Here is a 57671-nt window from a genome sequence, read left to right on the forward strand (position 1 = left end):
TTGCGGAGCACCCGCACGGCGTCCACCGACGCGGCCGGGTCGACCGCCTTCACCATGTCGACCAGGGCGAGCCCGGCGACCGCCACCGCGGTCAGCGCCTCCATCTCGACGCCCGTGCGGTCGGCGGTCTTCGCCGTAGCCGTGATCTCCACCGTGTCGGCGGTGAGCTCCAGGTCGACGGTGACGCCGTGCAACGCGATCGGGTGGCACAGCGGGATCAGGTCGGGCGTGCGCTTGGCCCCCATGATGCCGGCGAGCCGGCCGACGGCCAGCGCGTCGCCCTTGGGAAGGCCGTCGCGGCGCAGCAGGTCCACCACCTCGGCGGTGGTGCGGAGGCGGCCGGCGGCGACCGCGAGCCGGCCCGAGACCGGCTTGGCGGAGACGTCGACCATCCGGGCCGCACCGGCCGGGTCGACGTGGGTGAGCTGCGCGGGTTCGGTCACGGCCCGACCCTATCCGCCGGGTACGACGCCGCGGGTGCCCCGGCCTGCGGCGGGGAGGAGCGTCGTCTCGGGTGCCGATGCACGACGCCCCTCCCTCACCTGCCCACCGCCGATTCGCTGGGGGGAACTGACGGTGGGGGCCTCGTTCGGCCGGGTCCGCTCGGACGGTGGACCCACCCCGTGGCCGATGCCGGGGACGCTAACGAACGCCGCGATAAGAAATCGATAAGCCGGTTCAGGCTGGCGGGGACGACGGCTCCGCGATCTGCCGGCGCAGGTCGTGGCGCTCGGGCGCACCCATCCGCTCGAAGATCGCCAACGCGCGCTGCCGGTAGCGTCGCGCTTCGGTCGGCTGCTTCCCGGCCAGGTGTCCGGCCAGGCCGTCGAGGGCGCGGGCCTGCTCGTACGGGTGGCCGATCCGGGTGGCGATGGCGAGCGCTTCTTCGAAGACGAGAACGGCCTCGTCGGCCCTCCCCGTGACGCCCAGGGTGACGGCCAGCTCATTACGTGCCTGCGCCTGGACATGCCGCTCCCCGGAGGCGGCGGCGGCCTCGATGGCCGCCTCGTGGTGCCGCAGCGCGTCCTCGTAGCGGCCGAGTTGCCGGTAGGTGCCGGCGAGGTCGCTGAGCGTCTCGGCGCGGGCGAAGCCGTTGCCGGTGCGGTCCCGGAGCGCGAGCGAGGCTCGGAGCAGGCGCTCCGCCGCCGCGTTCTGCCCCAGGCGGTATCTGACGCCACCGAGATGCCCCAGTGCGTTCGACATGTGGAACGGGTCGTGCTTGATACGGGCGACGAAGAGATGGAGCCGGTGAACCGCCATCGACTCCTCATAACGGCCGAGGTAGCGAAGCGTGAGGCCCAGGTTGGGCAGAACCGGAAGGGTGTCCAGCACACTGCTGCGCAGCGTCTCGCGGCTGGCTTCGAGCGACTGGTGGAGTCGCCCGGTCAGCCAGTGCACGGCACCGAGGTTGAACCGCGCCCGCTGTGCGCCCGGTTCGTCGCCGAGCCCGGTGAGGATCGACACGACCTCGTGCAGGTGCGCGGAGGCGTCCTGGTAGGCGCCGGTGCGTACGCACGCCGAGGCGAGGTAGTTGTGCATGAGGGCCACGGCGTGCCGGTCCCCGCACCGCTGCGCCGCGACGAGACCCACCCCGTTCGTGGCCGATATGTCGTCGAAGTAGCCGCGGATGTAGAAGAACCGCCAACTGGCGCGAGCCAGCCGCCACGCCATCGGTTCATGACCCTCGTCAGCCGCCTGACGGATGAACGCGTCCAGGTTCGGCCGCTGCTCCTCCAGCCAGTCCAGGTCGCGGTTGACGCGTCCCGCGAGCAGATCCGGTCGACGCGGTTCCGCGAGCCGTAGGTGCTGTGCGAGTACGCGGCCGTCCTCGATCGACGCCGACGCCCGCACCACCGAGTGCAGCACATGATCCAGCAGGTTCTCGACGGCCGATCGCCTGGCCGTCGACTCGCCCTCCTGGCGGGCCAGCTCGGCGGCGTAACGCCTCATCAGGTCGTGCAGGCGATAGCGGCCGGCCGAGGTCTCCTGCACGAGGTGGCGGTCCACCAGTTCGTCGAGAACGTCGGCCGCGTCCCGCAGAGGGAGATCGGTGAGGGCTGCCACCATCGCGGTGTCGAGGTGGTTTCCGGCCGCCAGGCCGAATGATCGGAAACCTTTCCTGCACGCCTCGTCGAGCGGCTCGTACGACTCGGCGAACGCCTCCATCAGGCTGCGCGCCTCGGCACGAAGACCGGGGAGGAACATCGACCTGTGGCTCAATCTGTCGACGAGGTCGGAGATCCGCCAGTCGGGGCGGTGCGCCAGCCGGGTGCCGGCCAATCCGACAGCGAGCGGCAGGCAGCCGCAGATGTCGACCAGTCGGCGTGCGGCCTCCGGTTCGGCCTCCACCCGCCCGCCCCCGATGAGGGTGTCGAGCAGTTCGAGCGCCTCGGCCTCGGAGAGGACGGTGAGAGACACCGGCGGTCGTTCGGTGAGCGCCAGTAGACGCCGCCGGCTGGTGACGAGCACCGCGGCCGATCCGGAGACGGGCAGCAGCGGCTCGACCTGCCGGCTGTCGGCGGCATTGTCGAGCACCACAAGCACGGAACGCGTGGCCAGCTGGCGTCGCCACATCTCCTGCCGATCGGGCAGTTCCATGGGTATCCGGCCGGCCGGCACACCCAGTTGGCGAAGCAACGTTTCCAGTGCCATCGCCGGACGCATCCGTGTTCGCGCGCTGTGTCCCCGCAGGTCGACGAAGAGCTGCCCGTCGGGGAAGCGCTCGGCCGACCGGGAGGCCACGTGCAGGGCGAGAGTCGTCTTGCCGCAGCCCGCCATGCCGTCGATCACCCGGATTGTCGGACCCTGCCCGGATGCCTCGCGCACTTCGCACAACAATCGATCGACCATTTCCTCCCGGCCGACGAAATTCATCACCGTTCGCGGCAACCAATTGCGCTTACGAGCGTCACTCCCGATCGTCTCCACCTCGCGCGCCGATTCCGGAATCCGGCGTCGCGCGCGGGTGGCCGCGTTTCGAAGTCGCTCCATCTCCTCGCTGGGTGGCACCCCCAGTTGATCGGTCAGTGCCTCGCGCGCGGCACGGTAGACGGCCAGCGCGCCCCCCGCGTCACCGGCCGCGAGGAGGGCACGCATCAGGAGGCACTGCGCTCGTTCCCACAGAGGATCGTGCGAGACCTCGTCTCGCAGCAACGACACGGCCGATTCCGGGCGTCCCAGGCTGAGATGTGCCTCCGCAAGCAGTTCCAGCGCTGCTCGGCGCTCCTGGCTCACGGCCTCTCGCCGCGCGGTCAGCGCCGGCCCCAGCGTCAGTCCCGCGAGCAGCGGCGCCGCGTCGCGGACGACGTCCTCGAGCAACGGGATCGCCCGCGTGGGTTCTCCCGCTCGCATCAGCCCTCGGGCGTGGCGCCAGCGCCCGGTGACCCGGTGCAGGTCGATCAGGCTCTCGTCGGTGAGAAGCCGGTAGCCACCTGGTTCACGGACGATCCTGAGCCTGTCGCCCGCGCACGAGTCGAGGCTCCGGCGCAGATTGGCGGCGTACGTCCGGACATTGGCGATCGCGGAGCGGGGTGGACCGTCGGGCCACAGCTCGTCCACCAGGTCGTGCAGCGGGACCAGCTGGTTGGCCCGCACGACCAGGAGCGCCAGCACCAACTGCTGCTTGGGTGTTCCAAGCGACAGGTCGGCCGCGCCGAGCCGCACCGCCAGACCACCGACAACTTGGATCTGCATGCTGCTGTTCCAGCCTCAGTCGGCTCTTGTCCACGCCAGGCCGCAGCGTAATCGATTTGTCACAGAGCCGTTGCCCCGCCGTCAAGAGGCATTGCGGCCCTCGTCCGACTCGACTGGAGAAGCCGCCAGAAAGCCCGGTTGTAATGTTCCGCCGCCGCGACGACGCTACAGGCGACGTAAAGCATCCCAGCCCATTCCCATGGCGCTGAGCGACCACGCGGGTACGTGAAGGAGATGATCGGCTCCGCTCCGCACACCGCTCGTGGACAGAACGTCATTTAGCCGGCAATAGTTACTTATATTGCGCATACCGACATTAATGCTTTCTTATCTTCCTTCCCGCACTCTAACCTGCTCTTCCATGACAGGGGGCGCCGCAAAGCGCCGAGAGAGATGTGCGAGGAGGGTCGTGACAATGCGCAGCACCGAATGGAACTGACGAACCCTTTGGTCATCGGCAACCACGACCCGCTCGATATCCGAGGAGGGACAACAAATGCGCAGCACCGAATGGAACTGAGAGTTCTCATATTCCCGGCGAAGGGGTAGGCTGCCGCTCATCGCATTCCGACGGTGAGCGGCGGGTGATGCCGGTTGAGCCGAACAGCGGACGGCCGACAAGCCGTCGAACCTCCGCTGCGCGCACTCGTGTACGCCTTGAGCGTCTGCGCGGCGTTCGTCGCGCTCGCCGCGCTGATCGCCTTCTGGAGGCAGCCACCGGACTCCGTTCGCGACCTCGTAACCGTCACGACCCTGGTAGTGACGGTCGCCCTGGCCACGATCATCAAGACCCCGGTGCGGATCCGGTCGACCACCGTGGCCTTCGCCTGGGTCGAGACCGTGATCGTCATCGGTCTCGCCGTCGCGCCGGCCTCCTGGCTGATTCTGGCAACCGGCATCGGCGTGGCCTGCGGATCAGTCACGCGACTCGCTCCCATCAAGACCGCATTCGGCGTCGCGAAGCACACGTTGGTCGCCGGGGGCAGCACTCTCGTCATCCTGGTGCTCGGCGAGGCGTGGCCGCCCCGCGAGCCGCTCCACATCGTGCTGCTGCTGGGAGTCGTCTACCTGGTGGCGGCGGTGCTCGACGACGTACTCGCGATTCCGGTCATCGCGCTGGCATCCGGAACGCCCGTCGTCCGCCAGTTCCACACCGACCTCGACCTTCGGGTCGCCGGCTTCGCGGTCCGATTCCTCGTCGCCGCGTGCACAGTACTCATCCTGCGAGCCGACCCCCGATTGCTGCTCGCCGTGCCACCGCTCGTCCTCAGCCTGCACCTGGCCTACTCCGCCCGGATCCGTACCCGCACCGAGCAGCAGGCATGGCAACGCCTGGCCCGCGCCACCGACGCCCTCAACGTGGTCGACCTCGACCAGGTGCTCACCACCGCGGTCACCGAGGCCAGCGAACTCTTCTCCGCCGACGAGGTCGAGATCGAGCTGCGCGACGGCGGACGCACCGTCCGGGGCAACGGCACCGACATCGCGTACGACGGAACAACCCCGCAGCCCAGCGCCGTCGACGGTCAGGTCATGCCGGTCCCGCTGGAGGGCCACAACCGCACCGACGACGTCGGCGTGCTGCGGCTCCGGTTCACCGGCCCGGTCGAACTCTCCGAACGCGAGCAGTACACCCTGCGTACCTTCGCCTCCGCCCTCTGCACGGCGGTCCGCAACGCCCAGGCGTACGCCGAACTCGCCCGCATCGCCGAGGACCACGCCTACGCCGCCACCCACGACGCCCTCACCGGCCTGTCCAACCGGCGGCACCTGCTCGACGAGGGCAGCGCCCAGCTCACCACCCGGCACGCCGACGGCGTCACCGCCCTGGTGCTGATCGACCTCAACCACTTCAAGGAGGTCAACGACACCCTCGGGCACGGCGCCGGTGACCGGGTGCTGATCCAGGTCGCCGAACGGCTGCGCGGCGCGGCCCGCCCCGACGACCTGGTCGCCCGGCTCGGCGGCGACGAGTTCGCCGTACTCCTGCGCGGCCTGCCCGCCCCGGCCGTCGCCGCCCACCGCGCCGAGGCCCTGCTCGCCGCGCTGCACGACCCGCTGGACCTCGACGGCATGCGGATCAGCGTGGAGGCCAGCGGCGGCATCGCCGTCGCCCCCGCCACCGGCGGCATGGCGGAACTGCTGCGCCGCGCCGACGTGGCCATGTACCAGGCCAAACGCGCCGGCCAACGCGTCGCCACGTACGCGCCGGCCCGCGACACCGCCGACCTGAGCCGGCTCACCCTCGGCGGCGAACTGCCCCGCGCCGTCGCCGACCACGAGTTCACGGTCAACTTCCAGCCCATCGTCGACCTGGCCGGCGGCGAGGTGATCGGCGCCGAAGCCCTGGCCCGCTGGCACCACCCCACCCACGGGCTCATCGACCCGCTGCGCTTCCTCGAAGCGGTGGAACGCTCCGGGCTGCTCCCCGCGTTCGCCGAGGCGATCCTCGACCAGGCGCTCATCGCCGCCGGCTCCTGGCGCGACGCCGGCTTCGACCTGCCCGTCTCGGTCAACGTGTCCCCACGCAGCCTGCTCGACGCCCGCTTCCCCGGCGCGGTGCTGGCCCGGCTGCGCGCCCACGACCTCCCGCCGGACCGGCTCGTGCTGGAACTGACCGAGACGCTCACGCTCAGCCAGCTCGACGTGGTCGACCGCGTACTCAGCCGCCTGCGTGACTCCGGCGTCCGGCTGGCACTCGACGACTTCGGCACCGGCTACTCGTCGCTCTCCCTGCTCTCCCGCATCCCCGTACACGAACTGAAGATCGACCGCAGCTTCGTCGGCGCCATGGAGACCGCACCCGAAGCCGCCGCCGTGATCCGCTCCACCCTCGACCTCGGCCGCAGCCTCGACCTCACGGTGGTCGCCGAGGGCGTGGAGAGCGAACCGCAACGCCGCGCGCTCTGGGAACTCGGCTGCGCCGCCGGGCAGGGCCACCTGTTCGCCCGGCCGCTGCCCGCCGCCGCGCTGCTCGCCGCCCTCCAGCGCGGCCACGGCGGCCGGACCGGCGCGCTCGCACCCGCGCTGCACGACGCCGGCGCCGTCATCCGCCTCCCCGGCCGCCGCACCGGCCGCACCCGCCCGTCGCCCCCCGCCGCCACCGACGCCCGGCAACCCTGACCCGGCCGGGCCACCCCGCCGGTCTGCCACACTGGCCCGCGTGACCGCCCACGCCGACCCGCCAACCCCCGTCTCCCGCCGCTGGTCGGCACTCGACACCGCCGCCGGCGGCCTCGCCCTAGACCTGGGCCTCTACGCCGCCGCCACCGTCTTCGCCGCGATCACCGCCGCCACCTCCACACTCCCGCCGCACCGCGCCTGGGGCACGGTCGCCACCATCGGGTACGCGCTCGCCACGCTCGCCGCCACCACCCAACTGCTCGCCCGCCGCCGCCACCCCGGCACACCCCTGGCCGGCCAGCCCGCACGGTGGACCGTCGCCGGTCTCACCTGGGCCGCCACCGCGCTGCTGCCGATCGTCACGCAGAGCGTCGCACGCGCCGGCGGACGCACCGACCGCGCCCAGGAGGAGGTGATCGTGGTCGAACACGCCGGCGCCCGCCTCGCCGAGCTCGGCACCCCCTACCTCGGACCCGACGCCATCGCCGCCCTGCCCCCCGGCGAACAACTCCTCGGCTACACCCCCTACCAGCCCGGCATGGCGCTGTTCGGGCTGCCCCGAGCCGCCGTCGACGCCTGGTGGACCGACTCCCGCGTCTGGTTCGCCCTGGTCACCGCGCTCACCCTCGTCGCCCTCGTCGCCACACTGCGCGCAAGCGGCAGCCCGGCCGCACCCCGCCGCGACGCCGCCGTACTGCGCGCCGTCCAGGCCGCCACCGTCCTGCCCGTCTGCGCGCTCACCCTCGCCACCGGCGGCGACGACCTGCCCGTACTCGCGCTCTGCCTGCTCGCCCTCGCGCTCGCCGCCGCCGGACGACCCGGCCGGGCCGGCCTCGCGGTCGGCGCCGCCGGCGCCCTGAAACTCTTCGCCTGGCCGGTCGCCGTCGTCCTGATCTTCTGGGCCGCCACCCGCCGGGCCGCACTCCGCACCGCCCTCGGCGCCATCGGCCTGCCCGTCCTCGCGCTGGTCCCGGTGCTGCTCGTCAACCGCGACGCCCTCGTCGAGAACGTCCTGCGCTTCCCGCTCGGCCACGGCCTCGTCACCAGCCCCGCCCAGTCACCGTTCCCCGGGCATCTGATCGCCGAGACACTCCCGGCCGGCCGCGCCGTCGCCGCCGCGCTGCTCGTCGCCGCCGGACTGGCCATCGCCGTCCGGCTGCTGCGCCGCCCGCCCCGCACCGCCGCCACCACGGCCCTCATCTGCGGGTACGGGCTGCTCGCCGCGATCCTGCTGATGCCCTCCACCCGCTTCGGGTATCTGCTCTACCCGGCCGCCCTGCTCGTCCTCGCCCCCGCGCTGGCGCTCACCCGACCGGACGACCCGGCGACATTCCCGGCAACCGCCCCGCGCGATCCCGCCGGAAGGCGTACACCTGAGGGATGACCACCTACCGCGACCGGGCCGAGGCGGGACGCGAACTCGCCGAACGACTCACCGACCTCGCCGGCCGGCCCGACGTCATCGTGCTCGGCCTGGTCCGCGGCGGCGTACCCGTCGCCCGGGTGGTCGCCGACCGGCTCGGCGCACCACTGGACGTGCTCGTCGTCCGCAAACTCGGCGTGCCCTGGGCACCCGAGGTCGCGTACGGCGCACTCGGCCCCGGCGGCGTCCAGGTCCTCAACGAGATGGTCGCCGGTCGGATCAGCGAGAACGACCGCGCCCAGGTCCGCCGCCGTGAACAGGCCGAACTGGAACGCCGCGAACAGCGCTACCGCGGCGGCCACCCACCGCTGGACCTCACCGGCCGCACCGCCGTCGTCGTGGACGACGGACTCGCCACCGGCGCCACCGCCCGCGCCGCCGTCCAGGTCGCCCGCCACCTCGGCGCCGCCCGCGTCCTGGTCGCCGTCCCGGTCGGCTCCGAGCAGGCGTACGACATGCTCGCCGCCGACGCCGACACGGTCGTGAGCTGCCAACTCCCGCACGACTTCGCCGCCGTCGGCGCGTACTACGAGGACTTCCACGAGGTCTCCGACGACGAGGTGACGCAGGCGCTGACCGCCGTCGCGTGAAAACACCCGGTACCGTCGTTGTCATGCAGATGACCTGTCCTAAGTGCCGCGGAGAGATGCGCCAGTACGAGCGCAGCGGAGTAGTCATCGACCAGTGCGGCGAATGCCGGGGCATCTTCCTCGACCGCGGTGAGCTCGAGAAGCTGTTCGAGGCCGAGGCCAGCTGGAACCGGCAGCACGGCGGCGCCCCGCAGCAGGCCGCGCCGGCCGGTGCCGGCTACCCGCCACCCCCGCCGCCCCCGCCCGCCGCGCCGCACCAGCCCGGCTACGGCGCCGTCCCCCCGCCCCCTCCGCCGCCGCCCGGCCACGGCTACGCGCAGCCCGCGTACGGCCACAGCCAGCAGCAGCACTACGGCTACCACGGCCACTACCGCCGGAAGAAGAAGCACGGCTTCCTCGGCGAACTGTTCGACTGACCGCCGACAACACGCACGCCGGGCCGGTGCACCGCATCGACCCGGCGCGCTCGTCGGCGTGCCGCACCTGCCACACCGTGGCAGGCTGCTCGGCATGAGCCCGATCCGGCAGCACGAGGCGCTGGCCCAGGCGTACGACGGCATCACCGCCGTGGTCACCCCGCTCGACGACGCCGGTCTGCAACGGCCCACCCGGTGCCGCGGCTGGCTCGTCGCCGACCTGCTCTTCCACGTGCTCTGCGACGCCCAGCGCGCGCTCGTCGCCCTGGCCAGCCCCGCACCCGGACCGGCGGACGTGGACGACGTCAGCTATTGGCGCGCCTTCACGCCCGGCGACGACGACGCGGTCGCCGGGCACGCCTGGTGGGCCCGCCGATCCGCCGCCGCCTTCGACCGGCCCACCGGAGTGGTCCGCCTCTGGACCGACACCGCGCCCGCCGCCGTCCGCGCGGCCACCGCAGCCGACCCCGACGGGTACGTGACCACGCAGGGTCACGTGCTGCGCGTACCCCATCTGCTCGCCACCCTGACCACCGAGGCGGTCATCCACCACCTGGACCTGGTGGTGGACCTGCCGGACGCGCCGCGACCGGCGGCGGACCCGACGCGGGTCGCGGTGACCACGATGGACGGCCTGCTCAGCGACGACGCGGTACGGCCGGCCGGCTGGGACGACCACGACTACCTGCTGAAGGCCGCCGGGCGGGTGCCGCTCACCGACCGGGACCGGCTGGAGCTGGGCGAGGCAGCCGGATGGTTCCCGCTGCTCGGCTGACGCCGCTCAGACGATGGCCATGTCCACGAAGCGCGACAGGTGCAGCTGCGCCGCGACCGTCACCGTGTCGGTCGGCCCATTCCTGTGCTTGGCAACAATAAAGTCCGCCTCGCCCGCTCGCGGTGACTCCTTGTCGTAGTAGTCGTCACGGTGCAAAAGAATGACAACGTCCGCATCTTGCTCAATCGACCCGGATTCGCGCAAGTCGGACAATTGCGGCCGCTTGTCGGTGCGCTGCTCGGGGCCACGGTTCAGCTGGCTCACCGCAATCACCGGGCACTCGACTTCCTTGGCCAGCAGCTTCAGGCCACGGGACAGGTCCGCGACCTCCTGCTGCCGACTCTCGGTGCGTTTCGGTGAGGTCATCAGCTGGAGATAGTCGACGACGATCAGCTTCAGGTCGTGCTTCTGCTTGAGCCGCCGCGCCTTCGCCCTGATCTCCATCAGGTTCATGCTCGGCGTGTCGTCGACGAAGAGCGGCGCCTCGCTGATCTCGCCCATGCAGCGGGCCAGCTTGGTCCAGTCGTCGTCGGAGAGCTGCCCGCTGCGCAACACGTGCAGCGGCACGCGCGCCTCGGCCGAGAGGAGTCGCATGACGATCTCGACCTTGCTCATTTCCAGCGAGAAGATCGCCGACGCCTGGTTGGCGCGGATCGCTGCATTTCGGGCGAAGTCCATGCTCGCCGTGCTGTTGTGCGTCGGGATCATCGAGCGGCCCGCCAGATACAGATGGTCGGGATTGTCGACAGTCACACAACGCACCGGAACGCTCGGCACCGGACGGACGTCCACGACGAACCGCGAGTGGGAGCGGACGTCCGAGGACGTCCGGCGTCGGGCCGCATGAGCGGTGCGCTTCCGGTCCAGCCGGAAGACCGTGTCCGGGGTGGAGAAGTTCAGCGTGTACGCGATCGACGATGCCTCGGTCCGGCCGCGCACCTTGTGCTCGGTCATGGTGCACCGATGTCCCAGGCTGACGACGAGTTCCCGAACGCCGTCGATCAGGCGCCTCGAGGTGGATGTGTACTGCAGGTTCCCGGTCGGCGCCACCGTGCCGTCGGTGTCCATGAGACCGGCGAGCAACGCCCGGCGCTGTGTTTCGGAGGCGCGGAGGTAGTCCCGCGGAATGTGCTTGTCGTAGGCCACCCCGACTCGCCGGAGCAGGGCCAGGAAGGAGCCGTTCCGCTCGTGGCACTCGGCGCAGCGGCGGGTTCCGGGGTTCTCCCGCAGGGCACGGGTGGAGCCGCCGCAGTCGACGCAGGTGCGGTCCGGCGTCCTGGCCGGCGTGGGCAGATGCACGCTGTAGACCATGGGGCCGCTCGGGCGTACCAGGAAGCCGTCCTGGGCCACGAGGTCGAGCATCTCCGCGTCCGCGGTGGTGAAGCGGCTTGCCCCGGTGTGCCCGTCGCCGAGCCACACCCCGAGGGTGTACGGGGGGACGACCAGATCGCGTTCCGGAAGTCGGAGCGGCGCGCAGTTCCGCACGGCGTGGTTGAGACGACGGTCGGCCGTCTCGGTACGCAGCGTGGCCGCGATCTGCGCCGTCGTGACGATCCCGTCGTGCTCGGCACGGCTGCCCGCGTTCACCGGTCGTTCCGCGCGTGCACGGAGGCCGGAGATCAACGCGCCCACCGGGTAGCCGGGTGCCGTCCAGTTGCGTGTCTTGCCGGCCCGGGTCACCGGTCGGGCGACCCGGCCGTTGGAACCCACCGTCTGCGCCACCGCGTGGAGCACGTTGCGGAATTCCGGGCCGACCTGATCCAGGGTCTCCGCGAGAGTGACCAGCCGGTGCGGTTCGGTGGATGCGGCCGCCTCGGCCGCCCGTACCTTCGCCAGCGCCGGCTCGGCCCAGTGGTGCCGCCGGCGTGCCTCCGGCTGGCGCCGGCTGGCCCGTGTGGTGGTCTTCCACAGGTGCTCGGCGTCCGCCACGATGACGCTTCCGTCGGAGAACTCGACCTCGTAGCAGGGGCGGTCGTACATCACGTCGAAGACGTTGGTGATCGTCGTCGGAGTGCCGTCCGCGGCGAGGAGCTGCTCGCCGATGCGCACCTCACCCATGGTGGTCCAGCCCTGCGGGGTGGGCAGCGGGGTGTCGAGTGCGAGCGCCTTACCGAGACCGGGCCTGCCGGCCACGATGATGAGTTGGCCGGCGTGCAGGCCGTTGAGCAGGCGGTCGAGGTCGGTGAAGCCGGTCGGCACACCCGTCATCACCCCGCCCTGGGCACCGACCGCCTCGATCTCGTCGAGCGTCGGCTGGAGCATGTCGGCCAGGACGGCGAAGTCCTCGCTGACGCGCTTCTCGGTGATCTCGTAGACGGCCTGCTGGGCGAGGTCGACGATGTCGTCGACGTCGCGGCTGCCGCTCGGGCCGGTGCCGTAGCCGAGCTGCACGATCCGGGTGCCGGCCTCGACCAGCCGGCGGAGCACCGCTCGTTCGCCGACGATGCGGGCGTAGTAGGCGGCGTTCGCGGCGGTGGGCACGCTGGCGATGAGCGTGTGCAGGTAGGGGGCGCCGCCGATGCGGGCGAGGTCGCCGGAGTCGGCGAGCGCTGCCGCCACGGTGATCGGGTCGGCGGGTTCGCCGCGCCCGTAGATGTCCAGGATCGCGTCGAAGATGGTGGCGTGGACCGGGCGGTAGAAGTCGTTGGTCTTCAGGATCTCCACGACGTCCGCGATGGCGTCTTTGGAGAGCAGCATGCCGCCGAGTACGCACTGCTCGGCGGCGACGTCCTGGGGTGGTGTCTTCTCGAACGCCGCATCGCGCGGTGGCGGCTCGGGCGGTTGCCCCCCGGTCCGTTCCGCACGCGTCTCGTCGGTGACCGACACGGGTTCCCCCCTCGCTGCGTCGGATCGAGTCCAGCTGTATCGCCGGGGTATGACAACTCTCCGCCGACCCTCCGGTCGATCGGGGGTCATCGCCCGGCGGTCGGTGGACCACGATACGGAACCCGAGGTCAACCGCTCAACAAGGCCGGTGGATGAGCCTCGGGACAACCTGTGGACGCCTGGGGACAGGCATGTGCGCAGGGTGTGCACAGGGGTGTGGAAAAGTGATGGGGAATTCCGGGCTTATCGCCTCTGACCTGGGCTTTTCCTATCCCCACCCTGTGGACGGAAGATTTCCGGCCGAGCTTTGTCGTCGTTCGTCCCGTACTATCGCTGCGAACGGCGACACCTGGGACAGCGGGTTTACTTTCGGGTTGAGAGAGGTCACGCTCCGGCCGTGAGACACCGGGACTGGGGACGCGGGGAGGACAGCCCGCGCGAGCGACGGCCGAGCGGTTCCTGGGACGAGCCCGCCGGGCCGCGCCGGGTCGACTCGTACGCGCCGGAGGGCTACCGCACGGCGAGCCGGAGGCGCGCGATCGAGCGTGGCCAGGACGAGCCGGTCGAGACGTACCTTCCCCGTTGGGCCCTGGAGTCCGGGGTGAGTCGCGCGGACGGTGGCGGGCGGCATGCCGCGCCGGACGACGAGGTGGAGACGCCGTCCTCCGGCGGTGGTTGGCGGGCGGACGCCGGGCCGCGTCGCGATCTGCGCGCGATCGGTGCGGGTCCGTTGTCGGATCACACCGCCGAGTGGACGATGGACGCCCCGCAGGAGCGGGGGTACGTGGGCAACCGGCGGGCGGACGAGGGCGACGAGCCGGTGTCGGGGGCGGCGCCCCGGAGTCGCCCGCGTCGGGCGGCGACGCGCCGGCCGCAGGTGACCTGGTCCGGGCTGCCGGAGTCGGCGGGTTCGAGCGAGGGGCCTGCGGGATCGGAGGGTGAACGGCCGGCGGGCCGGCGTCGCCGGTCGGCGTCGGGTTCCTCCTGGCCGCCGCCGGCGGGGTCGGATTCCGGCTGGGCACGGCCGGCGGCCCCGGACGGCGCGTGGTCCCGCTCGGGGACGGATGCCGACTGGCCGGCGGCGTCGGATGCGGGTCGGTCGGCGGCGTCGGATGCGGGCCGGTCGGCGGCGTCGGATGCGGGCCGGTCGGCGGCGTCGGATGCGGGCCGGTCGGCGGCGTCGGATGCGGGCCGGTCGGCGGCGATGGCCGCGGAGCCGGAGCCGAGCTGGAGACCGACGGCGGCGAGGGCGGCGGAGTCGGAGTCGGCCTGGTCGCGGGCGGCGCCGGAGTCGGCGCGGCCGCAACCGGCGGCGGATCCGTGGCAGCGCCGCCGGAGCGTCGAGCGTGAGCCGGTTCAGCCACCCGCTGTCGATCCGTGGGACGCGTCCGGGGTGCACGCCTGGGACCGGCCGGTGCCCGCGAGCCGCTGGGAGCGGGCGGAGAACCGGTGGGACCGTACGGAGCACACGGGTGAGTGGGACCGGTTCACCGACACCGGTTTCCTGGAGCCGGTGCGGGACGCGGGCGACCGGTACGCGCCGGCCGATCCGTGGGACCGGTCGGCACCGCCGGTGCGGGAGGGCTGGGCGTCGCCGGAGCGGGCCGAGGCGTTCTGGTCGGGTACCCGGCTCTCCGGCGACGATCCCCGGTGGATGGAGACGCCGTCGACGGCGCCCCGCTCGCCTGCGGTGGCGTACTCGGCGCCGCGCCCGCGTACCGTGCCTCGCCGGGGCCCGGTGGAGCCGGCGCCTTCGACGTTGCGGCGCCGGGTGGAGACGATCGGCGGCGGCTCGTGGGGCCGGCGGCTGGAGGACGACCTGCTGGACCCGGACCCGGGTGGTCCGTTGCGGCCGTTGGTCTACACGGCGGCCTGCTATCTGGTTCCGGCGGTGCTGCTGGTGATCGGGCTGCTGTTCCTGAGCGGTCAGCCTCCGGCGGGGTGCGTCACGGACATCACCGGCGGTGGGTGTGACTCGCCGCGTGCGCATGCGCTGGAGTCGCTGGTGTCGGCGGCGCCGCGGTTCGGGTTGGCGATGGTGAGCAGCCTGGTGGTGGCGGTGCTGCTGCGGCAGGTCGGGACGACGTGGCGGTCGGCGACAGTGGCGCTGGCGGCCGCGGTGGTGGGTGGCGGCCTGTCCACGGTGGTGATCAGCGCGGTGACGGGCAAGCCGCTCGGTTGAGCGGTGAGGATGCGGAAAGGCCCGCACCGGCGACCGGTGCGGGCCTTTCGCGTCGTGCTTCGGGTGTCAGCCCTTGACCACGTTCAGGTCGAACTTGGCGGTCACCTCGGGGTGCAGCCGGATGCTGACCGGGTAGGAGCCGAGCGCCTTGATGTGGCCGGGCAGCTCCAGCCGGCGGCGGTCCAGGGTCGGGCCGCCGGCGGCCTTGACGGCGTCGACGATCTCGGCCGGGGTGACCGAGCCGAAGAGCCGTCCGCCGTCGCCGGCGCGGGCCTTCAGGTTGACCTTCAGGCCCTCGACCTGGGTCTTGACCTCGGTGGCGTGGCCCAGGTCGCGGATCTCGCGGGCCGAGCGGGCCCGCTTGATGACCGTGACCTGCTTCTCCGCGCCCTTGGTCCAGGCGATCGCGAAGCCCTGCGGCAGCAGGTAGTTACGGCCGAAGCCGTCCTTCACCTCGACGATGTCGCCCGGAGAGCCGAGGCCGGACACCTCCTGAGTCAGGATGATCTTCATGTCCGTGCCTCCTCTCAGCGGGTCGTGGCCGTGTACGGCAGGAGCGCCATCTCGCGGGCGTTCTTGACCGCACGGGCGATCTGCCGCTGCTGCTGCGAGGTCACGCCGGTCACCCGTCGAGCGCGGATCTTGCCGCGGTCGGAGATGAACTTGCGCAGCAGCGCGGTGTCCTTGTAATCGATGTAGGTGATCCCGTCCTTGTCGAGCGGGTTCACCTTCTTCTTCGGCTTGCGAAGTGCCGCAGCCTTAGCCATTGCTCGTGCTCCTGGTTTGCGATCGCGGGCGCTCGGCGCCATTAGAACGGAGGCTCCTCGTCGAAGTTTCCGCCCGAACCACCGCGGGAGGGGGCGGGGGCAGCAGATGCCCAGGGGTCGTCGAAGTTGCCTCCGCCGCCGCCCTGGCCGCCACCACCACCGAAGCCGCCGCCACCGCCACCGGAGCGGGACATCTTCTGCACCTTCGCCGTGGCGTAGCGCAGCGACGGGCCGATCTCGTCGACCTCCAGCTCGATAACGGTGCGCTTCTCACCCTCACGGGTCTCGTACGACCGCTGGCGCAGTCGGCCGGACACGATCACGCGAGCGCCGCGCTGCAGCGACTCGGCGACGTTCTCGGCGGCCTGGCGCCAGACCGTGCACGAGAGGAACAGCGGCTCGCCGTCCTTCCACTCGCCGGAGGCCTTGTCCATGAAGCGGGGCGTCGAAGCGACCCGGAACTTGGCGACCGCCGCGCCGGAGGGGGTGAATCGCAACTCGGGATCATCGGTCAGGTTGCCGATGACCGTGATGGTGGTGTCTCCTGCCATGACCATCTCCTCGCGCACTCATCTTTGTGCCGTTCAGGCTCTCAGAGCCGTACGACAGCGTGGATGAGGCTTGTGATCCGGACGTGCCGGGTCTGGATGCTCAGCGCATCTCCGGTCGGATGACCTTGGTGCGCAGCACCGACTCGTTGAGTCGGAGCTGACGGTCCAGCTCGCCAACGGCCTCCGGCGTCGCCTGGAGGTCGATGACGGCGTAGATGCCCTCGGCCTTCTTGTTGATCTCGTACGCGAGGCGCCGGCGGCCCCACACGTCGGTCTTCTCCACCGAGCCACCCGCGGTCCGGATCACGTTCAGGTACGTGTCGAGCGACGGGGCGACGGTGCGCTCCTCGAGGCTGGGGTCGAGGATCACCATGACTTCGTAGTGACGCAAGACGTGCTCACCTCCTGTGGGCTAAGCGGCCACGGTCCTTCCGTGGCAGGAGGTCGTGCGTCGCTGCCCGCGGCCGGTGCCGGGGGAACCCGGTCGGACACGCGGACAACCGGACCAGGATAGCCGGTCCGGACGATCATGGCCGGGCCGGTGGCCCCGGTGTGCCGGGTGCGGCGACAGGGGTCCACCTCCGGCGAGCCGGAGGTGGACCCCTGTCCACGGGACCGCGGGGCGTCCCGTCCGCATTCCTTGGGTGGGACCTGGGGAGGAACGACCACACCGATGAGGTTGGATCGAAGACGCCCCGCGGAGCTTTATCGTGTTGTCACCTGGTCTGACCATACAAGGGCTCTCGTCACCACTTGGGGCAAATGGAGGAATTGCTCCTACTGCTGGCCTCCCGTACCGGGATGACAATCGGATCCCGCCCCGTCGTGCCGGGCCGCACGGCGGGGCGTCCCGTTTCCGGGGGTCCACCCTCGCCCGTCCGTGCTGTGGACCACGTTCGGGCGGAGCGTCGACCATCGATCCCACCTCGGACAACGACCGCCGGGCCGGGTGGTGACGCGTTCGACCCGCCGGGCGCCTCCCGCGAGCGCGCCGACCGTCGCAGGCGCGACGTAGGCTGCCCTGCATGCGAATCGGAGCCCACGTCGATCCGACCGACCCGCTGGCCGAGGCGGCCGCCCGGCAGGCCGAGGCGGTCCAGTTCTTCCTGGCCGACCCGCAGGGCTGGAAGGCCCCGAAGCCGCGCGAGGACGCCGAGCGCCTGCGTTCCGCCGACGTCGACCTCTACGTGCACGCGCCGTACGTGATCAACGTGGCCACGCTCAACAACCGGATCCGCATCCCCAGCCGTAAGCTGCTGCTCGCCCACGCCACCGCCGCGGCGGACGTCGGAGCCAAGGGGCTGATCGTGCACGGCGGCCACGTCAACGCCGGCCATGACGTCGCCGTCGGCTTCGACAACTGGCGCAAGACCTTCGCGTACGCGGCTGACTCGGGCGGCTTCCCGCTGCCGGTGCTGATCGAGAACACCGCCGGCGGCGACAACGCCTGTGCCCGGCACCTCGACTCACTGGCCCGGCTCTGGGACGCGCTCGGCGACCACGAGGTGGGCTTCTGCCTGGACACCTGCCACGCGTACGCGGGTGGCGAGGAACTGCTGGGCCTGGTCGACCGGGTGAAGGCGATCACCGGCCGGATCGACCTGATCCACGCCAACAACTCCAAGGGCGCGTTCAACTCCGGCCAGGACCGGCACGACAACCTGACCGGCGGCACCATCGACCCGGAGCTGCTGGTGGCGGTGATCCGCGCGGCGGGCGCGCCGGTGATCGTGGAGACCCCCGGTGGCGTCGAGGGCCAGGCCGCCGACATCGCGTTCCTGCGCGGGCAGCTGGGCGCGGCGGCGTGACGACCGAGCAGTCCGGCACGACCGGCCGCCGGTCCGGCGCCGAGCCCCGGCCGGACGGGACGGGCGCGCGGAACCGGCCGGACGAGAGGGCCGAGGCGATCCCGACCGGCGAGGGTGGGACCGCCGAGGGCGGATCCGGCGTGGACGCAACCGCCGGCAAGGCGGGCACCGGGCCCGGTGCCGGCACCGCGGACGAGGCCGCCGCCGAGGAGAAGGCCGAGGCCCGGGACGATGCCGCCGTCGGCAAGGGCGGCGCCCACGACGGGCCGGCGAACGGCGGCGACGCCGGAGACGCCGCCGGCACGAAGGCCGAGGGCGGGGACAAGAGCGCAACGGGTACGGCCGACGAGAAGCCCGCCGACCCCTGGTCCGCGTTCGGGCCCGCGCCGGAGCCGGTGCTCGGCCGGGCCCGCCGGGCCGTCCGCGCGGTCGGCCGGTTCCTGGTGCACGAGTGGACGCTCGCCGCCGTCGCCGCGCTGGCGCTGGCCGCGGCGATGACCTGGCCCACGTTGCGCTATCCGCGGCACACGCTGCCGCAGGACTACTGGGATCCGAGCCTGCAGGCGTGGCAGATGGCGTGGTCCGGGCACATCCTGCGGACCGACCCGGCGATGCTGTGGCACGCGAACACGTTCTATCCGGAGAACTGGAGCTTCGCGTTCTCCGACACGCTCCTCGGGTACGCCCCGGCCGGCCTGATCGGGGCCGGCCCGGAGCACGCCGTCCTGCGCTACAACATCATGTTCGTGCTGGCGCACGCGCTCGCCGCGTTCGGCGCGTACGTGCTGGCCCGGCAGCTCGGCGCGGGCCGCATCGGCGGCGCGGTGGCCGGGGCGAGCTTCGCCTACGCGCCGTGGCTGCTGGCCCAGGCGGGGCACCTGCACATCCTCTCCAACGGCGGCATCCCGCTGGCGCTGGCCATGCTGGCCCGGGGGCACGGCTGGTCGCTGCGGTACGGCTACCGGCCGCGCCGCCGGCACGCGGGCTGGGCGTTCGCCGGGTGGCTGGTGGCCGCATGGCAGCTCAGCCTGGGGTTCGGCATCGGGCTGCCGTTCGCGTACATGCTGGCCGGGACCGGCGTGGTCTCGGTGGTGCTGTGGTTCGTGCGGCGGCGCCGGGTGAAGCGTCCGTTCGGGCGGCGGCTGTTCCTGGCCGACGTGTTCGGCGGGCTCGCGTTCGCCGCGGTGGGCGCGGCGCTGGCGGTGCCGTACTTCAAGGTCGCCGAGCTGCACCCGAACGCGGAGCGGACGCTCGGTGACATCGGGCTCTACTCGCCGCCGGCGAGCGGGTTCTTCACCGCGCCGGCCGAGTCCCGGGTCTGGGGCGGGCTGCACGAGGGCGCCCGCGCCGTGCTGCCCTGGCATCCGGAGATGACGCTGCTGCCGGGCTTCGCGCTCTACGCGCTCGCCGCCGGTGGCCTGTTCTTCTCGGTCTGGCGGGTCCGGCACCGGATCTTCCTGCTGGCCGGGGTGCTCGTGACGATGGCGCTGGCGATGGGCACCCGGTTCTTCGGCGGCCGGTTCACCTACGTGCCGTTGTTCGACTACCTGCCGGGCTGGAGCGGGCTGCGCACGCCGGGCCGGATGATGCTCTGGACCACGCTGCTGCTGGGCCTGCTCGCGGCCGGCGCGGTCACCGCGCTCTGCATGCGCGTACGCGAGCTGGCCGCCGAACGGGTGCCGCCGTGGCCGGGCCCGTGGCTGCGCCTGGCCACGCTGCTGCCGTTGGCGCTGGTGCTCGTGGAAGGGCTGAACGCCACGCCGCAGCCCGTGGTGCCGCGGCAGCCGGCCGCGATGCGGACCGTCGACGGCCCGATGCTGGTGCTGCCGAGCAGCCAGAACCTGGACCAGCCGGTGATGCTCTGGTCCACCGACCGGTTCCAGCCGATGGTCAACGGCGGCAGCGGTTTCACGCCGCGTTCGCAGGCTCAGATCCGCGAGGCGACAGTGAGTTTCCCGGACTACGCGAGCGTCGACTACCTGCGGCAGATCGGCGTGAAGAACGTGGTCGTGTTGCGCGACGAGCTGGAGGGCACCCCGTGGGAGGGGATGCTCGACCGGCCGGTCGACACGCCGGGAGTGACCCGGGAGCAGGTCGGCGAGGCGGTCGTGTTCCGGCTGTAGACCGGAACACGACCGTCTCGGTCACACCGGAACGGGTTCGCCGGGCCGTTCGGCGGCGCGCGCCCGCCAGCGTTGATGCCAGGGCGCGTCGGGCGCGCCGTCGAGCACTCCGCCGTCCGGGTCGTCGGCGTAGGTGTGCCGGACGACGTCCAGTTCGGGCCGCAGGATGTCCCGGATGACGAACCCGCAGAGGACCGCCACGGTGATCAGGCGCAGGCTCGACGCCAGCACGAAGACGCCCTCGGGGAAGACCGGCCGGGACATGGCCGTGCCGAGCAGTTCGCCGTAGAACGCGGCGAAGTAGCAGACCTCGGCGACCTGCCAGGCCAGGAACGCGCCCCAGCGCGGCCGGGCGAGCACCGCGAGCGGCAGCAGCCAGAGCACGAACTGCTGGGACCACACCTTGCTGAAGATGAGAAACGCGGCGACCACCAGGAAGGCGAGCTGGGCCAGCCGGGGGCGGCGCGGCGCGAGCAGCGCCAGTCCGGCCACGCCGAGGCAGGCCAGGCCGAAGAGGAGGTACGACAGCCAGTTGAGGGTGGGGATGTTCGCGTTGAGCCACTCGAAGGGCCCGAGCTGGCCGGGCGAGGACGGGCTGATCCGGCCGTCCAGGTAGCGGCCGATGTACCAGAGCGTGCCCCAGTCGATGGGGCGTGTGGTGTTCAGGTCGAAGAAGCGTTCCCAGTTCTCCCGGTAGGGGATCGCCACCGGCAGGTTCACGGCCACGAGCGTCACCAGCGCGGTCGCCGTGGCGACGAGCCCGGCCAGCATCTTGCCGGCGCGCAACGCGAGGACCAGGATCGGGCCGAGGAGGAACAGCGGCCACATCTTGGCCGCGCCGCCGAGTCCGATGAGGACGCCCGCCACTCCGGGCAGCAGCAGCGCGTACCGGTCGGGGCGGGCGCGCGCCCAGGCCAGCAGGCCGAACGCGGCCAGGCCGATGGCGAGCAGGTCCCAGTTGACGGTGGCGGTGAGCACGAGCGCCGGGGAGAGCGCGAACAACGCGGCGTCCCAGGGTCGTCGTCGGCGCAGGCTGAGGATCACCGCGACGGTGGCGACCGCGAGCGCGCCGAGTACCAGCGCGTTCAGGTTGTAGAACCACTGGCCCTGGTTGATGGCGGGGTTGTCGGCGCCGAGGGCGTGCACCGGCAGGCCGAGAGCGCCCATGAAGTAGCCGGTCAGCACCGGGTACTCCACCGGGTGGTCGGCGTAGGGCACCTTGCCCTCGTTGAGCCCTTCGGCGTAGTAGAGCGCGAGCACGTCGGTGTAGCACATCCGGGTGTACTGGATGTTGTTCTGCCAGGCCCCGTCCTGGCAGGGCGATTTCTGCACCCAGTGCAGGGCCAGCGTGAGGCACACCAGCGCCAGGACGATCCGGCCGGCGGTCCAGAAGCGGCTCTCCCGGTCGGCGGGCCGGTCCAGTGCGGCGGCGTGGTCGCCGAGCGGCCCGCCGATCAGACCGGAGGCGCCCCGGACGAACCAGTCCGAGCGGGACGGGTGGTCCACCGTCTCTGCGGATCGTGGCGCCGCCTCGGACGCGCCGGGCTCATCGATGCCTGCGGGCGACTGGGTGCTCATGGAGAGGCATCCTGCCGTACACCGGGGGTCGCCGTCCCGTCGCGCGCGGAGAAATTCCGGTACGCGAAACGCGGCGGCGGCCGGACCCGAGGTCCGGCCGCCGCCGTCAGGTGGTACGCGTCAGTTCTGTCGTGTCGGTGGTGTGCTCGGTAGCAGCCCGCCGCCGCCACCGCCGCCACCGGGGCGTCCGCCGCCTCCGGGGAGCCCGCCCCCGCCGGGCGTTCCACCCTGGTCACCGCCGCCGGGGGTGCCGCCGCCGGGCGTGCCGCCGGGGCAGAACAGACCCAGCGGGTCGCAGTTCGGGCCGCCCGGCTGGCCGGGCTCGTTCGTCGGCGGCGGCGCCTCGCCGTTGCCGGTGTCGTCCTCGCCGACGTTCGCCGCGGGCGGGAACTCTTCCTTGTCCTTGCCCTTGAGCGCGTCGTTCATGAAGCGCTGGAAGATGTCACCCGGCATCCGGGCACCGCTGATGTCCCGGCCGTCCTTGTACTTGATCGCCTTGCGGTCCTTGACGTTGCCGACCCAGACCGCGGTGGCGAGCTGTGGCGTGTAGCCGATCATCCAGGCGTCGCCGTTACGGGTGGTCTTGTCACCGAGTTCCCAGGTGCCGGTCTTCTCGGCGACCTGGCGGCCCTCCTCAAGGCGCTTGTTGATCTGGCCCGGGTACTGCTTCAGCACGGAGGTGACATCGGCCGCGATGTCCTTGTCGATCCGCTGCTGCCCCTTGAGCTTCTCCGAGCCGACCAGGTCCCACTTACCGGTGTCCGGGTTCTGCTTCTCCACCTTCCGGATGAAGTGCGCCTTGTGGTAGACGCCCTGGTTGGCGAACGTGGCGACGCCGTTGGCGTGGTCGAGCACCGTGATCGGGTACTGGCCGTAGCCGAGGACGTGGAAGAACGGCGACGGAGCCAGGTCCTTCGGGTCGGCCTTGGTCAGGTCGTGCGCCTTGGCCGGGTTGGTGTCGGTCTGCCACATGGTGGTGACGCCGGCCTGCTTGGCCATGTCGAGCACCTTGTCCGGCCCGATCTTCTCGGTGATGTAGTAGAACGGCACGTTCAGCGACTTGAGCGTCGACAGTTCGAGCGTGCAGGAGTCGCCGCAGGAGACCTTGTCCGCGCCGGCGTTGCTGACCTTGAACTTGGTGCCCTTCGGCGTGAACGCCGTGCCCTTCCACCGGGACTTGAGCGAGATGCCTTCCTTGAGCGCCGCGGCGAGCGTGTAGATCTTGAAGCTCGAACCCGGCGAGTGACCGCCGCTCACCACGCCGTTGTCGACGTTCTTCCCGGCGTAGTCGGTGCCGGTGCCGTTGTCGCCGCCGTAGTAGGCGAGCACCCGCCCGGTCTTCGGGTCGATGGCCACCACCGCGGCCATCAGGTTCGGCGGCTGGCCGGCGAGTTCGGAGCCCTTCTTGGCCCGCTGGGCCGCGGCGAGCGCCGCCTCCTGCATCTTCCGGTTGATGGTGGTGGTGATCTTGTAGCCACCCCGGCTCAGCGCCTTCGAGCACAGCGGCGTCTTCTCGGTCGCCTCGGCCTCGTTGTCGGTGCAGAGCTTCATCTCGCGCAGTTCCTGCGAGACGTAGTTGACGATGTTGCCGTACGGGGTGTCGATGCCGAAGCCACCGCCGCTGTTCTTCGACGGCTTCGCGATGTTCGTCGGGTACTCGGTGGGGTGCTGCGGCGTGTTCGGCGCGTCCAGCCACTTCTCCGTGATCATGCCGTTGATCACGTAGTTCCACCGGTCCAGCGCGGCGGTCGGGTTGATCGCCGGGTCGTAGCCCTGGTGGGTGGCGCTCGGCTCCGGCTGCTTGATCAGCGCGGCGAGCACCGCGGCCTCGGCCACGGTCAGGCTCTTGACGTCCTTGCCGAAGTAGGTCCGCGCCGCCGCCTGGATGCCGTACGCGCCGCGGCCGAAGTAGATGACGTTCAGGTAGTGCTGCATGATCACGCGCTTGTCGTACTTGTCGTTCAGCTTGGAGGCGAGGATCGCCTCCTTCACCTTGCGGCCGTACGTGTCCTGGTTCAGGTTCTCGAACGCGTTGCGCGCGTACTGCTGGGTGATGGTCGAGGCGCCCTGCTTGTCGCCGCCGGTGAGGTTGTTCCACGCGGCGCGGGCGATGCCCTTGTAGTCCACACCGGAGTGCTTGTAGAAGTTCCGGTCCTCCGCCGCGGCGACCGCGTGCTGGACGTGCTCCGGGATCTGGTCGATGGTGACCAGCTGGCGGTTCTGGTCGCCGATCCGGGCGATCGCCGTGCCACCCGAGTCGTAGATGGTGGTGGACAGCGGCGGGATGGTGTCCTCCGGGAGCACCACTTTGGTGGAGTACCAGGTGAAGCTCACCACGCCGATGCCGGCGAGCATGATGAACACGGCGAAGCCGGCGATCAGCATGTTGATCCGGCGGCGCTTCTTCGCCCGCGCCGGGTCCTCGCCGCGGCCACGCCGGCCGGGGCCGGCCGGACCGCCGGGACCACCGGGACCACCGCCGGAGGCGCCGGGCACCCGGGCGCGGCCACCGACCGCCGCCGCGCCGACGCTCGCGCGTGCGCCCACGCTCGCACGCCCGCCGACGCCGGCCGCGCCGACGCTCGCCGCGCCCACCGAGGCGCGTCCGGCCGGAGCAGCCGGGGAGACCGGCACCGACGCCCGCCCGGCGCCCGCGCGTCCGGAGACGCCGGGCGCCGGCGACACCGGCACCGAGGCGCGGCCCGCGCCAGCCCGGCCGACCGAGGCCGAGCCTGCCGCCCCGCGCGGCGCCGGAGCGGTGCCACCGACCGAGGCCCGGCCGCCCGCGCCGTACGGTGTCGCGGAGGCGCGCGCCGAGGCGCCGCCGTCAGCCGCGCCGGACCAACCGTTCCCGCCCCGGCTCCCTTCGGAACCGGGGTCGCCGTTCGGGCCCGGGATCTGGGCCCGCCCACGCGAAGAACTGGGATCGCCGTAGTTCATTCCTCACACCCTGCCGGTCGCGGTGGGGCGCGGGGGCGCCGCCACCGGGTTGCCGTGAGCTGGAACACGGGACGTTACCCGCCGGCCGTGCCAGCGATCGCCCGTCAAATCCGATCTATTCGGACCAATTACGCGTAAGGGCTGTCGATCCTGCCGCCCGGGGAATGGGCCGGCAGTGATCGGGACAGCCGCGTTCACCGTTGCGCCTCTCGCCTTCGCCGAGGGGTGGAGCCGTTGGCCGCGACCGACTCGTCCGCGTCCTCCGCCTCGCCCGCGAGGCCGTCCCGGCCGAGCAGGAACTGCTCGACGAGATGGTTCCAGTCGCAGCCGGGGCAGACCTCCACCACGAACACCTGGAACTCACGCAGCGTCATGGCCAGGACGGGCAACTCGGCCCGGGTACGCGCCTGGCCGGCCGACTGCTTGAGTTCGTCACCGTAAATGTAGTGGACGTGGATCAGGTTCTCGCTGCGGCAGATCGGGCAGCGGTGGTCGGTCGGCTCGCCGTGGAAACGAGCAGCGTTCTTCAGGTACGGCGAGGCGTCGCAGACGTCGTACGTGCCGATCCGCCCGGCGAGCAGTTCACGCAGCACAGCCCGCTTCTGAAGCGAGTAGTCGACGACCTGGCGCTGCGTACGCATGCGGCAAAGGGTACGCGCTCCGGCGAACCCAGGCGACCATGGTCACGATGCGTGAGGACCGCGTCGCGTAAGCAGGGGTTTGCCCCACCCTCACCTCTCCGCTAACGTGCGATGTATCGGTCCGATACATCGCGGTGGTTAGTGCTCCGCGCAGGGGGAAAGAGGGGATGGCCCGTGCTCGAGCTTGCCATCCTCGGCCTCCTGCAGGAGGCACCGATGCACGGCTACGAGCTGCGCAAGGAGCTGACCGCCAAGCTCGGTGCCATCCGGGCGGCGATCAGCTACGGCTCGCTCTACCCGACGCTGCGTCGGCTGCAGGCGGCGGGATGGATCGCCGAAGCCGCCGAGACACCCGCGACCGCCGAGGAGGTTCCCGCGCTGACCAGCCGACGCGGTCGGGTGGTCTACACCATTACCGCGGAGGGCAAGGAACGCTTCGCCCAGCTCATAGCGCAGGCTGGACCCGAGACGTACGACGACACGGGCTTCGGCGTGCACTTCGCGTTCTTCGCCCGGACCGACCAGGCCACCCGGCTCCGGATCCTGGAAGGTCGTCGCCGCAAGATCGAGGAACGTCGCGAAGGTCTTCGTGACGTGCTCGGCCGGGCAGCCGAGCGCCTCGACGCGTACACCCTGGAACTGCAACGCCACGGGCTCGACGCCTGTGAGCGCGAGGTCCGCTGGCTGGAGGAGCTCATCGCCAACGAGCGCTCCGGCCGGGCCCCGGCCGACCCGCGACCCGGGACGGCCGGTGGCCGAGGAGACAACGACAGCCCGCCCACGCCTGGAACGTCCAGGACAGAGCGGCCGTGATGAAGAAGAAGGAGGCAGACGCTATGGGCTCCGTCCGCGTCGCCATCGTCGGTGTGGGTAACTGCGCCTCGTCCCTCGTACAGGGCGTGGAGTACTACCGGAACGCCGACCCGAACGACCGCGTCCCGGGTCTCATGCACGTCACCTTCGGCGACTACCACGTCTCGGACGTGAAGTTCGTCGCGGCGTTCGACGTGGACGCCAAGAAGGTGGGCATGGACCTCGCGGAGGCGATCGTCGCCAGCGAGAACAACACGATCAAGCTGTGCGACGTGCCGCCGACCGGCGTCACCGTGCAGCGCGGCCCGACCTTCGACGGTCTCGGCCAGTACTACCGCGAGATCGTCGAGGAGTCGGACGCCAAGCCGGTCGACGTGGCGCAGGCGCTGCGCGACGCGCAGGTCGACGTGGTCGTCTCCTACCTCCCGGTGGGCTCCGAGGAGGCCGACAAGTTCTACGCCCAGGCCGCGATCGACGCCGGCTGCGCGTTCGTGAACGCCCTGCCGGTCTTCATCGCCTCCGACCCGGAGTGGGCGAAGAAGTTCACCGACGCCGGCCTGCCGATCGTCGGCGACGACATCAAGAGCCAGGTCGGTGCCACCATCGTGCACCGCGCCCTGGCGAAGCTCTTCGAGGACCGCGGGGTCGAGCTGCTGCGCACGTACCAGCTCAACTTCGGCGGCAACATGGACTTCATGAACATGCTGGAGCGCAACCGTCTGGTCTCGAAGAAGATCTCGAAGACCCAGTCGGTGACCTCCCAGATCCCGCACGAGATGAGCAAGAGCGACGTGCACATCGGCCCGTCCGACCACGTGCCGTGGCTGGACGACCGCAAGTGGGCGTACATCCGCCTGGAGGGCCGCTCCTTCGGTGACACCCCGCTCAACGCGGAGCTGAAGCTCGAGGTGTGGGACTCGCCGAACTCGGCCGGTGTCATCATCGACGCCGTCCGCGCCGCGAAGATCGCGCTGGACCGGAAGATCGGTGGCCCGATCCTCTCCGCCTCCTCGTACTTCATGAAGTCCCCGCCGGAGCAGTACGCCGACCACGACGCGCACGCCGCCGTCGAGGCGTTCATCGCCGGCGAGATCGAGCGCTGACACGCAGCACGAGCACGAGGAAGAAGGCCGGGTCCGCGCGGACCCGGCCTTCTTTCCTTTCGTACGTCAGGACCAGGCTCGCCGCAGCGCCACCGACGCCTCCAGCTCCAGCAGCGTCACCTTGCGCGGCAGCCCGCCACCGAAGCCGACCAGCTTGCCGCCCGCACCGACGATCCGATGACAGGGCACGATCACCGGCACCGGATTGCGGTTGCAGGCCACCCCGACCGCCCGGGCACCGCCGGGATCTCCGACCGCCTTCGCCACCTCGCCGTAGGTCTTCGTCTCCCCGTACGGGATGCGGGTCATCTCCCGCCACACCGCGCGCTCGAACTCCGAGCCCCGGGGCGCCGACACCGGCACCGTGAACTCGGTCAGCTCACCGGCGAAGTACGCCCGCAGCTCCGCCACCGCCAGCCGGGCCACCGCGTCACCGGGTTCGTCGGCCGCCCCGTCCACCCGGCCGAAGTGCGCGCCGCGTACCGCGTCGTCGTCGGTGCCGACGGAGAACTCCCCGATCGGCGAGTCGAGAACGGTCCAGCGCATGGCACCCATTGTCGCGCGCCCGCCGGCATTGCCTCGCTGAGGGCGGGCTGGACGACCGCTGAGCGAAGTCGATGTTGCACGGCGTCGATACCGTGCAGGTCATGGCCACCGGGACGCTCATCTTCCTGATCATCGGCGGGGTCGGTGTCGGCGTGCTGACGCTCGCCCTGCTCGGCTCGGGAGTGCTCCACCTCGGCCAGCCGGACGTCGACGGGCCGGTGTCGCTGGAGGCGGCCGCCGGGTTCACCGGGGCGTTCGGTTTCGGCGGCGCGATCGTCAACGAGCTGCTCGGGGGCCGTACCCCCGGAATGATCGCGGCGGCGGTGGCCGGCGGCGCGCTCGCGGCCGTGCCCACCGGCTGGCTGGCGGCGCGGCTGAGCCGCGCGGCCCGCAACATGCGCACCGACGCCACACCCACCCGCGACCACCTGGCCGGCGCGATCGGCCTGGTGGTGACGCCGATCCCCAGCGGCGGCTACGGCGAGGTGCGGGTCCGCCTCGCCGGCCAGCCGGTGAAGCTCAACGCCCGCGCCGACGGGCCGATGCCGGTCGGCACCCGGATCTTCGTGGTCGAAGCACTGAGCGAGACCAGCGTGCACGTCGAGACCTACTGACACACCACCACACAGACGGGAACGCCCATGCCCCTGCTCGTCGCCATCGGCGGCGCGGTCCTCCTCGCCGTCGTCCTCGTCCTCTTCGTGTTGTCCCGGATCAAGGTGGCCGGGCCGAACCAGGCGTTCATCGTCACCGGCCGCAAGGGCCGCACCACCCAGTCCGCCGACGGAGCCCGCTCCACCGACATGTCCGGGCAGAAGGTCGTGCTCGGCGCCTCGGTCTTCGTGCTGCCGGTGGTGCAGAAGCTCCAGTCGCTCGACCTGTCCAGCCGCCGGATCGACGTCAGCATCCGCGGCGCGGTGAGCAAGCAGGGCATCCGCACCGAGCTGCACGGCGTGGCGATCGTGAAGGTCGGCGGCACCGAGGACGCGATCCGCGCCGCCGCCCAGCGCTTCCTGAACCAGCAGGAGGAGATCGACAACTTCACCCGCGAGGTGCTCGCCGGCGCGCTGCGCTCGATCGTCGGGCGGCTCACCGTCGAGGAGATCATCCGGGACCGGGCGGCGTTCGCCAGCGCGGTCGCCGAGGAGGCCGAGCATTCGATGACCAACCAGGGCCTGGTGCTGGACACGTTCCAGCTCCAGGACATCTCGGCCGAGGGCTCCTACCTGCAGGACCTGGGGCGGCCCGAGGCGGCCCGGGTACTCAAGGACGCGGCCATCGCCGAGGCGCGGGCCCGGCAGCAGGCCGAGCAGGAGCGGCTGCTCGCCGAGGAGGCGATCGCCGAGGCGAACCGGAACCTGGCGCTCAAGCAGGCCGGCATCCAGGCCGAGATCGACGCGGCGAAGGCGAAGTCGGCCGCGGCCGGTCCGCTCGCCCAGGCCGAGCGGGACCAGGCGATCCTCTCCGAGCAGCAGAAGGTGGCCGAGCGCAACGCCGAGCTGAAGCAGCGCCAGCTCGACACCGAGGTGCGCAAGCCGGCCGACGCGGCCCGGTACAAGGTCGAGCAGGAGGCCGAGGCGAACCGCAACGCGGCGGTGCTCAACGCCGACGCGCAGCGGCAGGCCACCATCGCCGCCGCGCAGGCGTCCGCCGAGCAGGCCCGCCTCACCGGTGAGGGCGAGCGGGCCCGCCGGGCCGCGCTGGCCGAGGCGAACGCGATCGAGGGCGCCAAGGAGGGCGAGGCCGAGCAGCGCCGTCGTTCCGCGATCGCCGAGGCGGTCGAGCGCGAGGGCCAGGCCGAGGCCGCGGCCATCCTCGCCAAGGGTCAGGCCGAGGCCGACGCGATGGCCCGCAAGGCCGAGGCGTTCGCCGCGTACGGCGAGGCGGCCGTCCTGGACCTGCTGGTCAAGGTGCTGCCCGAGGTGGTCGGAGCGGCCAGCGCCCCGATCGGCGCGATCGACAAGATGACGGTGATCTCCACCGACGGCGCGTCGTCGCTGACCAAGTCGGTGGCCGGAAACGTCGCCCAGGGTCTGCAGCTCGGCAGCGACCTGACCGGCATCGACCTGGCCGGCCTGCTGGCCCGGCTGGGCAGCAGCGCGCAGAACAACGGCAAGAACACCGTGGACGGCACCACCGTCACCCAGTGACGACGGACGCCCGCCGGTTCCCCTCGGGGAGCCGGCGGGCGTCGTGCGGTGGTACGGATCAGAGCACGGCGATGACGAACTTCTCGCCCTCGCCCAGATCGAAGGGCGGGCCGCCCCAGTCGATGGTCCGGCTGGCGATGAGCTGGCTGGTACCGGCGCTGCCGGCGGTGACCGCCTTCTCGTTGACGTTCGCGTACAGGTAGACCGAGCCGTCGGCGTTGTAGTGCAGGAGCGACAACCCCTCCCACGCGCCGATCGAGGCACCCCGGGCGATCAGCGGCTTCGCCCCGGCGCTCTCCGCCGTCACGAACTTGCCGTTGATCTGGGCCTTCAGGCCGAAGGTGCCGAAGCCGTCACCGACGTTCACCAGCTCGTACTTCTCCCAGGCGCCGACGGTCGCGGAGCGGGCGATCAGCGGCTTCGCCCCGGCGCTTTCCGCCGTCACGAACTTGCCGCCGACCACCGACTTGATGCTCACGAGCGGCGCCGGGGCGTCGAAGTCGAACTTCTCGGCGGTGCCGATCGCGGTCTTGCTCGCGATCAGCGGCGAGGTGGTGCTGGGCGCGGTGACGTACCTGCCGTTGATCGCCGCCTTCAGGCTGATCGTGCCGTCGGTGTTGTCGACGATCTGGAACTTCTCCCAGGCGCCGATGGTGGCCGAGCGGGCGATCAGCGGCTTCGCCCCGGCGCTCTCCGCCGTGACGAACTTGTTCGTGACCCGCGCCCGCAGGCCGAACAGGCCCCCGCCGGCGTCGACCACGTCGTACTTCTCCCAGGCCCCGATGGTGGTGCCGCGGGCGATCAGCGGCTTCGCCCCGGCGCTCTCCGCGGTGACGTACCGGCCGTTGCCCCGGGCCTTGAGCCCGTACGAGCCGCGGGCCGTCGCCGCCGCGCCGATGTGCAGCAGCCGGTCGGTGGAGCCCATCGTGTCGTGCACCGCCCCGCCGATGCCGGTGGTCACGACCGAGTCCCGCACCTGCTGCGGCGACCAGTCCGGGTGCTCCTCCAGCAGCAGCGCGGCGGCGCCCGCCACGTGCGGGGAGGCCATCGAGGTGCCGCTCATCGACTCCGAGCCGGCGCTGGTGCCGGCCTTGGCCGAGACGACGCCGGTGCCCGGGGCGAACAGGTCCAGGCAGCGGCCGTAGTTGGAGAACCAGGCACGCATGTCCACCCGGTCGGTGGCGCCGACGGTGATGGCGGCGGGCACGCTCGCCGGCGAGGACTCGCAGGCGTTCGCCATGATGTTGCCGGCGGCGACCGTGTACGTGATGCCGGAAGCGATCGAGCGGGCGACCGCGTCGTTCACGGCCTGGTCGACGCGGCCGACGCCGAGGCTCATGTTCGCGACGGAGGGCCCCGTGGCGTTGGTGGTGACCCATTCGATGCCGGCGATCACCTGCTCGCTGTCGCCCTCGCCGTCGCAGTTGAGGACCCGGACGGCGACCAGCTCGACGGCCTTCGCGACGCCGTACGTCGTACCGCCGATCGTGCCCGCCACGTGGGTGCCGTGCCCGTGGCAGTCCTGGGCGACGTCGTCCTGCTCGACCGCGTCGTAGCCGTTGCGGGCCCGCCCGTCGAAGTCCCGGTGGTCGATGTCGATACCGGTGTCGATCACATAGGCGGTCACCCCGGCGCCGGTCGCCGGATAGGTGTACTTCCCGTCGGTCCGGGTCTTGAGCTGGTCGATGCGGTCCAGGCCCCACGGCGGGGTGGTCTGGGTGCCGGCGGTGCTCCAGCGCTGGACCTGCTGGACGTACTCGACGTCCGGGTCGGCGGCGAGCCGCGCGGCCTGCCGGACGTCCATCGTGGCGGAGTAGCCGTTCAGCGCCTTGCCGAAGACCCGGCGGACGGTGCCGCCGTGCTCGCCGGCCAGCGCGGACGCGGCGGACTTCACCTTGGCCGGGGTGGTCTTGCCCTTCTTGAGGACCACGATGTAGCGGCCGGGCACCGCCTCGGCAGTGCCGGCGCCGCGGACCGACGGTCGCTTCGGGTCGGCCAGGGCCGGGCCGGCAACTGTGGCGCAGAGTATGGAGGTGGCGCTGGTGAGGGCGAGCCCCACGAGCGCGGAGCGGCGCAGGCCGCCGTGACGTGTCATGAATTGACTCCCCGTGTCCAGCGACCGTCCGGAGCGGACGGGCGGATGAGATCGGACAGCCACATCTGTCGATTCGGCGGCTGCCGATGACTCATCATGCGGGAGACATCGACCGGAACGGGTCAACCGATCGGTCGACACGCCGCCGTATCGTCGTCAGATCACGGACGCCGGTCTCAGCCGGTGATGCCCTCGTCGCGCGCCCAGCGCAGCAGCTCCGCCTCGGCCTCGTCCCGGTCCAGCGGGCCCCGCTCCAGGCGCAGCTCCTTGAGGTGCTGCCAGGCGCGACCGACCACCGGCCCGGGCGGTACGCCGAGCAGCTCCATGATCGCGTTGCCGTCCAGGTCGGGCCGGACCCGGGCCAGGTCCTCCTCGGCGGCGATCCGGGAGATCCGCTCCTCCAGCGCGTCGTAGTCGGCCGCGAGCTGGGCCGCCTTGCGTCGGTTGCGGGTCGTGCAGTCGGAGCGGGTCAGCTTGTGCAGGCGGGACAGCAGGTCACCGGCGTCGGTGACGTACCGGCGCACCGCCGAGTCGGTCCACTCGCCGCGGCCGTACCCGTAGAAGCGCAGGTGCAGCCCGACCAGCTTGACCACCTGGGAGGTGATCTCCTTGGAGTAGCGCAGCGCCTTCATCCGGTTCTTGGTGAGCCGGGCGCCGACCACCTCGTGGTGGTGGAAGCTGACCCGGCCGTCCGCGCCGACCGCCTTGGTGGCGGGCTTGCCGACGTCGTGCATCAGCGCGGCCATGCGCAGCACGAAGTCGCAACCGTCGGACTCCATCGACATGGCGTTGCTGACCACTGTGAGCGTGTGCTCGTAGACGTCCTTGTGCTGGGCGTGCTCGTCGATGGTGAGCTTGAGGCCGGTCAGCTCGGGCAGGAAGCGCTCGGCCAGCCCGGTGTCGACCAGCAGGCGCAGCCCGGTGATCGGGTCGGCGCCGCAGAGCAGCTTGGTGAACTCGTCCCGGATCCGCTCGGCGGTGATCCGGTCCAGGTCCGCGGCCATCTCGTTCATCGCCGCACGGACGTCCGGGTGGACGGCGAAGCGGAGCTGGGCGGCGAACCGGGCCGCGCGCAGCATCCGCAGGGGGTCGTCGCGGAACGACTCCTGCGGCGTCCCGGGGGTACGAATGATCTTGGCGGCCAGGTCGGCCAGCCCGCCGTACGGGTCGGTGAACCGGTGGTCGGGCAGGCTGACCGCCATCGCGTTGACTGTGAAGTCGCGGCGCTTGAGGTCTTCGGTCAGGCTGGTGCCGTACTGCACCACCGGGTTGCGGCTGACCTGGTCGTAGACCTCCGCGCGGAACGTGGTGATCTCCAGGTTGAGGCCGTCGCGCTGGCAGGCGATGGTGCCGAACTCGCGTCCGGTCTCCCAGATCGACTCGGCCCAGCCGCGGATGACCTTGATGGTCTCGTCCGGGTGGGCGTCGGTGCAGAAGTCGAGGTCGTTGCCGAGCCGGCCGAGCAGCGCGTCGCGGACGGATCCGCCCACCAGGTGCAGTTCGTGACCGGCCTGGGCGAAGCGCCGGCCCAGCTCGTCGGCGACCGGTGAGACTCGGAGCAGTTCGGCGACGGCGTTGCGCTGCGCGGCGGTCAGTTCGCGGCGGTCGGCGGCGTGGGAGGCGGAGGCTTCGGACATGGGATCGCCAGCCTATCGGGCCGGAGGTGGATCGACCGCGCCGGGCGCGGGTAACGGGCCCGGGTTGACTAAGGTTCCGGTTGGGCGGGGCCGGCCGGGCCCGGTCGCCACGTACCCCTTGGAGGCTGGCAGATGAGCGGCGGGCTCTACCGCAGCGCGAACGCGCACGGCGGCGGCCTGCCGCCGGACGACGGCGCCACCTTCATCTCCGCCGAGCCGCTGAACCAGCCCGGCGTCGAGGCCGTCGCGCCGCCGCAGGAGGTGGTCGCCGAGACCAGCGCCGCGGCGAACAGCGCGGTGATGGCCATCGGCAGCCTGGTGAGCCGGGGTACGGGCTTCGTCCGCAACCTGATGATCGGCGCCGCGCTCGGCACCATGGTCGGCGACGCGTTCACCACCGCCCAGTTCCTGCCCAACCAGGTGTACGAGTTCCTGCTCGGCGGCGTGCTGACGAGCGTCCTGGTTCCGGTGCTGGTCCGCCGCCGCAAGATCGACGCGGACCGGGGCGAGGCGTACGCACAGCGCCTGCTGACCCTCGCGGTGCTGGCGCTCGCCGCGACCGCGCTGATCGCGGTGCTGCTGGCCCCGGTGCTGACCGCCGTGTACGCGGCCGGTGGCGACGACCCGGCGTACACCACGCTCGTCACCCGGCTGTCGTACCTGATGCTGCCGATGCTGTTCTTCACCGGCATCAGCGCGTTGATCGCCGCGGTGCTGAACACGCGCGGGCACTTCGCCGCCCCGATGTGGGCGCCGATCCTCAACAACCTCGTCTCGATCGGCACGTTCGGCCTGTACATCGTCGTCTTCGGCGCGACCGGCCTCCGGCCCGACGAGGTGGGCTGGGACCGGATCCTGCTGGTCGGCGGTGGCACGCTGCTGGGCGTGGCGGTGCAGGCGGTCGGCCTGCTGCCCGCGCTGCGCAAGGTCGGATTCCGGTGGAAGGCGCGGTTCGACTTCCGCGAGCTTGGGTTGCGCGAGCTGGCCCGGCTCGGCGCCTGGATGTTCTGCTACGTCGCGGTCAACCAGCTCGGCCTCTTCGTGGTGGTCAACCTGCTCAACCGGGCCACCGGCGGGGACGGCGAGAACGCCGGCCTGCTGATCTACAACAACGTGTTCCTGCTGCTGATGATGGCGCACGGCATCATCGCCGTCTCGATCATCACCGCGCTGATGCCCCGGATGAGCGCGGCCGCGGCCGAGAACCGGTTCCACGACGTCACCGCCGACCTGTCCCGGGGCACCCGGATGGTCACCGCGGTGCTCGCACCCATCGCGGTCTGCTACGCGGTGCTGGCCGCCCCGATCTCGGTGGTGGTGTTCCGGTACGGCGCGTTCACCGGCGACAACGCGGTGGCCACCTCGACCGTGCTGCTGGTGGCGGCGCTCGGCCTGGTGCCGTTCGCGGTGAGCCAGCTCTTCACGTTCGCGTTCTACGCGCTGCCGGACACCCGCACCCCGGCTCTGATCAACATTCCGGTGGTGGCGCTGCGCGTCCTGCTCCAGGTGGGCCTGTTCCTGCTCTTCTCGAACACGTTCGCGGCGGCCGGGATGATGCTCGGCAACGCGGTGTCGTACCTGGCGGCGGCGATCATCTCGGCGATGCTGCTGCGGCCCCGGGTGGGCCGGATCGGGCTGGGCGGGATCATGCGGACGCTCGGGCGGGTGGTCGTGGCGGCGCTCGGCGCCGCGCTCGTCGGCGTACTCGTGGTCGCGGTGCTCCCCGGCGATCCGGCGAGCCTGAGCTGGCTCGCCGCGGCGGTCCAGTTGGTGATCGGCGGCGCGGCGATCGGCGCGACCTACCTCGGGCTCGCGATGGTGCTGCGGATCGGCGAGATCACCGAGGTGGTCGGGATGGTCCGGCGGCGCCTCGGGCGTTGACCCCCTCGGTGACCGACGGTGAACGAGGATCACCAGGCTGGGGATACGGCTGTGGATAACTTGGAATTCCGCCGTCCAATGGGCCTCTCGGCCTGTGGACAACCAACCGTACGGATGAGGTAGCGCAGGCCGGGGCGGGGAAAACCTTCCCGCCGCCGCACCGGTACGCCCCTGTGCCACTTCCTTGCCGTCAACCTTTAGATTGGCGGTGCGTGTCCGGCTCGCCCGCCGGGTGGGCGGGCGACCCGGCCGGGGCCCGTGGCGACTGGCCTTCCGGCCGGTCACAGCGGGAAGATGACATGTCGGAGAACCGGGCATCCCGGGTAAGGTCGCTCTCGACGGGTACGACCGGGATCGACGCGGGTGTCGACACCGCGGCCGTTCCACCGAAGGTAGAGCGGGAAGCCACATGCCCAGCAGCACGGGTCCATCGATCGACGCGATCACCGAGGGAGGACGGGTGACCCAGGTCGGCGAGGGTCAGGAAGCGGAGGAGACCTCTCCTGCGGTCGTGACCTTCGGTGCTCCCACGGTCGGTGAGCTGCTCGCGGAGCGGTACGAACTGGTCGAGCACATCAACAACGACAGCGCGGGCCGACTGGTCTGGCGCGGTGTCGACGTGGTGCTCCGCCGTCCCGTCGCCGTGGTCCTCCGCTACCCGGGTGGCGACTCCGCCACCGAGATGCTTCAGGCCGCGGTCGCCGCGAGCCGCGTCATCCACCCCAATCTGGTCGGCGTCTACGACGCGATCGACGAGGACGACCGGGCCTACGTGGTCCGCGAGTGGGTCGACGGGCAGTCGCTGCGCGAGATGGTCGCCGCCGACGGGCCGCTGGACCCGGCCCGGGCCACCGCTATCGGCAACGCCGTCGCCAGTGCCCTCGCCGCCGTGCACGCCACCGGCATGGTGCACGGCAACCTCCACCCCGGCACCGTCATGATCAGCGACGACGGCCGGGTGGTGCTCGCCGACGCGCGTACCGACGGTGCGGACAGCCAGGAGAACGACCTGCGCGCGGTCGGCGGGGTGCTCTACTTCGCCCTGACCGGGCACTGGCCGCACGGCGAGGCCCCGCTGCACGGCGCCACCGCCGGGCACGGCCGCGCCGCCCTGCCGGACGCCGTCCGGGACGCCGGCGGCGCGATCGCCGCGCCCCGGCAGATGCGCGCCGGTGTGCCCGCCTACCTCGACGACCTCACCATGGACCTGCTCGACCCGGAGATCGCGCCGCCGTCGTCGGACGTGCTGGCCGCCGAGCTGAGCCGGCTCGACATCCCGGCCGACGAGCAGTTCCTGGAGCAGGCCGGCCCGCTGCGTTTCACCGCCGAGCCCGGCGAGGAGCCCTCCCCGCTGGCCGCGGCCGGCGGTCGCAAGGTCGCCATCGGCATCGCCGGTCTGCTGGCTGTGGCCCTGGTCGGGCTGCTCATCGGCATCAACGCGCTCGGTGGTGGCGACGACGGCGGCAAGGAGCCGGTCGCCCAGCCGTCGAACAGCGCGCCGGCCACCGGGGGCGGGGACGAGCCCGCCGCGCAGGTCCGCAAGCTCACCATCGAGGCCGTACGGATCATCGACCCGGACGGCGACCGCGCCGAGGTGCGCAACGCCGAGAAGGTGATCGACGGGAACGACGACGAGGGCTGGGAGACCAACAGCTACCGCAACAACGGCAAGTTCGGCGGGATCAAGAAGGGCATGGGCGTCTGGATCGACCTGGGCGCCCCGCACTCGGTCAAGCAGCTGGAGGCCACGCTGTCGGCCACCGGCGCCACCGTCGAGCTGCGCACCGGCGCTCGCGGCGACTTCCCGTCCACCTCCGCCGGCGACAAGCAGCTGGTCAACGCCTACTCGACGTTAATCGGGCCGCCGAACGAGGACGGCGGCACCAAGATGATCTTCAACGCCTTCGAGCCCGACCAGAAGTACCAGTACCTGCTGTTCTGGATCACCAAGCTGCCGGCGAAGGACAGCGGCAGCGGCTGGAAGCTCGGCGTCCAGGAGATCGTGGTCCAGGGCTCGTGACCCGGCCGCCGTCCCCGCCGCGCCACCTCCTCCGGATGTGGTGATGGCGGAACGCGACGGCGCGCAGCCCGGCCGCTCCGACCTGGAGCTGCTCCGGGCGCACGCGGCGGGTGACCGGGACGCCTTCACCGAGCTGTTCCAGCGGCACCGGGACCGCCTCTGGGCGGTCGCGCTGCGGACGATCGGCGACCGCGAGGAGGCCGCCGACGCCCTCCAGGACGCCATGCTGTCGGCGCACCGCGCCGCGGCCCGGTTCCGGGGCGACTCGGCGGTCACCACCTGGCTGCACCGCATCGTGGTGAACGCCTGCCTGGACCGGATCCGGCGGCGCCAGGCCCACGCCACCGTCCCGCTGCCCGACGGCGTGCACACCGACGGCGAACCTGGTCGGCACACCGGCGGTCCGGAACCGGCCGCGCCGGCCCACGACCACGACACCGCGCTCGTGGTCCGGCAGGCGCTCGCGGCACTGCCCGCCGAACAGCGGGCCGCCCTGGTGCTGGTCGACGTGCAGGGCTACCCGGTGGCCGAGGTCGCCGCCATGCTCGGCGTCGCCGAGGGCACCGTGAAGAGCCGGTGCGCCCGGGGCCGGGCCCGCCTCGCCGTGCTGCTCGGCCACCTGCGTACCGGCACCGACGCACCGGCCGGCGACGTGCCGCGGCTCACCTCCGGGAACCGCAGGCGCCCCGAGGGCGTCGGATCCTCGTCGGGAGCGTCCCGTCAGGCCGTCAGCCAGGAGGAGCCGTGACTTCCCGGGAGTTCAGCGAGGTCGACCACGACCTGCTCGCCGACTACCTCGGCGGGGCGCTGGACGGCACCCCCGAGCAGGCGACAGTGGCCCGGCTGGTCGAGCAGGACCCGGCGTGGCGTGCCGCGTACGAGAATCTCGCCGACGCGGTCGACCTGGTCGACGCCGACCTGGCCGGCTGGGCCGCGGCCCCCGCGCCGGAGATGCCCCAGGTGGTGGCCGACCGGATCACCGCGGCGCTCGCCGGGGCCGGCCCCGCGCTGCGCGACGGCACGCCGGTCGTCCCGGCGCAGTCCGGCGGCGCGAGCCGACCACCCGGCACGGCCGCCCGTACCGACCGGCACAGCGGCCCCGGCCGTCGTCCCCGGCGCTGGGCCCGCATCGCCGGGCCGGTGGCCCTGGCCGCCGCCTCGGTCGCCGCGGTGGGGCTCGGTGTCGGCCGGCTGGCCGACCCGGGCGACAGCGGTACGGCCGACCAGGCGGCCCGGGAGGCGGCGCCGATGGTCGGCGCGCCGTACCGGACCACCGGACCGGCCCTGCGAAGCGGCACCGACTGGACGCCGGAACGCCTCGCCGGCGGCCGGGTGCCCGCCGGAGCGAAGTCGATGCCGGAGGACATGGCCGGGCCGTCCGGCGCGGCGAAGGACCGCGCGGAGACGCCCCTGTCCGGCGAGCCTCAGCGCCTCAGCGCCCTCGGCGGGCTGGACCGGCTGACCCGGCCGGAGACGCTCGCCGCGTGCCTCACCGCGATCGGGGTCGAGCACGCCGCCGGGCCGCTCACCGTGAACATGGTCGACTACGCCCGGTTCCAAGGCGCCCCGGCGCTCGTGGTGACGTTCGCGGACGCGGGCGGCGCCCGCTGGGGCTGGGTGAGCGGACCGGAGTGCGGAGTACCCGGGTCCGGCGCGGACACGCGGTTCCGGACGCGGGTAGGGTGAAAACGCGGTCACGACGCTTGTCCCGCCACGTGACCTGACCCACCGGATGACCGGCTCGGGAATCCCCGCTTCGTACGATGACGTTCTGCAAGTCAGGCGCCGGCGCCCCTAGAGCCGTCGGCACTCGGGATCGACATCGGTGCGGCCGGTGACGAACACACACATCGGGAGACGGCAGTGGACGAGGTCCGCAACCTGATCATCATCGGCTCCGGTCCGGCCGGCTACACGGCGGCGGTCTACGCCGCCCGCGCCAACCTGAAGCCGCTGGTGATCGAGGGCGTGCAGTCGGGTGGCGCGCTGATGACCACCACCGAGGTGGAGAACTTCCCCGGCTTCGCCGACGGCATCCTCGGCCCCGAGCTGATGGACAACATGCGCAAGCAGGCCGAGCGCTTCGGCGCCGAGTTCCTCACCGACGACGTGACGCGGGTCGAACTGAAGGACACCGGCGAGATCGGCTCCGACGCGGTGAGCACCGTGTGGGTGGGCGAGACCGCGTACCGCGCCCGCGCCGTCATCCTCTCCACCGGTTCGGCCTGGCGTCCGCTGGGTGTGCCGGGCGAGCAGGAATACCTCGGCCACGGTGTGTCGTCCTGCGCCACCTGTGACGGCTTCTTCTTCCGCAACCAGCACATCGTGGTGGTCGGCGGCGGCGACTCGGCGATGGAGGAGGCCAGCTTCCTCACCCGTTTCGCCGAGTCGGTGACCATCCTGCACCGCCGCGACTCGTTCCGCGCCAGCAAGATCATGGCCGATCGCGCGCTGGGCAACGAAAAGATCAAGGTCGAGTGGAACACCGTCGTCGAGGAGATCCTCGGCGACGACGGCAAGGTCAACGGCGTACGGGTGCGCAACGTGCACACCGGCGAGAGCAAGGTGCTCGACGTCACGGGCGTGTTCGTGGCGATCGGTCACGACCCGCGCAGCGAGCTGTTCCGCGGTCAGGTGGAACTGGACGACGAGGGCTACGTGAAGGTGCAGGCCCCCAGCACCCGTACCAGCGTGCCCGGTGTGTTCGCGGCGGGTGACCTCGTCGACCACACCTACCGGCAGGCCATCACGGCGGCCGGCACCGGCTGCGCCGCCGCGCTGGACGCCGAGCGGTTCATCGCCACCATCCAGGGCTGAGAGTTCCACGAGCAAGGTTCGGAGGAGGAGAGTTCATAGTGGGAGCAACCAAGGCGGTCACGGACGCAAGCTTCGTCAGCGACGTGCTGCAGTCCGACAAGCCGGTTCTGGTCGACTTCTGGGCGGAGTGGTGCGGCCCCTGCCGCAAGGTCTCGCCGCTGCTGGAGGAGATCGCGGGCGAGATGAAGGACCAGGTCACCATCGTCAAGCTCAACATCGACGAGAACCCGGAGACGGCGCGCGCCTACCGGGTGATGTCGGTGCCGACGCTGACCATCTTCAAGAACGGCCAGCCGGTGCAGTCGATCGCCGGCGCCAAGCCGAAGGGTGAGCTGGTGAAGCTCATCGAGTCGGCGCTCTGAGCCGTACCGACACCTCCGGAACCCCCGTCACCGCGCCCGGTGGCGGGGGTTCCGGCTTGCCTGACCTGCATGAACGCGAACCCGCCGGGTATCGGCCACGGTACGCTCCGTAAGCATCCGTCGGAGTTCCGGTCCGCCAACGTCCGTGCAGAGGGGGTCGTCGTGCGTCCGATCCGACCCGGTGACCAGGGACCGGCGGTGGCCGAGATCCGTACCGTCCTCGCCGGCCTGGAGCTTCTTCCCGCCGAGGCCGGAGGCGACGACTACGACGCCCAGACCGAACGCGCGGTCCGGGCCTTCCAGCAGTCCCGCGGCCTCAGCGTCGACGGGCGGGTCGGCGCCGAGACCTGGCGGGCGCTCGACGCGGCCCGCTGGCGGTTCGGCGCCCGCGCGCTGTACCACGCCGTACCCGAGCCGCTGATCGGCGAGGACGTCCGCTCGCTCCAGGAACGCCTACTGGAGATGGGGTACGACGTGGGCCGCGCCGACGCCATCTACGGCATCCGCACCTCCCGCGCGGTGGCGCAGTTCCAGCGGGAGATGGGCCTGAAACCGGACGGGTCGTGCGGGCCGCACACCGTCAACGCGCTGCGCCGCCTCGGCCGCAAGGTGGTGGGCGGGCGCCCGCAGTGGCTGCGCGAGTCCGACGCCATCCGGCAGGCCGGGCCGACGCTCGTCGGGCGGACCGTGGTGATCGACCCGGGTCACGGGGGCACCGACCCGGGTGTGGTGGTGCCCGACGGCACGCTGCGCTGGAGCGAGGCGGACCTCGTGCACGACCTCGCCAGCCGGCTGGAGGGGCGGCTCGCCGCCGCCGGCGTACGGGTGCAGCTCACCCGGGGCCCGTCGCCCGGCGACTGCCTGCCGGACGCGGACCGGGCCCAGCTCGCCAACTCCCTCGGCGCCGACGTGTTCATCTCGCTGCACACCGACGGGCACGCCAACCCGGAGGCCGAGGGCGTGGCCACCTATCACTACGGCACCGACAACGGCGTCACGTCGGCGACCGGCGAACGCCTGGCCGGGCTCGTGCAGCGGGAGATCGTGGCCCGCACCGGGCTGCGCGACTGCCGTACCCACGCCAAGGCGTGGGAGCTGCTGCGGCTCACCCGGATGCCCGCGGTCCGCGTCGAGGTCGGCTACCTCACCTCACCGGACGACCGGGCGCGGCTCGTCGACCCGCGCTTCCGGGACCGGGTGGTCGAGGCCATCGTGGCCGGCGTGCAGCGGATGTACCTGCCGATCGAGCGGGACGTGCCGACCGGCTCGATCGACGTGAGCGAACTGCGGGCGATCGTCGCCGCCGGCACCGTCGTCGACTGACCCGCGACTCAGCTCGTCGAGCGGGTGGCGGGCGCCGGGCGGACCGGCCGCAGCAGCGTCTCCGGGCTCATCGAGCCGAGCAGCTTCTCCAGCGCGTACTCGACGTCCGACTTCCAGCTCAGCGCCGTTCGCAACTCCAGCCGCAGGCGGGGGTAGCGCGGGTGCGGCCGGACCGTCTTGAAGCCCACCGAGAGGAAGAAGTCGGCGGGCGCCACGCACGCGCGGGCCGGGTCGTCCGCGTCGTCGCCGAACTTCGCGTCGCCGAACGCCTCGATCGCCTTGATGCCGCGCTTGGTCAGGTCGCGGGCCACGCCCTGCACCAGCATCCGGCCCAGGCCGCCGTCGGCGAAGGCGGGCACCACGTGCGCCGTCATCAGCAGCGCCGCGTCCGCCGAGACCGGCGAGGTGGGAAACGCCATCGAACGCGGGACGTACGCCGGCGGCGCGTACATGACGAAACCGGCCGGCATGCCGTCGACGTAGACGAGCTTGCCGCAGGAGCCCCACTCCAGCAGCGTCTGGGAGACCCACGCCTCCTTCTCCAGGCCCGGGTCGCCGGCCGCGCAGGCCCGCTCGGCGGAGACCGGATCCAGCTCCCAGTAGACGCATTGCCGGCAGGATCGAGGCAGGTCCTCCAGCGTGTCCAAGGTCAGGCTGACCAGACGTCGCGACATGAGCGCACCCCACCAATAGGCTCGGAGCGCCGGTGAGTCCCGCGCCCTCCTGCTCCCGACGAGCGATCGTACGCCCCTGTCCGGCGGTACGGGAGGGAACGCGCGAACCCCCGCCCGGACGGCCGACGGCGGGTCCGGGATGTGGACGTGTCCACACGGCCGGTGCCGCGACCGTCACCGGGGACTACGATCGACCAACCGGCCCCCGCCGCCAATGGATGTCGGCATCGCGGGTACCACACCGGGCGGCAGCCCCGCCGACACCCGATCGAGGTGATGTCCATGACCGGCACGACGCTCGACGACTACACCGACCGGTACGCCCGGCGCGTCCGCGGGATGACCGCCTCGGAGATCCGGGCACTCTTCGCGGTGGCCAGCCGGCCGGAGGTCGTCTCGCTCGCCGGTGGGGCACCCTACATCGCGGCGCTGCCGCTGGACGCGGTCGGCGAGATGCTCGGCCGGCTCGGCTCCGAGCACGGCGCCACCACCCTCCAGTACGGCATCGGCCAGGGCACCCCGGAGCTGCGCGAGCGGATCTGCGAGGTGATGTCCCTGTCCGGGATCGACGCCTCCTGCGGCGCCTCCCCCGAGGACGTGGTGGTGACCGTCGGCGGTCAGCAGGCCCTCGACCTGGTGGCCCGCCTGTTCCTGGACCCGGGTGACGTGGTGCTCGCCGAGGGCCCGACGTACGTCGGCGCGCTCGGGGTGTTCCAGGCCGCCCAGGCCCAGGTCGCCCACGTGCCGATGGACGACGAGGGGCTCATCCCGGAGGCGCTGGAGGTGGCCATCGCCGACCTGGCGCGCGCCGGCCGGCGGGTGAAGTTCCTCTACACCATCCCCACCTACCAGAACCCCGCCGGCGTGACGCTGAGCGAGGAGCGGCGCGAACGGGTGCTCGACATCTGTGAGCGCGCCGGACTGCTCGTGGTGGAGGACGACCCGTACGGTCAGCTCGGTTTCGAAGGTGAGGCGCCCCGGCCGTTGCGGGCTCGGCGGCGCGACGGGGTCTTCTACCTGAGCACGTTCTCCAAGACGTTCGCGCCCGGCCTGCGGGTGGGCTGGATCCTGGCGCCGCACGCGGTCCGCGACAAGCTGGTCATCGCCAGCGAGGCGCAGATCCTCTGCCCGAGCGCCTACGCGCAGTCGGCCGTCTCGACGTACCTCGGCACCATGCCGTGGCGGCAGCAGCTCAAGGTCTACCGCGAGGTCTACCGGGAGCGCCGGGACGCGCTGCTCGGCGCGATGACCGACCTGATGCCGGAGGGCACCACCTGGACCACGCCCGCCGGCGGCCTGTTCGTCTGGGCGACGCTGCCCGACGGGCTCGACTCCAAGGCGATGATGCCGCGCGCCGTGGCCGCCCGCGTCGCGTACGTGCCGGGGACCGGCTTCTACGCCGACGGCACCGGCACCGGCAACATGCGGCTGAACTTCTCCTTCCCGACGCCGGAGCGGATCCGCGAAGGCGTGCGCCGGCTGGCCGGGGTGATGGAGCAGGAGATCGCCATGCGCAAGGTCTTCGGCGCGGTCGGCGGTGCCGGACCTCGCCGTCGCCAGGGCGGCTCGGACGCGCCCGGTCCCGACTTGGCATGATGCCCGCATGTCCGACAGCCCCGCCGCACCGCTTCCCGTGACCGGATCCGCCACCGACGAGCTGCACGTGCTCGTGCTCGCGGGAGGCCTCTCCTACGAGCGGGACGTCTCACTGCGGTCGGGTCGCCGGGTACTCGACGCGCTGCGCGCCGTCGGTGTCGACGCGGAACTGCGCGACGCCGACGTGGCGTTGCTGCCCGCGCTGACCGCCGACCCGCCGGACGCCGTGGTGATCGCCCTGCACGGCGCCACCGGCGAGGACGGCTCGCTGCGCGGCGTACTCGACCTCTGGGACGTGCCCTACGTCGGCTGCGACGCCCGGTCGTCCCGCCTCGCCTGGGACAAGCCGTCCGCGAAGGCGGTGCTGCGCGAGGCGGGCATCCCGACGCCCGACTGGGTGGCGCTGCCGCACGACCGATTCTCCGAGCTGGGCGCGGTGGCCGTCCTGGACCGGATCGTCGACCGCCTCGGGCTGCCGCTGATGGTCAAGCCGGCGCAGGGCGGTTCCGGGCTGGGCGCCGCCGTGGTCCGGGAGGCGGCGTCGCTGCCGGCCGCGATGGTGGGTTGTTTCGCGTACGACCAGACCGCGCTCGTGGAGCGCTACGTCCCCGGGATGGACGTGGCGGTCTCCGTGCTCGACCTCGGCAAGGGGCCGCAGGCCCTTCCCCCGGTCGAGATCGTGCCGCGCAACGGCGTCTACGACTACGCGGCCCGCTACACCGCCGGGCGTACCACCTGGCACGCGCCCGCCCGGCTCGACGCCGCGACCACGGCCCGGGTCACCGAGGTGGCGCTCGCCGCGCACACCGCGCTCGGACTGCGCGACGTGTCCCGGGTCGACCTGATCGTCGACGGCGGAGGCGACCCGCACGTGCTGGAGGTCAACGTCTCCCCGGGCATGACCGAGACGTCGCTGCTGCCGCTGGCGATCCAGGCGGCCGGGCTGGACTTCGGCCGGGTCCTCGGCACGCTCGTGACCCGGGCCGCCGCCCGCCGCTGACCTCAGCTCTGCGGGGTACGCGTCGCACCCTGCTGATCGTCCGGGGCCTTCCGCGGCTCGACCTCGTCCGCTTCTTCGCTCTCCCCGGTGCTGTTCTGGGCGCCGCTCGGCGAGCTGTCGGGTGCGTTGCCCGGTGCGTTGTCCGGTGCGTTGTCCGGTGCCGGGCCGACCTGCGGTACCGGGTCGGGCTCCGACGGGTCCGCCGAGGGGTCTGAGAGGTCCGCTGCCGCGTCGGACTCCGGGATCTCGTCCGCAGCCTCGATCACGGACGCGGACTCCTCCTCGGGCTCCTCAACGGCGTTCGCGGGGGAGGTCGGGGAGAGACTCGACGGTGCCTGCCACTGGATGCGCGGCGGCTCGGCCAACGGGCGGCCGCCGAACTCGGCGAGCCACGCGGCCACCATGGCGAGGTTCTCCCGCCACTGGTCCTCCGAGATCGGCGGCAGGATCGAGTCCCACAGCGACAGGAACGTGCCCCGCAGTTGCAGCCGCCCGTACGGCCGGGCCAGGAACCACAGGTGCAGGTGCGCGGAGCCGTCGCCCCACCGGTTCACGTGAACCCGGGCCACCCCGTCGAGCGAACGCACGGCCCGCTCCAGGCGGACGGTCATCACGCCCAGCTCGGCGGCGAGCAGGTTCGGCAGGTCGCCCAGATCCAGGTGGGAGCGGGACTCCAGGATCAGGACCATCGGCAGGCCGGTGGGCCGGTCCATGGCGCGGACGCGCCACCGCTCACCGACCCAGATGTACGCCTCGTCGGGCGCGTTGCAGGCGGTGCACTCCCGGTCCGCCTCGCCGCGGCGGGGAGGTTCGAACGGTACGGGCTCGTCGAGCTGCTTGACGCGGAGATCGCCCTCGAAGGGGAAGGACGGCCACTGGGTGAAGTCGGGAACTGAGGGAGGGGTGTCCGGCACGACGCTGACCCTAACCGAGTTGGCGACGCCTGTCCCTACCCGTTCCACTGGCCGTCCACCGGTTGTCCACCGCGTTGTCCACAGGCTGCCGAGATCACCAGCACAGCGCGTCATGCACTGCTCAGCAAGGGTTTCATCGCTTTGTTTCACGTGAAACGGGGCGCGCCTGTGGACAACTGCTGTGGATAACTTTGGGGGTGGTTCCGGGTCCGTTCTTCCAACGATCCGGCGGCCGATCCGCACCGGGTGCCCGGTCGGCTTCTTCTCGTGCGTGTTTCACGTGAAACGGCGGGCGCGCGCTGCTCCCCGCTCGGCGCGGGCAGCCGCCAGTTCGCCGAAGTGGCGGGGACGTGGACCACATCGGGGAAACGGCTGCATCACGGCCGTCCTCACCACACCACCTCCCCGAAGTGACGGGACGTCCGGCTCGCCGGGCGGGCGTGTTCCGAGGGCTGGCTGCTTCTTCGGGCTGGCGCCGGACGAACGAGTGATCGGGAGGGCGCCGGCTGGGTTGCCGCGAAGCGGCCGCCCAGCCGAAGGCGGTGGCGTTATTCGGGCTTGGCCGCGATGAGCCGGGCGAAGGGCTGCCGCTCTGCCTCATGCCGAGCGAGCGACCGGCTCGGCTCGGCGGTGCTGCTGTCCTCCTGCTGCCCCACCTCGCTGGTCATCATCGCCTGCACTCGGGTGCAAGTTCTACCGGCGGCTCGCTGCGCGTTTCACGTGAAACGGATCGTCGGCCCACCAGGGCTCGCATGCGCAATGAGGCTGCGGGCGAGGCGCTGTCACCGCGCGGGTGGAACCCCCCGGGAGCCGAGAGTTCGGGCTTGCCATGCGCTGCAGCCCGAAGGATGAGGCTCATCGTTGCACGGACTCTCTGCGGCTCGGGCTTGTCATGCGCGGCCCGATGGAGGGGATCGTCGTGCGGCCCGATGCTTGAGGTTCGCCAGCAGGCGCCCGCTCCTCCGGCTCACCATGCCCGGGGAGGCGGACCCGCACCGCGATGTGGGCCGAGTGATTGATCCCGGCACCCACGCCCGATAGTGCGGGCTCGCCCCGGCAGGACCAGCCGGGTCGATCCGAGAGCGGGCGAGCTGATCGGCTGCCCGGCCGCACTGGTCCGCCCTCACTGCTCGACCCACGGTGTGGGTCAGGGCTCGACGCACCGTGTGAGTCGGGCTCCCCACACCCGGCTTGGACGCTCGCCGCTCCCCGGTTCATCCAACGGGCTGAGATCCCCCTCTCTTTCCGGCAGGACAGAGCGAGGTCGGGAGGGCAGCTTTGGGCGCAGCCGATCCCGGCCCGCACTGGCGATTCGGCCAGGCGCCGAAGTTCGTCCTGACAGGGACGCGGCGTCATCCGACCTTGAGCCGTCAAGCCTGGACGTTCAGCACTGCAACCCGAGTCAGTGCGCCGAGCCTGAGCCGTCGGACCTCGACGCTCAACCCAGTGACCGACCCGAGCCGGCCTGGCAGGTGTGGCTCCAAGGAATGAGCCGGGCGTGCTGAGCGAAGGAGCGATTCGACGCCTGGCCGTCTCCCGGCCCACGCTCGGTTCGCGCCGGATCGGTGGGGCGGTCCCAGGCCGGCGACCAAGCGGTGGATCCGGCAGGCGAGCCAGCCGTCAAGGGACGGATGCCTCAACCGTCGAGGCCTGCCCGGGCTCCCATCACTGCCGGCTCCCATCGCCGCCCGCCCGCCGATGCCGACCTCCATCGCCTACCCGCTGGGCGGCACCGACTCCCCACCCGCCCTACCAACCGGGCGATGCCGACTGCCATCACGGACGACCCGGAACCGCCCTCCCGTCGCTACGGGCCGACCGGCACCGGCTCGCCTGTTGTCGAAAGCCCGCAGAGTGCTCGGCCGCTCGACCTGTCGTCAGCCCGTCTGCGAGGGCACGGCGAGCGCCGCACGCCTCGGCCGCTCTACCCGTTTCACGTGAAACCAGCGGTGGACATTCGGCAGCCGACCAACCGACGCGATCAGGACGCGAGCCGCCCGCCCCGATCATCCAGGTGGGACGCGGGCCATCCGGCGACCCACCGTGGAGCCACCAGCACGACGAGGTCGACGCCGACAGCGGCCCGCAAACACAGATCCGGCCGCACCGCCCGACGAGGGGGTGCGGCCGGATCGACAACCGGAGGTGCCGGGCTACTCCTGGGGCTGTCCGTCCTCGCCGACACCGATGATGCCGACGATCCGCTCCAGGTCGTCGACGGTGGCGAACTCGATCGTGATCTTGCCCTTGCTGCGGCCGATGTCGACCTTCACCCGAGTGTCGAACCGGTCGGAGAGCCGGTCCGCGAGATCGGTGAGCGCCGGGGCGTGCGGCTTCGGCCGGCGCTTGGCGGCGGCCGACTTCGCCGGCTCCTCGGCGAGCGCCAGGTGCACCAGTTCCTCGGCGCCACGAACCGTGATGCCCTCGCGGACGATCCGCTCCGCGAGTGCCTCCTGCGCCTCGGCGTTGTCCAGACTGAGCAGAGCCCGGGCGTGGCCGGCGGACAGGACGCCGGCGGCGACCCGGCGCTGCACGGCGGGCGGCAGATTCATCAGCCGGATGGTGTTGGAGATCTGCGGCCGGCTGCGGCCGATCCGCCGGGCCAGCTCCTCGTGCGTGGCGCCGAACTCCTCCAGCAGTTGCTGGTACGCCGCCGCCTCTTCCAGCGGGTTGAGGTTGGCGCGGTGGATGTTCTCCAGGAGCGCGTCCCGGAGCATCGCGTCGTCCTTCGTGTCCCGGACGATGGCGGGGATGGTCTCCCGGCCGACCGCCTGGGCGGCACGCCAGCGCCGCTCGCCCATCACGAGTTCGAACTTCTCGGGGTCGAGCTGGCGGACCACGATCGGCTGGAGGAAGCCGACCTCCTGGATCGAGGTCTTCAGCTCCTCCAGCGCCTCCTCGTCGAAGACGTGCCGGGGCTGCTTCGGGTTCGGGACGATCGCGTCGACCGGGATCTCCGCGAAGCGGGCGCCTGGCACCGGGCTCAGCTGAGGCTCGGGCTCGACGGCCGGAGACGGGGTGCTTCCGACGCCGCCGGTGATCGCGGCGGTCGCACCGGCGACCGGAGCCGACGGCGACGCGGCAGCGGTCGACGACTCCGGCTCGACGGCAGCCGGTTCGGCGCCCGGTACCGGTCCGGTGGGGATGAGGGCACCGAGCCCTCGGCCCAGTCCGCCGCGGGGACGGTTCTTCATGCGACGCCTCCCAGCGACATCTCCGCACTACGCATTCCGGCTCACCGGCTCCTTGACGCCTCGCTCCGCGATCTCCTGGGCGGCCTCGAAGTAACTCGTGGCTCCCCGCGAACCGGGATCGTAGGTCATCACCGACTGGCCGTAGCTCGGTGCCTCGGAGACACGCACGTTGCGGGGGATGACGGCCTGGAGCACCTTGTCGCCGAAGTGGTTCCGGACGTCCTGCTCCACCGCGTCGGCCAGCCGGGTACGCCGGTCGTACATGGTGAGCAGGATCGTGGAGACCTCGAGCTTCGGGTTGAGGTGCTGGCGGACCAGGTTGATGTTGTTGATCAACTGGTTGAGGCCCTCCAGCGCGTAGTACTCGCACTGGATCGGGATCAGCACCTCCTGCGCCGCCACGAGCGCGTTGACGGTGAGCAGGCCGAGCGACGGCGGGCAGTCTATGAAGACGTAGTCGAAGTGCCCCGGGTACGCGGCGATGGCCCGCGCCAGGCGCGACTCCCGCGCCACCACGGAGACCAGCTCGATCTCGGCGCCGGCCAGGTCGATCGTTGCCGGCACGCACCACAGGTTGGGGATGCCCTCGACGGCCTGGGCCACCTCCTCCAGCGGCACGCTGTCGATCAGGCAGTCGTACACGTCGGGCACGCCCGTGTGGTGCGGCACGTTCAGACCGGTGGAGGCGTTGCCCTGGGGGTCAAGGTCGACCACGAGCACCCGGTTGCCGTGCAGCGCGAGCGCCACGGCCAGGTTCACGGTGGTGGTCGTCTTACCCACGCCGCCCTTCTGGTTGGCGACGCACATCACCCGGGTCCGGTCGGGGCGCGGCATGGTGACCTCGCCACTGGGATTCAGGATCTGCACGGCGCGCATCGCCTCCATAGCCAACGGTGGATCATCCTCTTCGCGCGTCGGGGTTTCACGTGAAACGTACGTGCTGGCGTCTACCTCGTCCCCGTACCCGTCTGCCTGTGGCGTGTCGGACGGTGCCGCGGTGACCTCGGGGGCGGCCTGATGCGGAACGGCCGAGACGGGCGGCTGGGGTTCGTAGCGGGTGGGCACCGCGGCGTTCGCCCGCACCGCGGGCGGGCGCGGGGTCGGTGCGTTCACCGGGCCGTCGGCCGGGTCGAGCGGGTCGCGGGCCGGCGGTACGTTCGCCGGCACCGACGAGACAGGACGTACGGGCCCGCCGGCCGACGGCTCCCGTCGCCTGGACGGCTGCGCCGGGTACGGGGAGGACGGTTCGCCGGACTCGTTCACCGTCCACTCCTGGTCGTTGGTTTCACGTGAAACGGGGTCGGCGGAGGGCTGGCCTCCTGGTCCGGTCAACCGTGGATCGTCGTACCTGCCGTCGTCATGCACCTGTCATCCCTACCCGCTCCGGATGGTCGGTCCGCACCCGTCGAATCGCGTCCGCGCCTCGCACGGCGCCTGTCGGATCGGCGGGAACCATCGGGTTCGGGTGCCGCCCGGCACCGCCGTTCCACACTATCGACGCGCGGTCAGCCTACGGCCGACGGGCGCGGTGGGTCCATGTCGGGTTGTGATCGATCGCGTCACGCCCACCGGTCCAACGACCGGATCGGGCGTGCGGAATGGCGTACCCGCTCAGCGGTCGCCGCGACGGCGACCGCCACGCGACCGCTTCGGCTTCTTCGGACGGCGCTGGTTGACCACGCGCTCCCGGACCACCTCGACCACGGTCGCCGGCGGGTCGATCACCCCTTCGCCGCAGCGATGCAGTTCCGGCGTCCCACCGCCGAGGCGGGTCACGGCCTCGGTGTGTTCGGTGATCTCGTCGGCCGCCGATGCGCCCTTGAGCGCGACGAGCCGGCCGCCGGGGGCCACGAGCGGCAGGCACCAGGAGGCGAGCCGGTCCAGCGGCGCCACCGCGCGGGCCGTCACGATGTCGGCGCTCAGCGGTTCCCGGTCACGCGAGCCGGCCGCCGCCTCCTCGGCCCGTCCACGGAACACACGGACGTCCCGGGTCAGGCCGAGCCGCTGTACCGCCTCGATCAGGAAGGCGGTCCGTCGAGCCAGCGGCTCGACGAGCGTCACGGTGAGGTCGGGACGCGCGATCGCCAGCACCAGACCCGGCAGCCCGGCGCCGGAGCCGACGTCGATCACGCTGGCACCCTCCGGGATCCGTTCCGCCACCACCGCACAGTTGAGGAGGTGCCGCTCCCAGAGCCGCGGCGTCTCGCGGGGACCGATGAGGCCGCGGACCACGCCGTCGGTGGCGAGCAGTTCGGCGTACGCGGCGGCCAGGTCGAGCCGGTCGCCGAACAACGCGCGGGCGGCCTCCGCCAGTTCGGGCGGCAGCGTCGCCGACGCCGGATCGGGCGCGGCACCACTGTCCACGAGGGACGGTTCGTCCTCCGACGGCTCCGCGAAGACCGGGTCGGCCACGGCGGCCGGGTCGGCCGGCGCCACGTCCACCGCCTGCTCACCGGAGAAGGCGGGTGTCACGTCCACCGCCGGGTCGGCGGGCTCGATCCCGGTCACCACCGCCGGCTCCGCGGAGAAGGCGGGCTCGCCGGGGTCGGTCACCGCCCTTCCCGGGTACGCCGGGTCGGCCGGCCCGTCCTCGTCGGAGAAGACCGGGTCGACAGTGTTGTCGGGGCGCACAGCCGACGGCCCGGGCGGCGTACCGCCCGGGCCGGTCACGGCTCCTGCCGTCGTCTCGTCGGAGATCACGGACCTCAGTCCGTCACCGGGCGGACGACGATGCGGCGGTTGGGCTCGACGCCCTCGGACTCGCTCTCCACCCCGCTCATCGCGTTCACCACGTCGTGCACGCACTTGCGCTCGAACGCGGACATCGGCTCCAGGCGCACCGGCTCACCGTGCTCCTTGACCTTCTCGACCGCGTTCTTCGCCACGGCGGCCAGCTCCTTGCGCCGGGTGGCCCGGTAGCCGCCGACGTCGAGCAGCAGCCGGCTCGGGGTGCCGGTCTGACGGAACACGGCCAGCCGGGTCAGTTCCTGGAGCGCCTCCAGGGTCGCGCCGCGCTGGCCGACCAGGTTCTGGAGCCGTCCGCCGACCACCTCGACGACCGGGCGGCCGCCGGACACCAGCTCGTCGATGTCGCCGTCGTAGTCGAGGATGTCCAGCAGACCCTCGACGTAGTCGGCGGCGATCTCGCTCTGCCGGAACAGGTCGCTCTCGGCCGGGGCCTTCTTCTCCCGGGCCTCGCCCGCGGCGTCCTCGGTCTCGGTGGCGGCGGTAACGGGGGTCTCCTCGTCCAGGGACTGGTCGGCGCTGGGGATGCTGGTCTCGGTCACGGGTCTCATCTCCGTACTCGCTCGGCCGGACCGTCGGGGGTCCGCTGGTCTCCCGGGGCCGGCGGGAGGTTCGCCGGGTGCCCTCGGGCACGTCTGTACGGGCCAGTTTCGCCCGTGTCCGCGCTCCGCGCGGCGATTCCGGCCCGGCGCCGACTCCTCGGATGGCAGCACGCGGCCGGAACGGGCCACCGCCGGCGTCGCGGCGGTGGCCCTGTGGGCTCAGCCCTGTCGCTTGGCGGGCTTGTTGCCGCCCTTCTTCGGGTTGACCGGCTTGGCGCCCGGCTTCGGACCGGCCACCTTCGGCGCCGCGGCCGGAGCCTTCGCCGCCGGCGGGGTCGTCTTGCGGCCGAACAGGCCACCGGCCTTGGCCGGCTGCACCGGGCCCTTGCCGGAGGTGCTCTTGCCGGCGGTGGCGCTCTTCGCGGTCGGCGGCGGCGGGAACTTCCGCAGCACCCACTGCTGCTGGCCGAGCGTGAAGAGGTTGTTGGTGACCCAGTAGATGATCACACCGATCGGGAAGATCGCACCCGAGATCAGCAGCGACAGCGGGATGCCGTAGAGCATCAGCCGCTGCACCATGCGCTGCTGCGGGTCCTCGGCCCACCCGGTCTTGAGGATCATCTGACGGCTGGTCAGGTAGGTGGTGGCGATCATGATGAGCACCAGGATGCCGGCGACCACCTTGACCGTGCCGGTGCTCGCGCCGAGCCGGCTCAGTTCGTCGGCGGTGGAGCCGAACTTGCCGGAGATCGGCGCGGTGAACAGCTTCGCGTTGGAGGCGCTGTTGAACTGGTCGACGGTCCAGCCGTACAGGGTCTTGCCCTGGTTGTCGGGGTTGAGCCGCCGGAGCGTGTGGAACAGGCCCAGGAAGACCGGGATCTGGAGGAACATCGGAAGGCAGCCCATGAGCGGGTTGGCCTTTTCCTTCCGATAGAGCTCCATCATCTCCTTCTGGAGCGTCTCCCGGTCACCCTTGTGCTTCTCCTGGAGCTCCTTCACCTTGGGCTGGAGCGCCTGCATGGCACGCTGCGACTTGATCTGCTTGACGAAGACCGGGAAGAGGATCACCCGGACCGTCACCACCAGGAAGATGATGGCGAGGATCCAGGCCCAGTTCGTACCGATCACGGCCCCGACCGGCACTCCGATGGCGTCCCAGGCCGAGTGCCAGGCCAGCAGGATCCACGAGATCGCGTAGTAGATCCAGTCGAGACTAAACACTCAGGCTCCAGTCACGTCGGAACGGCGGCGGTCGCCCGGCTCCGGAACCGGGTCGTGTCCACCAGGGTGGAAGGGGTGGCAGCGCGACAGCCGACGGACCGTCAGCCAGGCTCCCCGCAGCGCACCGTGCCGGGACACCGCCTCGACGGCGTAGGCACTGCACGACGGGTAGAACCGGCAGCGGGCCGGCAGTGCCGGACTTATCCACCGACGGTACGCGATGATGGGCGCCAGCAGCATGCGGGCACCGGTTGTGGGCGACGGAGTCGCCGTCGGCGGGCCGGTCACCGCGACCGCCGTCCCCGGGGGGTCCGCGCGGCGGCGAGAGCGGCGTCCAGGTCGGCCCCGAGCCGGGTGTACGTCGCGTCGGCTGCCGCGGGCAGCGCGCGTACCACGAGGGTGGTGCCGGCGGGCAGCTCGGCCAGCCGCTCGCGGACCAGGTGCCGGAGCCGGCGGCGGACCTTGTTGCGGACCACCGCGCCGCCGACGGCCTTGGACACGACGAAGCCGGCGCGGCTCGGTGCGGAGGTCTCCGCACCGCTGCGTCGCGCCGGCTCCGGCGAGAGTGTCGCGGTGGTGCCGATCGGCTCGGGGAGGGTCAGGTGGACCACGACGGCGCCACGGCCGACGCGTCGGCCACCGCGAACCGCTGCGGCGAAGTCGTTACTGCGCCGCAGTCGTTGCGCGGCGGCCAGCACGACTGCCCACGTTCCCGGACCGGACCTGTCGGCGTCAGGCCGACAGGCGGGCGCGGCCCTTGGAGCGACGGGTCGAGATGATGGCGCGGCCGGCACGGGTGCGCATGCGCAGCCGGAAGCCGTGGGTCTTCGCGCGCCGGCGGTTGTTCGGCTGGTAGGTGCGCTTGCTCACGTCAGGCTCTCCGTTGTCGTACGCCCCGCGCGGCGGATCGCCCGGGGTCGTGTGCTGGTCCAGATCACCTGTCGGTGACCTCCGATCGGCGCTGCCGTGACACGCTCCCCGGCGATGCGGGGTGACAGCCACGGACAGCAAGCATCAATCACCCTAGCAGAGGGCGAGAGAGCAGCCGCTCCAGCCTACGCAGGGGCGCAATGACCGTCAAACGTCACACTCGGGCGTCCGACCTGCGGGCAAGCGCGACCGAAGGGGCGGTTTTCACTGATGTTGCCAAGGTCGTCAGGGTGTCGCCGGTTGATGCTGTGGGGTCCGCGCTGTTAGCGTGCGCGATTGCGGTCGGCGTCGGGGGTCCGGGGTTTGTCGCCGATCGGCAAGACCGGACACGCTGTTGAATCGTTCGGCACGGTGAACCCGCTTCAACGCCTCCGTGGATCGAGGGGGGCAGGTCCGACCCGCGTCCGGTGGGCGGCCACAATCGGTCGGTACACAGGCTGTGGATAACTTGTGGATGACGACCGGTCAGCCGTCCGGGCGGGCGTGAGAAGGAGCAGGCGAGGGGGTGGCACGACGGTGACCGGAGCGACCGACCTTGCCGCGGTGTGGACGGCGACCACCGACGAACTCGCCGACGAGATCATCTCCGCGCAGCAGCGGGCGTACCTCCGGCTCACCCGGCTGCGGGCGATCGTCGAGGACACCGCGCTGCTCTCGGTGCCGGACGCCTTCACCCGGGACGTGATCGAGTCCCGGCTCCGCCCGGCCATCACCGAGGCGTTGAGCCGCCGGCTCGGCCGGCCGATCCAGGTGGCGGTCACCGTACGGGTCGCCGACGACCCGAATGCCCGTCCGGCCGGCACCGTCTACCGCAGCAGTCCGGAGCCGCTTCCCGAGCACGACGGCGCCGCCCCGCTGCCCGGCTTCGACCAGCCCGGCCCGCACGCGTCCGCCCCGGCTTTCCCGTCGCCGCGCCCGGAATCCGGGTACGCCCAGTCCCGCCCGGAGTCCGGATACACCGAGTCCCGCTCGGAGTCCGGTTACGCCGGCGCCCGCTCCGAGCCCGGTTACGCCGACTCCCGCCCGGAGTCCGGATACGCCGAACCGCGCCCGGAGCAGCCGCTCGACGAGCCGGCGCCGCGCCAGCGGAGCGCCGACGGCGGCCGCCCGCACCTGATCCCGGCCGGCCGCGACGCCCAGGACACGCTCTTCAGCGCCGCGTTCGCCGAGCCGGTGCGCACCGCGCCCGAACGCCGCGGCTTCGACGAGCGCACCCGGGTCGAACCGCCGATGCCCGACGCCGGCGGATACGAGCCCCGCTACCGGGAGAGCCCGGCCGCCGGCCCCGCGCCGATGCGCGGCCTGCCCCGCGACGGCGCCACCGACAACGGCCCCGGCCGCGGTGGCGCCGACCACCACCGCCCCGGCGGCGGCCAGGCCGACCGCAGGCTCCCCGGCGGTACGGAGAGCGGCGGCAACCGGCTCAACCCGAAGTACATGTTCGAGACGTTCGTCATCGGCTCGTCGAACCGGTTCGCGCACGCCGCGAGCGTGGCGGTGGCCGAGTCGCCGGCCAAGGCGTACAACCCGCTGTTCATCTACGGCAGCTCCGGGCTGGGCAAGACCCACCTGCTGCACGCCATCGGGCACTACGCCACGACGCTCGGCAACGCGCGCTCGGTCCGGTACGTCTCGACCGAGGAATTCACGAACGACTTCATCAACTCGCTGCGTGACGACAAGACGAGCGCGTTCCAGCGCCGCTACCGGGACGTGGACATCCTCCTGATCGACGACATCCAGTTCCTGGAGAACCGGGAGCGGACGCAGGAGGAGTTCTTCCACACGTTCAACACGTTGCACAACGCCAACAAGCAGATCGTGATCACGTCCGACCGCTCGCCGAAGCAGCTGGCGACGCTGGAGGACCGGCTGCGTACGCGCTTCGAGTGGGGCCTGCTGGCCGACATCCAGCCGCCGGACCTGGAGACGCGGATCGCGATCCTCCAGAAGAAGGCCGCGCAGGAGCGGCTGTTCGCGCCGCCGGACGTCCTGGAGTTCATCGCGTCCCGGGTGTCGAACTCGATCCGCGAACTGGAGGGGGCGCTGATCCGCGTCACCGCCTTCGCCAGCCTCACCCGGTCCTCGGTCGAGCTGTCGCTGGCCGAGGAGGTGCTGCGGGACTTCATCCCGGACGGCGCCGGCCCGGAGATCACCGCGGACCAGATCATGGTGTCGACTGCGGACTACTTCGGCGTGAGCCTGGAGGACCTGCGCGGACACTCCCGCTCCCGGGTGCTGGTGAACGCGCGTCAGGTGGCCATGTATCTGTGCCGCGAGCTGACCGACCTGTCGCTGCCCCGGATCGGGCAGGCGTTCGGCGGCCGGGACCACACCACCGTGATGCACGCGGACCGCAAGATCCGTCAGCAGATGGCGGAGCGGCGCTCGCTCTACAACCAGATCGCCGAGCTGACGAACCGCATCAAGCAGAACACCTGACTTTCCCTCCGCCCAGCCTCCCCGCCCTCCGCCCCCCTGGGGCAGCTCCGGCGGTGATCAAGGAGTTCGTGTCGGGGAGAGACGTCATTCCCGCCCCAAACTCCTTGGTCAACAAGGCGCGGCGAGCGCGCGGACGCCGCCGAGCGCCCCTCACCCGCTGACCCTCCCCGTTGATCATGAGGTTGGCGGTGACAAATCGGGCGCCGGGTGCCGCCAACCTCATGATCAAC

45 protein-coding genes (1 of these 45 cut by a window edge) are annotated in these 57671 nt (G+C 71.8%); 22 read left to right on the forward strand and 23 right to left on the reverse strand.

Annotation, left to right across the window (positions count from 1 at the left end; all coding sequences use genetic code 11):
- Positions 1-443: the 5' portion of a cyclic pyranopterin monophosphate synthase MoaC gene (moaC, locus tag M8C11_RS19670; RefSeq protein ID WP_252451841.1), read on the reverse strand. The gene continues 49 nt to the left of window position 1, outside the view; only the first 443 of its 492 coding nucleotides appear in the window; it begins with the start codon at positions 441-443; the stop codon falls past the left edge of the window.
- A gap of 235 nt (positions 444-678) precedes the next feature.
- Entirely contained in the window at positions 679-3693 is a 3015-nt protein-coding gene (locus tag M8C11_RS19675; protein WP_252451842.1) for a tetratricopeptide repeat protein, read from the reverse strand.
- A gap of 594 nt (positions 3694-4287) precedes the next feature.
- Here M8C11_RS19675 and M8C11_RS19680 point away from each other — a divergent pair.
- From M8C11_RS19680 to M8C11_RS19700, 5 genes are all read left to right on the forward strand, one after another.
- Complete coding sequence (locus tag M8C11_RS19680; RefSeq protein ID WP_374668732.1) at positions 4288-6816, forward strand: putative bifunctional diguanylate cyclase/phosphodiesterase; 2529 nt, start codon at positions 4288-4290, stop codon at positions 6814-6816.
- Between the two features lie 40 nt (positions 6817-6856).
- Positions 6857-8200 (forward strand): glycosyltransferase 87 family protein, encoded by a 1344-nt coding sequence (locus M8C11_RS19685; protein ID WP_252451843.1) that lies wholly within the window; start codon positions 6857-6859, stop codon positions 8198-8200.
- On the forward strand, positions 8197-8829 hold the full coding sequence (locus tag M8C11_RS19690; RefSeq protein WP_252451844.1) for a phosphoribosyltransferase: 633 nt from the start codon (positions 8197-8199) through the stop codon (positions 8827-8829). Before M8C11_RS19685 ends, M8C11_RS19690 begins: the two co-directional genes overlap by 4 nt.
- A 23-nt stretch (positions 8830-8852) precedes the next feature.
- The gene (locus M8C11_RS19695; RefSeq protein WP_252451846.1) at positions 8853-9245 is read left to right on the forward strand and encodes a zf-TFIIB domain-containing protein; all 393 of its coding nucleotides are present in this window, start codon (positions 8853-8855) and stop codon (positions 9243-9245) included.
- A 94-nt stretch (positions 9246-9339) separates the two neighbouring features.
- Positions 9340-10020: a maleylpyruvate isomerase N-terminal domain-containing protein gene (locus tag M8C11_RS19700; protein WP_120574077.1), complete on the forward strand. Its 681-nt coding sequence runs from the start codon at positions 9340-9342 to the stop codon at positions 10018-10020.
- A gap of 6 nt (positions 10021-10026) precedes the next feature.
- Here the strand turns inward: M8C11_RS19700 and dnaB are convergent, their stop codons facing one another.
- The gene (gene dnaB / locus M8C11_RS19705) at positions 10027-12846 is read right to left on the reverse strand and encodes a replicative DNA helicase (RefSeq protein WP_252451896.1); all 2820 of its coding nucleotides are present in this window, start codon (positions 12844-12846) and stop codon (positions 10027-10029) included.
- Between the two features lie 1204 nt (positions 12847-14050).
- On the opposite strand from dnaB, the gene M8C11_RS19710 reads away from it, so the two are divergent.
- Positions 14051-15028, forward strand: coding sequence for a hypothetical protein (locus M8C11_RS19710; RefSeq protein ID WP_252451848.1), 978 nt, complete (start codon positions 14051-14053; stop codon positions 15026-15028).
- A 66-nt stretch (positions 15029-15094) separates the two neighbouring features.
- On the opposite strand, the gene rplI is transcribed toward M8C11_RS19710, so the two are convergent.
- The 4 genes from rplI to rpsF form a co-directional block, all read right to left on the reverse strand.
- Positions 15095-15541 (reverse strand): 50S ribosomal protein L9, encoded by a 447-nt coding sequence (rplI, locus tag M8C11_RS19715; protein ID WP_018788496.1) that lies wholly within the window; start codon positions 15539-15541, stop codon positions 15095-15097.
- Between the two features lie 14 nt (positions 15542-15555).
- Positions 15556-15795 carry a 30S ribosomal protein S18 gene (rpsR, locus tag M8C11_RS19720; protein WP_013289355.1) on the reverse strand — a complete coding sequence of 80 codons (240 nt, stop codon included), beginning with the start codon at positions 15793-15795 and terminating at the stop codon, positions 15556-15558.
- A 41-nt stretch (positions 15796-15836) separates the two neighbouring features.
- Positions 15837-16364, reverse strand: coding sequence for a single-stranded DNA-binding protein (locus M8C11_RS19725; RefSeq protein WP_018788497.1), 528 nt, complete (start codon positions 16362-16364; stop codon positions 15837-15839).
- Positions 16365-16446: 82 nt separating this feature from the next.
- Positions 16447-16737, reverse strand: coding sequence for a 30S ribosomal protein S6 (gene rpsF / locus M8C11_RS19730; RefSeq protein ID WP_013289357.1), 291 nt, complete (start codon positions 16735-16737; stop codon positions 16447-16449).
- Positions 16738-17371: 634 nt separating this feature from the next.
- Here rpsF and M8C11_RS19735 point away from each other — a divergent pair.
- Together M8C11_RS19735 and M8C11_RS19740 are read left to right on the forward strand one after the other, a co-directional pair.
- Positions 17372-18154 carry a deoxyribonuclease IV gene (locus M8C11_RS19735; RefSeq protein WP_120572540.1) on the forward strand — a complete coding sequence of 261 codons (783 nt, stop codon included), beginning with the start codon at positions 17372-17374 and terminating at the stop codon, positions 18152-18154.
- Entirely contained in the window at positions 18151-20277 is a 2127-nt protein-coding gene (locus tag M8C11_RS19740; protein ID WP_252451851.1) for a hypothetical protein, read from the forward strand. The genes M8C11_RS19735 and M8C11_RS19740 overlap by 4 nt, the downstream gene beginning before the upstream one ends.
- Before the next feature lie 21 nt (positions 20278-20298).
- Here M8C11_RS19740 and M8C11_RS19745 read toward each other — a convergent pair whose 3' ends face one another.
- The 3 genes from M8C11_RS19745 to M8C11_RS19755 form a co-directional block, all read right to left on the reverse strand.
- Complete coding sequence (locus M8C11_RS19745) at positions 20299-21855, reverse strand: glycosyltransferase family 87 protein (RefSeq protein ID WP_252451853.1); 1557 nt, start codon at positions 21853-21855, stop codon at positions 20299-20301.
- Positions 21856-21975: 120 nt separating this feature from the next.
- On the reverse strand, positions 21976-24795 hold the full coding sequence (locus M8C11_RS19750) for a transglycosylase domain-containing protein (RefSeq protein ID WP_252451855.1): 2820 nt from the start codon (positions 24793-24795) through the stop codon (positions 21976-21978).
- A 194-nt stretch (positions 24796-24989) separates the two neighbouring features.
- Positions 24990-25436: a DUF5318 domain-containing protein gene (locus tag M8C11_RS19755; RefSeq protein ID WP_013289362.1), complete on the reverse strand. Its 447-nt coding sequence runs from the start codon at positions 25434-25436 to the stop codon at positions 24990-24992.
- A gap of 174 nt (positions 25437-25610) precedes the next feature.
- Between M8C11_RS19755 and M8C11_RS19760 the strand changes: the two genes are divergently transcribed.
- Together M8C11_RS19760 and M8C11_RS19765 are read left to right on the forward strand one after the other, a co-directional pair.
- Positions 25611-26249: a PadR family transcriptional regulator gene (locus M8C11_RS19760; RefSeq protein WP_120572535.1), complete on the forward strand. Its 639-nt coding sequence runs from the start codon at positions 25611-25613 to the stop codon at positions 26247-26249.
- Between the two features lie 23 nt (positions 26250-26272).
- The gene (locus M8C11_RS19765) at positions 26273-27352 is read left to right on the forward strand and encodes an inositol-3-phosphate synthase (RefSeq protein WP_013289364.1); all 1080 of its coding nucleotides are present in this window, start codon (positions 26273-26275) and stop codon (positions 27350-27352) included.
- Positions 27353-27418: 66 nt separating this feature from the next.
- Here M8C11_RS19765 and M8C11_RS19770 read toward each other — a convergent pair whose 3' ends face one another.
- Positions 27419-27898: a methylated-DNA--[protein]-cysteine S-methyltransferase gene (locus M8C11_RS19770; RefSeq protein ID WP_047892731.1), complete on the reverse strand. Its 480-nt coding sequence runs from the start codon at positions 27896-27898 to the stop codon at positions 27419-27421.
- Between the two features lie 71 nt (positions 27899-27969).
- On the opposite strand from M8C11_RS19770, the gene M8C11_RS19775 reads away from it, so the two are divergent.
- Both M8C11_RS19775 and M8C11_RS19780 read left to right on the forward strand, forming a co-directional pair.
- Positions 27970-28512: a hypothetical protein gene (locus M8C11_RS19775; RefSeq protein ID WP_120572533.1), complete on the forward strand. Its 543-nt coding sequence runs from the start codon at positions 27970-27972 to the stop codon at positions 28510-28512.
- A gap of 27 nt (positions 28513-28539) precedes the next feature.
- Complete coding sequence (locus tag M8C11_RS19780; protein ID WP_121683690.1) at positions 28540-30048, forward strand: flotillin family protein; 1509 nt, start codon at positions 28540-28542, stop codon at positions 30046-30048.
- Positions 30049-30106: 58 nt separating this feature from the next.
- On the opposite strand, the gene M8C11_RS19785 is transcribed toward M8C11_RS19780, so the two are convergent.
- Both M8C11_RS19785 and M8C11_RS19790 read right to left on the reverse strand, forming a co-directional pair.
- Positions 30107-32143, reverse strand: a complete 2037-nt coding sequence (locus M8C11_RS19785; RefSeq protein WP_252451857.1) for a S8 family serine peptidase — start codon at positions 32141-32143, stop codon at positions 30107-30109.
- 176 nt (positions 32144-32319) lie between these two features.
- Positions 32320-33780 carry a CCA tRNA nucleotidyltransferase gene (locus tag M8C11_RS19790; protein WP_252451859.1) on the reverse strand — a complete coding sequence of 487 codons (1461 nt, stop codon included), beginning with the start codon at positions 33778-33780 and terminating at the stop codon, positions 32320-32322.
- Positions 33781-33912: 132 nt separating this feature from the next.
- Between M8C11_RS19790 and murJ the strand changes: the two genes are divergently transcribed.
- The 7 genes from murJ to M8C11_RS19825 all read left to right on the forward strand — a co-directional run bounded on the left by murJ (position 33913) and on the right by M8C11_RS19825 (position 42183).
- Positions 33913-35661 (forward strand): murein biosynthesis integral membrane protein MurJ, encoded by a 1749-nt coding sequence (gene murJ / locus M8C11_RS19795; RefSeq protein ID WP_252451861.1) that lies wholly within the window; start codon positions 33913-33915, stop codon positions 35659-35661.
- Between the two features lie 409 nt (positions 35662-36070).
- Positions 36071-37681: a protein kinase family protein gene (locus tag M8C11_RS19800; protein WP_162959262.1), complete on the forward strand. Its 1611-nt coding sequence runs from the start codon at positions 36071-36073 to the stop codon at positions 37679-37681.
- Positions 37682-37724: 43 nt separating this feature from the next.
- Positions 37725-38429, forward strand: a complete 705-nt coding sequence (gene sigM / locus M8C11_RS19805) for an RNA polymerase sigma factor SigM (RefSeq protein WP_252451863.1) — start codon at positions 37725-37727, stop codon at positions 38427-38429.
- Positions 38426-39367, forward strand: coding sequence for a hypothetical protein (locus tag M8C11_RS19810; protein ID WP_252451865.1), 942 nt, complete (start codon positions 38426-38428; stop codon positions 39365-39367). Before sigM ends, M8C11_RS19810 begins: the two co-directional genes overlap by 4 nt.
- Before the next feature lie 177 nt (positions 39368-39544).
- Positions 39545-40498 (forward strand): thioredoxin-disulfide reductase, encoded by a 954-nt coding sequence (gene trxB, locus M8C11_RS19815; RefSeq protein WP_120572527.1) that lies wholly within the window; start codon positions 39545-39547, stop codon positions 40496-40498.
- A gap of 38 nt (positions 40499-40536) precedes the next feature.
- On the forward strand, positions 40537-40860 hold the full coding sequence (gene trxA, locus M8C11_RS19820) for a thioredoxin (protein ID WP_013289375.1): 324 nt from the start codon (positions 40537-40539) through the stop codon (positions 40858-40860).
- A 162-nt stretch (positions 40861-41022) separates the two neighbouring features.
- Positions 41023-42183 (forward strand): N-acetylmuramoyl-L-alanine amidase, encoded by a 1161-nt coding sequence (locus M8C11_RS19825; RefSeq protein ID WP_252451867.1) that lies wholly within the window; start codon positions 41023-41025, stop codon positions 42181-42183.
- An 8-nt stretch (positions 42184-42191) separates the two neighbouring features.
- On the opposite strand, the gene M8C11_RS19830 is transcribed toward M8C11_RS19825, so the two are convergent.
- A complete protein-coding gene (locus M8C11_RS19830; protein WP_120572526.1) occupies positions 42192-42857 on the reverse strand; it encodes a GNAT family N-acetyltransferase in 666 nt (221 codons plus the stop codon).
- A 282-nt stretch (positions 42858-43139) separates the two neighbouring features.
- Here M8C11_RS19830 and M8C11_RS19835 point away from each other — a divergent pair, with 282 nt between their 5' ends.
- Entirely contained in the window at positions 43140-44453 is a 1314-nt protein-coding gene (locus M8C11_RS19835) for a PLP-dependent aminotransferase family protein (protein ID WP_252451870.1), read from the forward strand.
- Positions 44454-44460: 7 nt separating this feature from the next.
- The gene (locus M8C11_RS19840) at positions 44461-45453 is read left to right on the forward strand and encodes a D-alanine--D-alanine ligase (RefSeq protein ID WP_120572524.1); all 993 of its coding nucleotides are present in this window, start codon (positions 44461-44463) and stop codon (positions 45451-45453) included.
- Positions 45454-45455: 2 nt separating this feature from the next.
- Here the strand turns inward: M8C11_RS19840 and M8C11_RS19845 are convergent, their stop codons facing one another.
- From M8C11_RS19845 to rpmH, 9 genes are all read right to left on the reverse strand, one after another.
- Entirely contained in the window at positions 45456-46367 is a 912-nt protein-coding gene (locus tag M8C11_RS19845; protein WP_252451872.1) for a hypothetical protein, read from the reverse strand.
- 2153 nt (positions 46368-48520) lie between these two features.
- A complete protein-coding gene (locus M8C11_RS19850) occupies positions 48521-49561 on the reverse strand; it encodes a ParB/RepB/Spo0J family partition protein (protein WP_252451874.1) in 1041 nt (346 codons plus the stop codon).
- Between the two features lie 27 nt (positions 49562-49588).
- Positions 49589-50926, reverse strand: coding sequence for an AAA family ATPase (locus M8C11_RS30430; RefSeq protein ID WP_121683697.1), 1338 nt, complete (start codon positions 50924-50926; stop codon positions 49589-49591).
- Positions 50927-51172: 246 nt separating this feature from the next.
- Positions 51173-51925, reverse strand: a complete 753-nt coding sequence (rsmG, locus tag M8C11_RS19860; protein WP_308212760.1) for a 16S rRNA (guanine(527)-N(7))-methyltransferase RsmG — start codon at positions 51923-51925, stop codon at positions 51173-51175.
- 341 nt (positions 51926-52266) lie between these two features.
- Positions 52267-52857, reverse strand: coding sequence for a R3H domain-containing nucleic acid-binding protein (locus tag M8C11_RS19865; protein WP_120572519.1), 591 nt, complete (start codon positions 52855-52857; stop codon positions 52267-52269).
- Between the two features lie 210 nt (positions 52858-53067).
- Positions 53068-54069, reverse strand: a complete 1002-nt coding sequence (gene yidC, locus M8C11_RS19870; protein ID WP_120572518.1) for a membrane protein insertase YidC — start codon at positions 54067-54069, stop codon at positions 53068-53070.
- On the reverse strand, positions 54070-54309 hold the full coding sequence (gene yidD, locus M8C11_RS19875) for a membrane protein insertion efficiency factor YidD (protein ID WP_013477538.1): 240 nt from the start codon (positions 54307-54309) through the stop codon (positions 54070-54072). It abuts the gene before it with no gap.
- A gap of 44 nt (positions 54310-54353) precedes the next feature.
- On the reverse strand, positions 54354-54767 hold the full coding sequence (gene rnpA / locus M8C11_RS19880; RefSeq protein WP_120572516.1) for a ribonuclease P protein component: 414 nt from the start codon (positions 54765-54767) through the stop codon (positions 54354-54356).
- A 34-nt stretch (positions 54768-54801) separates the two neighbouring features.
- Positions 54802-54939 (reverse strand): 50S ribosomal protein L34, encoded by a 138-nt coding sequence (gene rpmH / locus M8C11_RS19885; RefSeq protein ID WP_013289388.1) that lies wholly within the window; start codon positions 54937-54939, stop codon positions 54802-54804.
- Positions 54940-55515: 576 nt separating this feature from the next.
- Here rpmH and dnaA point away from each other — a divergent pair.
- Positions 55516-57441, forward strand: coding sequence for a chromosomal replication initiator protein DnaA (gene dnaA / locus M8C11_RS19890; protein WP_308212759.1), 1926 nt, complete (start codon positions 55516-55518; stop codon positions 57439-57441).
- Positions 57442-57671: the final 230 nt, after the last annotated feature.

It is taken from the genome of Micromonospora sp. CPM1, from assembly GCF_023896895.1.
GTDB classification, from domain to species: domain Bacteria; phylum Actinomycetota; class Actinomycetes; order Mycobacteriales; family Micromonosporaceae; genus Micromonospora; species Micromonospora tulbaghiae.

What these genes read in the sequence shown, in the direction of transcription:
- M8C11_RS19790 (WP_252451859.1), bottom strand. Translation starts at nt 33,780, where the DNA reads ATGTCCGAAGCCTCCGCCTCCCACGCCGCCGACCGCCGCGAACTGACC.
- M8C11_RS19780 (WP_121683690.1), top strand. Translation starts at nt 28,540, where the DNA reads ATGCCCCTGCTCGTCGCCATCGGCGGCGCGGTCCTCCTCGCCGTCGTC.
- M8C11_RS19840 (WP_120572524.1), top strand. Translation starts at nt 44,461, where the DNA reads ATGTCCGACAGCCCCGCCGCACCGCTTCCCGTGACCGGATCCGCCACC.
- M8C11_RS19735 (WP_120572540.1), top strand. Translation starts at nt 17,372, where the DNA reads ATGCGAATCGGAGCCCACGTCGATCCGACCGACCCGCTGGCCGAGGCG.
- M8C11_RS19700 (WP_120574077.1), top strand. Translation starts at nt 9,340, where the DNA reads ATGAGCCCGATCCGGCAGCACGAGGCGCTGGCCCAGGCGTACGACGGC.
- M8C11_RS19770 (WP_047892731.1), bottom strand. Translation starts at nt 27,898, where the DNA reads ATGCGCTGGACCGTTCTCGACTCGCCGATCGGGGAGTTCTCCGTCGGC.
- M8C11_RS19865 (WP_120572519.1), bottom strand. Translation starts at nt 52,857, where the DNA reads ATGAGACCCGTGACCGAGACCAGCATCCCCAGCGCCGACCAGTCCCTG.
- M8C11_RS19675 (WP_252451842.1), bottom strand. Translation starts at nt 3,693, where the DNA reads ATGCAGATCCAAGTTGTCGGTGGTCTGGCGGTGCGGCTCGGCGCGGCC.
- yidD (WP_013477538.1), bottom strand. Translation starts at nt 54,309, where the DNA reads ATGCTGCTGGCGCCCATCATCGCGTACCGTCGGTGGATAAGTCCGGCA.
- M8C11_RS19745 (WP_252451853.1), bottom strand. Translation starts at nt 21,855, where the DNA reads ATGAGCACCCAGTCGCCCGCAGGCATCGATGAGCCCGGCGCGTCCGAG.
- M8C11_RS19775 (WP_120572533.1), top strand. Translation starts at nt 27,970, where the DNA reads ATGTTGCACGGCGTCGATACCGTGCAGGTCATGGCCACCGGGACGCTC.
- M8C11_RS19690 (WP_252451844.1), top strand. Translation starts at nt 8,197, where the DNA reads ATGACCACCTACCGCGACCGGGCCGAGGCGGGACGCGAACTCGCCGAA.
- M8C11_RS19835 (WP_252451870.1), top strand. Translation starts at nt 43,140, where the DNA reads ATGACCGGCACGACGCTCGACGACTACACCGACCGGTACGCCCGGCGC.
- M8C11_RS19755 (WP_013289362.1), bottom strand. Translation starts at nt 25,436, where the DNA reads ATGCGTACGCAGCGCCAGGTCGTCGACTACTCGCTTCAGAAGCGGGCT.
- rplI (WP_018788496.1), bottom strand. Translation starts at nt 15,541, where the DNA reads ATGAAGATCATCCTGACTCAGGAGGTGTCCGGCCTCGGCTCTCCGGGC.
- sigM (WP_252451863.1), top strand. Translation starts at nt 37,725, where the DNA reads ATGGCGGAACGCGACGGCGCGCAGCCCGGCCGCTCCGACCTGGAGCTG.
- M8C11_RS19695 (WP_252451846.1), top strand. Translation starts at nt 8,853, where the DNA reads ATGCAGATGACCTGTCCTAAGTGCCGCGGAGAGATGCGCCAGTACGAG.
- M8C11_RS19830 (WP_120572526.1), bottom strand. Translation starts at nt 42,857, where the DNA reads ATGTCGCGACGTCTGGTCAGCCTGACCTTGGACACGCTGGAGGACCTG.
- murJ (WP_252451861.1), top strand. Translation starts at nt 33,913, where the DNA reads ATGAGCGGCGGGCTCTACCGCAGCGCGAACGCGCACGGCGGCGGCCTG.
- M8C11_RS19800 (WP_162959262.1), top strand. Translation starts at nt 36,071, where the DNA reads ATGCCCAGCAGCACGGGTCCATCGATCGACGCGATCACCGAGGGAGGA.
- M8C11_RS19750 (WP_252451855.1), bottom strand. Translation starts at nt 24,795, where the DNA reads ATGAACTACGGCGATCCCAGTTCTTCGCGTGGGCGGGCCCAGATCCCG.
- M8C11_RS19710 (WP_252451848.1), top strand. Translation starts at nt 14,051, where the DNA reads ATGGCCGCGGAGCCGGAGCCGAGCTGGAGACCGACGGCGGCGAGGGCG.
- M8C11_RS19850 (WP_252451874.1), bottom strand. Translation starts at nt 49,561, where the DNA reads ATGAAGAACCGTCCCCGCGGCGGACTGGGCCGAGGGCTCGGTGCCCTC.
- M8C11_RS19765 (WP_013289364.1), top strand. Translation starts at nt 26,273, where the DNA reads ATGGGCTCCGTCCGCGTCGCCATCGTCGGTGTGGGTAACTGCGCCTCG.
- rpsR (WP_013289355.1), bottom strand. Translation starts at nt 15,795, where the DNA reads ATGGCTAAGGCTGCGGCACTTCGCAAGCCGAAGAAGAAGGTGAACCCG.
- M8C11_RS19785 (WP_252451857.1), bottom strand. Translation starts at nt 32,143, where the DNA reads ATGACACGTCACGGCGGCCTGCGCCGCTCCGCGCTCGTGGGGCTCGCC.